General features: G+C 48.0%; 54 protein-coding genes, 1 tRNA gene and 3 pseudogenes (1 of these 58 running past the window's edge). 18 read left to right on the forward strand and 40 right to left on the reverse strand.

The window, feature by feature from the left end:
• Nucleotides 1–190 (forward strand): hypothetical protein (locus BFR57_RS12885; protein ID WP_216096951.1); only part of this gene is annotated, 190 nt, incomplete at its 5' end.
• A 57-nt stretch (nt 191–247) separates the two neighbouring features.
• On the opposite strand, the gene pssA is transcribed toward BFR57_RS12885, so the two are convergent.
• From pssA to rluD, 4 genes are all read right to left on the reverse strand, one after another.
• Nucleotides 248–1081: a CDP-diacylglycerol--serine O-phosphatidyltransferase gene (pssA, locus tag BFR57_RS10845; protein ID WP_071464022.1), complete on the reverse strand. Its 834-nt coding sequence runs from the start codon at nt 1079–1081 to the stop codon at nt 248–250.
• A gap of 155 nt (nt 1082–1236) precedes the next feature.
• Nucleotides 1237–3807: an ATP-dependent chaperone ClpB gene (gene clpB, locus BFR57_RS10850; protein WP_071464023.1), complete on the reverse strand. Its 2571-nt coding sequence runs from the start codon at nt 3805–3807 to the stop codon at nt 1237–1239.
• A gap of 71 nt (nt 3808–3878) precedes the next feature.
• Complete coding sequence (gene pgeF, locus BFR57_RS10855; RefSeq protein ID WP_071464024.1) at nt 3879–4580, reverse strand: peptidoglycan editing factor PgeF; 702 nt, start codon at nt 4578–4580, stop codon at nt 3879–3881.
• Nucleotides 4552–5520 carry a 23S rRNA pseudouridine(1911/1915/1917) synthase RluD gene (gene rluD, locus BFR57_RS10860; RefSeq protein WP_071464025.1) on the reverse strand — a complete coding sequence of 323 codons (969 nt, stop codon included), beginning with the start codon at nt 5518–5520 and terminating at the stop codon, nt 4552–4554. Before rluD ends, pgeF begins: the two co-directional genes overlap by 29 nt.
• A gap of 146 nt (nt 5521–5666) precedes the next feature.
• On the opposite strand from rluD, the gene BFR57_RS10865 reads away from it, so the two are divergent.
• A complete protein-coding gene (locus BFR57_RS10865; protein WP_071464026.1) occupies nt 5667–6425 on the forward strand; it encodes an outer membrane protein assembly factor BamD in 759 nt (252 codons plus the stop codon).
• A 15-nt stretch (nt 6426–6440) separates the two neighbouring features.
• Here BFR57_RS10865 and glnB read toward each other — a convergent pair whose 3' ends face one another.
• The 22 genes from glnB to BFR57_RS10975 all read right to left on the reverse strand — a co-directional run bounded on the left by glnB (nt 6441) and on the right by BFR57_RS10975 (nt 26669).
• Nucleotides 6441–6779, reverse strand: a complete 339-nt coding sequence (gene glnB / locus BFR57_RS10870) for a nitrogen regulatory protein P-II (RefSeq protein ID WP_071464027.1) — start codon at nt 6777–6779, stop codon at nt 6441–6443.
• Nucleotides 6780–6791: 12 nt separating this feature from the next.
• A complete protein-coding gene (locus BFR57_RS10875; protein ID WP_071464028.1) occupies nt 6792–8429 on the reverse strand; it encodes an NAD+ synthase in 1638 nt (545 codons plus the stop codon).
• Between the two features lie 83 nt (nt 8430–8512).
• Complete coding sequence (gene flhB, locus BFR57_RS10880) at nt 8513–9640, reverse strand: flagellar biosynthesis protein FlhB (protein ID WP_071464029.1); 1128 nt, start codon at nt 9638–9640, stop codon at nt 8513–8515.
• A gap of 8 nt (nt 9641–9648) precedes the next feature.
• Nucleotides 9649–10431 carry a flagellar biosynthetic protein FliR gene (gene fliR, locus BFR57_RS10885; RefSeq protein ID WP_071464030.1) on the reverse strand — a complete coding sequence of 261 codons (783 nt, stop codon included), beginning with the start codon at nt 10429–10431 and terminating at the stop codon, nt 9649–9651.
• A gap of 1 nt (nt 10432) precedes the next feature.
• Nucleotides 10433–10702, reverse strand: coding sequence for a flagellar biosynthesis protein FliQ (gene fliQ / locus BFR57_RS10890; protein WP_071464031.1), 270 nt, complete (start codon nt 10700–10702; stop codon nt 10433–10435).
• An 8-nt stretch (nt 10703–10710) separates the two neighbouring features.
• Nucleotides 10711–11460, reverse strand: coding sequence for a flagellar type III secretion system pore protein FliP (gene fliP, locus BFR57_RS10895; RefSeq protein WP_071464032.1), 750 nt, complete (start codon nt 11458–11460; stop codon nt 10711–10713).
• The gene (gene fliO / locus BFR57_RS10900; RefSeq protein WP_071464033.1) at nt 11457–11819 is read right to left on the reverse strand and encodes a flagellar biosynthetic protein FliO; all 363 of its coding nucleotides are present in this window, start codon (nt 11817–11819) and stop codon (nt 11457–11459) included. The genes fliP and fliO overlap by 4 nt, the downstream gene beginning before the upstream one ends.
• Entirely contained in the window at nt 11779–12201 is a 423-nt protein-coding gene (gene fliN / locus BFR57_RS10905) for a flagellar motor switch protein FliN (protein ID WP_071464034.1), read from the reverse strand. The genes fliO and fliN overlap by 41 nt, the downstream gene beginning before the upstream one ends.
• Nucleotides 12202–12233: 32 nt before the next feature.
• A complete protein-coding gene (gene fliM / locus BFR57_RS10910) occupies nt 12234–13298 on the reverse strand; it encodes a flagellar motor switch protein FliM (RefSeq protein ID WP_071464035.1) in 1065 nt (354 codons plus the stop codon).
• A 16-nt stretch (nt 13299–13314) separates the two neighbouring features.
• On the reverse strand, nt 13315–13848 hold the full coding sequence (fliL, locus tag BFR57_RS10915; RefSeq protein ID WP_071464036.1) for a flagellar basal body-associated protein FliL: 534 nt from the start codon (nt 13846–13848) through the stop codon (nt 13315–13317).
• 70 nt (nt 13849–13918) lie between these two features.
• Complete coding sequence (locus BFR57_RS10920; RefSeq protein ID WP_071464037.1) at nt 13919–15691, reverse strand: flagellar hook-length control protein FliK; 1773 nt, start codon at nt 15689–15691, stop codon at nt 13919–13921.
• A 79-nt stretch (nt 15692–15770) separates the two neighbouring features.
• Entirely contained in the window at nt 15771–16226 is a 456-nt protein-coding gene (gene fliJ, locus BFR57_RS10925; protein WP_071464038.1) for a flagellar export protein FliJ, read from the reverse strand.
• Nucleotides 16227–16237: 11 nt separating this feature from the next.
• The gene (gene fliI, locus BFR57_RS10930; RefSeq protein ID WP_071464039.1) at nt 16238–17575 is read right to left on the reverse strand and encodes a flagellar protein export ATPase FliI; all 1338 of its coding nucleotides are present in this window, start codon (nt 17573–17575) and stop codon (nt 16238–16240) included.
• Nucleotides 17572–18321: a flagellar assembly protein FliH gene (gene fliH, locus BFR57_RS10935; RefSeq protein WP_071464040.1), complete on the reverse strand. Its 750-nt coding sequence runs from the start codon at nt 18319–18321 to the stop codon at nt 17572–17574. The genes fliI and fliH overlap by 4 nt, the downstream gene beginning before the upstream one ends.
• Before the next feature lie 24 nt (nt 18322–18345).
• Nucleotides 18346–19392 (reverse strand): flagellar motor switch protein FliG, encoded by a 1047-nt coding sequence (gene fliG / locus BFR57_RS10940; RefSeq protein WP_071464041.1) that lies wholly within the window; start codon nt 19390–19392, stop codon nt 18346–18348.
• Nucleotides 19385–21097 carry a flagellar basal-body MS-ring/collar protein FliF gene (fliF, locus tag BFR57_RS10945; RefSeq protein WP_071464042.1) on the reverse strand — a complete coding sequence of 571 codons (1713 nt, stop codon included), beginning with the start codon at nt 21095–21097 and terminating at the stop codon, nt 19385–19387. Before fliF ends, fliG begins: the two co-directional genes overlap by 8 nt.
• A 23-nt stretch (nt 21098–21120) precedes the next feature.
• The gene (fliE, locus tag BFR57_RS10950; RefSeq protein ID WP_071464043.1) at nt 21121–21456 is read right to left on the reverse strand and encodes a flagellar hook-basal body complex protein FliE; all 336 of its coding nucleotides are present in this window, start codon (nt 21454–21456) and stop codon (nt 21121–21123) included.
• Between the two features lie 87 nt (nt 21457–21543).
• Entirely contained in the window at nt 21544–22935 is a 1392-nt protein-coding gene (locus tag BFR57_RS10955) for a sigma-54 dependent transcriptional regulator (protein ID WP_071464044.1), read from the reverse strand.
• Nucleotides 22928–23926, reverse strand: a complete 999-nt coding sequence (locus BFR57_RS10960; RefSeq protein WP_071464045.1) for a PAS domain-containing sensor histidine kinase — start codon at nt 23924–23926, stop codon at nt 22928–22930. Before BFR57_RS10960 ends, BFR57_RS10955 begins: the two co-directional genes overlap by 8 nt.
• 101 nt (nt 23927–24027) lie before the next feature.
• Complete coding sequence (locus BFR57_RS10965) at nt 24028–25497, reverse strand: sigma-54 dependent transcriptional regulator (protein WP_071464046.1); 1470 nt, start codon at nt 25495–25497, stop codon at nt 24028–24030.
• An 11-nt stretch (nt 25498–25508) separates the two neighbouring features.
• Nucleotides 25509–26039 (reverse strand): DUF1285 domain-containing protein, encoded by a 531-nt coding sequence (locus tag BFR57_RS10970; RefSeq protein ID WP_071464047.1) that lies wholly within the window; start codon nt 26037–26039, stop codon nt 25509–25511.
• Nucleotides 26040–26045: 6 nt separating this feature from the next.
• Complete coding sequence (locus BFR57_RS10975; protein ID WP_071464048.1) at nt 26046–26669, reverse strand: response regulator transcription factor; 624 nt, start codon at nt 26667–26669, stop codon at nt 26046–26048.
• Between the two features lie 200 nt (nt 26670–26869).
• On the opposite strand from BFR57_RS10975, the gene BFR57_RS10980 reads away from it, so the two are divergent.
• From BFR57_RS10980 to pdxH, 3 genes are read left to right on the forward strand one after another with little or no spacing between them, the layout of a single operon-like run.
• Nucleotides 26870–28546, forward strand: coding sequence for an amidohydrolase (locus BFR57_RS10980; protein ID WP_071464049.1), 1677 nt, complete (start codon nt 26870–26872; stop codon nt 28544–28546).
• On the forward strand, nt 28539–30086 hold the full coding sequence (locus BFR57_RS10985) for a response regulator (protein WP_071464050.1): 1548 nt from the start codon (nt 28539–28541) through the stop codon (nt 30084–30086). Before BFR57_RS10980 ends, BFR57_RS10985 begins: the two co-directional genes overlap by 8 nt.
• A gap of 13 nt (nt 30087–30099) precedes the next feature.
• Complete coding sequence (gene pdxH / locus BFR57_RS10990; protein ID WP_071464051.1) at nt 30100–30741, forward strand: pyridoxamine 5'-phosphate oxidase; 642 nt, start codon at nt 30100–30102, stop codon at nt 30739–30741.
• On the opposite strand, the gene BFR57_RS10995 is transcribed toward pdxH, so the two are convergent.
• Entirely contained in the window at nt 30738–31805 is a 1068-nt protein-coding gene (locus tag BFR57_RS10995) for an Ldh family oxidoreductase (protein WP_071464052.1), read from the reverse strand. The genes pdxH and BFR57_RS10995 overlap by 4 nt on opposite strands.
• 72 nt (nt 31806–31877) lie before the next feature.
• Here BFR57_RS10995 and BFR57_RS11000 point away from each other — a divergent pair, with 72 nt between their 5' ends.
• From BFR57_RS11000 to BFR57_RS11025, 5 genes and pseudogenes are all read left to right on the forward strand, one after another.
• Nucleotides 31878–32921, forward strand: coding sequence for an ATP-dependent 6-phosphofructokinase (locus tag BFR57_RS11000; protein ID WP_071464053.1), 1044 nt, complete (start codon nt 31878–31880; stop codon nt 32919–32921).
• 17 nt (nt 32922–32938) lie between these two features.
• Complete coding sequence (gene speB / locus BFR57_RS11005) at nt 32939–33853, forward strand: agmatinase (RefSeq protein WP_071464054.1); 915 nt, start codon at nt 32939–32941, stop codon at nt 33851–33853.
• Nucleotides 33854–33857: 4 nt separating this feature from the next.
• Entirely contained in the window at nt 33858–35768 is a 1911-nt protein-coding gene (speA, locus tag BFR57_RS11010; protein ID WP_071464055.1) for a biosynthetic arginine decarboxylase, read from the forward strand.
• Between the two features lie 90 nt (nt 35769–35858).
• Nucleotides 35859–35934, forward strand: a tRNA-Phe gene (locus BFR57_RS11015).
• Between the two features lie 111 nt (nt 35935–36045).
• Nucleotides 36046–37091, forward strand: a pseudogene (locus tag BFR57_RS11025) (IS3 family transposase).
• Nucleotides 37092–37132: 41 nt separating this feature from the next.
• Here BFR57_RS11025 and BFR57_RS12755 read toward each other — a convergent pair.
• The 7 genes and pseudogenes from BFR57_RS12755 to BFR57_RS11055 all read right to left on the reverse strand — a co-directional run.
• Nucleotides 37133–37237, reverse strand: a pseudogene (locus tag BFR57_RS12755) (site-specific integrase); the annotation flags it as partial.
• Nucleotides 37238–37529: 292 nt separating this feature from the next.
• A complete protein-coding gene (locus tag BFR57_RS11030) occupies nt 37530–40661 on the reverse strand; it encodes a CusA/CzcA family heavy metal efflux RND transporter (protein ID WP_071464056.1) in 3132 nt (1043 codons plus the stop codon).
• 12 nt (nt 40662–40673) lie between these two features.
• The gene (locus tag BFR57_RS11035) at nt 40674–41576 is read right to left on the reverse strand and encodes an efflux RND transporter periplasmic adaptor subunit (RefSeq protein WP_071464057.1); all 903 of its coding nucleotides are present in this window, start codon (nt 41574–41576) and stop codon (nt 40674–40676) included.
• Complete coding sequence (locus tag BFR57_RS11040; protein WP_071464058.1) at nt 41573–42820, reverse strand: TolC family protein; 1248 nt, start codon at nt 42818–42820, stop codon at nt 41573–41575. The genes BFR57_RS11035 and BFR57_RS11040 overlap by 4 nt, the downstream gene beginning before the upstream one ends.
• 47 nt (nt 42821–42867) lie before the next feature.
• Complete coding sequence (locus tag BFR57_RS11045) at nt 42868–43191, reverse strand: hypothetical protein (protein WP_006955685.1); 324 nt, start codon at nt 43189–43191, stop codon at nt 42868–42870.
• 75 nt (nt 43192–43266) lie between these two features.
• The gene (gene lspA, locus BFR57_RS11050) at nt 43267–43770 is read right to left on the reverse strand and encodes a signal peptidase II (protein WP_034818150.1); all 504 of its coding nucleotides are present in this window, start codon (nt 43768–43770) and stop codon (nt 43267–43269) included.
• On the reverse strand, nt 43771–44574 hold the full coding sequence (locus tag BFR57_RS11055; RefSeq protein WP_083405129.1) for a cation transporter: 804 nt from the start codon (nt 44572–44574) through the stop codon (nt 43771–43773). It abuts the gene before it with no gap.
• Between the two features lie 169 nt (nt 44575–44743).
• On the opposite strand from BFR57_RS11055, the gene cadR (BFR57_RS12760) reads away from it, so the two are divergent.
• On the forward strand, nt 44744–45163 hold the full coding sequence (gene cadR / locus BFR57_RS12760; RefSeq protein ID WP_074668950.1) for a Cd(II)/Pb(II)-responsive transcriptional regulator: 420 nt from the start codon (nt 44744–44746) through the stop codon (nt 45161–45163).
• A gap of 186 nt (nt 45164–45349) precedes the next feature.
• Here the strand turns inward: cadR (BFR57_RS12760) and BFR57_RS11060 are convergent, their stop codons facing one another.
• Entirely contained in the window at nt 45350–45535 is a 186-nt protein-coding gene (locus BFR57_RS11060; RefSeq protein ID WP_034733748.1) for a hypothetical protein, read from the reverse strand.
• Between the two features lie 211 nt (nt 45536–45746).
• On the opposite strand from BFR57_RS11060, the gene BFR57_RS11065 reads away from it, so the two are divergent.
• From BFR57_RS11065 to BFR57_RS11085, 5 genes are all read left to right on the forward strand, one after another.
• Nucleotides 45747–46997, forward strand: coding sequence for a TolC family protein (locus tag BFR57_RS11065; protein WP_071464060.1), 1251 nt, complete (start codon nt 45747–45749; stop codon nt 46995–46997).
• A gap of 3 nt (nt 46998–47000) precedes the next feature.
• Complete coding sequence (locus tag BFR57_RS11070; RefSeq protein ID WP_071464061.1) at nt 47001–48146, forward strand: efflux RND transporter periplasmic adaptor subunit; 1146 nt, start codon at nt 47001–47003, stop codon at nt 48144–48146.
• Between the two features lie 11 nt (nt 48147–48157).
• Nucleotides 48158–51355 (forward strand): CusA/CzcA family heavy metal efflux RND transporter, encoded by a 3198-nt coding sequence (locus BFR57_RS11075; RefSeq protein WP_071464062.1) that lies wholly within the window; start codon nt 48158–48160, stop codon nt 51353–51355.
• A 62-nt stretch (nt 51356–51417) separates the two neighbouring features.
• On the forward strand, nt 51418–52305 hold the full coding sequence (locus tag BFR57_RS11080; RefSeq protein ID WP_071464063.1) for a cation diffusion facilitator family transporter: 888 nt from the start codon (nt 51418–51420) through the stop codon (nt 52303–52305).
• Between the two features lie 2 nt (nt 52306–52307).
• On the forward strand, nt 52308–52643 hold the full coding sequence (locus BFR57_RS11085) for a YnfA family protein (RefSeq protein ID WP_011234879.1): 336 nt from the start codon (nt 52308–52310) through the stop codon (nt 52641–52643).
• Between the two features lie 51 nt (nt 52644–52694).
• Here the strand turns inward: BFR57_RS11085 and BFR57_RS11090 are convergent.
• From BFR57_RS11090 to BFR57_RS11105, 4 genes and pseudogenes are all read right to left on the reverse strand, one after another.
• Nucleotides 52695–53103, reverse strand: a pseudogene (locus tag BFR57_RS11090) (MerR family DNA-binding protein).
• Between the two features lie 73 nt (nt 53104–53176).
• Nucleotides 53177–54466: an ISL3-like element ISPpu12 family transposase gene (locus tag BFR57_RS11095; protein ID WP_071464064.1), complete on the reverse strand. Its 1290-nt coding sequence runs from the start codon at nt 54464–54466 to the stop codon at nt 53177–53179.
• 21 nt (nt 54467–54487) lie between these two features.
• Nucleotides 54488–55000 (reverse strand): signal peptidase II, encoded by a 513-nt coding sequence (lspA, locus tag BFR57_RS11100; RefSeq protein WP_071464065.1) that lies wholly within the window; start codon nt 54998–55000, stop codon nt 54488–54490.
• A 3-nt stretch (nt 55001–55003) separates the two neighbouring features.
• On the reverse strand, nt 55004–55900 hold the full coding sequence (locus BFR57_RS11105; RefSeq protein ID WP_004574643.1) for a cation transporter: 897 nt from the start codon (nt 55898–55900) through the stop codon (nt 55004–55006).
• 95 nt (nt 55901–55995) lie between these two features.
• Between BFR57_RS11105 and cadR (BFR57_RS11110) the strand changes: the two genes are divergently transcribed.
• Both cadR (BFR57_RS11110) and BFR57_RS11115 read left to right on the forward strand, forming a co-directional pair.
• Nucleotides 55996–56403 (forward strand): Cd(II)/Pb(II)-responsive transcriptional regulator, encoded by a 408-nt coding sequence (cadR, locus tag BFR57_RS11110; RefSeq protein WP_071464066.1) that lies wholly within the window; start codon nt 55996–55998, stop codon nt 56401–56403.
• A 228-nt stretch (nt 56404–56631) separates the two neighbouring features.
• Nucleotides 56632–57378 carry a MauE/DoxX family redox-associated membrane protein gene (locus BFR57_RS11115; protein WP_071464067.1) on the forward strand — a complete coding sequence of 249 codons (747 nt, stop codon included), beginning with the start codon at nt 56632–56634 and terminating at the stop codon, nt 57376–57378.
• Nucleotides 57379–57404: 26 nt separating this feature from the next.
• Here BFR57_RS11115 and BFR57_RS11120 read toward each other — a convergent pair whose 3' ends face one another.
• A protein-coding gene (locus BFR57_RS11120; RefSeq protein ID WP_071464068.1) for an APC family permease crosses the window boundary here: on the reverse strand, nt 57405–57671 show its 3' end. The gene runs 1044 nt beyond the window's last position; only the last 267 of its 1311 coding nucleotides appear in the window; the start codon falls outside the window, past its right edge; it ends in the stop codon at nt 57405–57407.

Genomic DNA, 57671 nt, shown 5'->3' on the forward strand with positions numbered 1-57671 from the left:
ACTTTTGCAAGTGCCCACACAGTTTGCTTGGCTTGATAATTTGTTAAAGAGCGTTGCTTCGTTCCCGAAGCAGGGATGCGTATTCTACATCCCTTTGCCAGCGCGTCAAGTACTTTTTTCAACTCGTTTTGCTGACCGTCATCACATCTGCTTTCGCGTCTTTCTCTGTGACAACGGCGGCGAATTATAGAGATCCTATTCGCACTTGCAAGCACTTTTTTTAAATTAATTTCTAACCGGTTAGTTATTAACCATCCTGATTGTTCTTTGAGCTTTTTTCCTGTTTTTCCTCTTTGAACTCAGCGTCGTCGTCGTCATTATCGCCCACCACGTGTTCAAGCTTCAGCTTGTTTACACTACGAATAGTCAATATAGGTCCCGACAAAGCATATAAGAAGAAGATACCGAACAGTACTAACGACGGCTGAGTCGCAACCACGACGAACGCCAATACAATAACTAAAATGACAACGAACGAAACTTTACCTTTCCAATCGACATCCTTGAACGAGTGATAACGGAAGTTAGTTACCATTAGCAAGCCAGCTGCTATCGTGACAATGGCAGCGAACCCACCTAAGTCATCGCCCGAAATACCATACTCCGTACCAACCCAAACTAGCCCTGCGACTACAGAAGCGGCACTCGGAATTGCCAACCCCTGAAAGTAGCGTTTATCAGCCGTACCAATGTTAGTATTAAAACGCGCCAATCGTAACGCGCCACAAGCAACAAATATAAACGCCGCAAGCCAACCTAATTTACCTAAATCGGCTAACGCATAGTTATACATAACTAACGCGGGTGCCATACCAAAAGATACAATATCGGCCATACTATCGTATTCAGCACCGAAGTCGCTTTCAGTTTGAGTCATCCGCGCAACCCGACCATCAAGCCCATCAAAAATCATTGCAATAAAGATAGCCACGGCCGCTTCGATATAACGCTCATTCATCGATGCGATGATCGCATAGAAACCTGAGAACAACCCTGCAGTAGTAAATAGATTCGGTAACAAATAAATACCACGTCGTTTTTGTGAGCTCTGGCTTTCTACCTTACCCGACTCGTTAGCCATGTTTACTATTCCTCTTAGGTACTAAAAAATTAACTCTTATTTGAGTTTAGCACAGCGCAATCAAGGGTTGAAAACGCTTTAAAATACTATTAATCAAAAAAGGAGGGGAACTTGCCCCTCCTTCTTCACTACACTACTGATACCTCAGCGCGCGATTAATCAATAACGATTCGGTTATCCGCCACATCAACGTGGATCGCGTCACCCGCTTTAAAATCCCCAGCCAATATCCGCTGCGCTAACGGGTTTTCCAGCTCGTGTTGGATAGCACGCTTCAAAGGTCGTGCGCCAAATACCGGATCAAAGCCCGCGGCGGCAATAAAGTCGAGCGCCTCTTCCGTCAACTCAATCGTCAAATCGCGTTCATCCAAGCGCGCATATAATCGTTTCAGTTGCGCTTCTGCAATTGAGCGGATTTCCTCTCGTCCCAATGGATGGAACACAACCGTTTCATCAACTCGGTTGATGAACTCAGGACGGAAGTGGCGGCTCAACACATCCATCACCATCGCCTTCATTTCGTCATAGGTATTATCGGCAGCGTGCTCTTGAATAAGATCAGACCCGAGATTCGAGGTCATAATAATCACCGTATTCTTAAAGTCTACGGTACGACCTTGACCATCAGTCAATCGGCCATCATCGAGCACCTGCAATAAAATATTGAAAACATCAGGATGCGCTTTTTCAACCTCATCCAATAAAATAACCGAGTAAGGTTTACGACGGACAGCCTCAGTAAGATAGCCGCCTTCTTCATAACCCACATAACCAGGAGGGGCGCCAACTAACCTCGCTACCGAATGCTTTTCCATAAACTCCGACATGTCGATACGTACCATCGCGTCGTCAGTATCAAACATGAAGTTTGCTAAGGCTTTAGATAGCTCAGTTTTACCCACACCCGTTGGTCCAAGGAACAAGAACGAACCGATAGGACGGTTGGGGTCACCTAAGCCCGCTCGCGACCGGCGAATAGCATTAGCAACAGCATCAACGGCCTCGTTTTGACCAACCACACGCTTGTGCAAGAGCGTCTCCATCTGCACTAACTTTTCACGCTCTCCTTCCAACATCTTACTGACAGGAATGCCGGTCCAGCGCGATAGTACATCTGCAATTTCTTCATCAGTTACGCGATTTTTTAACAAGCTCATATCTTGCATCTCAGCTTGCAGAGCCAAATCTAACTGACGCTCTAGTTCTGGAATGCGACCATATTGCAACTCAGACATGCGGTTTAGGTCACCCGCGCGGCGCGCTATATCCATTTCCGTCCGCGCCTGATCAAGCTGTGCTTTGATATGTTGCGTGCCCTGTACAGCTGCTTTCTCAGAATTCCACACCTCTTCAAGCTCGCCATACTTTTTCTCAAGCTCTGCGAGCTCATCATGCAAATGATCGAGTCGTTTTTTACTCGCATCATCCTTTTCTTTCTGCAACGCTTGGCGCTCCAGCTTTAATTGGATAATGCGACGCTCCAACCGATCCAAGTCTTCTGGCTTGGAATCAATTTGCATGCGAATACTCGACGCTGCCTCATCAATAAGATCGATGGCTTTGTCAGGTAACTTTCGATCACTGATATATCGGTGTGATAAAGATGCAGCCGCCACGATGGCCGGATCGGTAATCTCGACCGAGTGGTGAATTTCATACCGCTCTTTCAACCCACGTAGAATCGCAATGGTGTCTTCAACAGTGGGCTCATCAACGAGTACCTTCTGGAAACGACGCTCAAGCGCTGCATCCTTCTCGATGTATTGACGATACTCATCTAACGTTGTCGCGCCCACGCAGTGAAGTTCACCGCGAGCCAGAGCGGGCTTCAGCATATTGCCGGCATCCATTGCGCCATCTGCTTTACCTGCACCAACCATAGTGTGAAGTTCATCAATGAATAAAATGACCCGACCTTCTTCCTTGGACAGCTCGTTTAGTACCGCTTTGAGTCGTTCTTCAAACTCGCCGCGGAATTTTGCTCCCGCAAGCAATGCACCTAAATCGAGCGATAGTACGCGTTTATTCTTCAGTCCCTCGGGTACTTCGGCATTGATAATGCGCTGTGCTAATCCCTCAACGATAGCTGTTTTACCCACACCGGGTTCACCAATCAAAACGGGGTTATTTTTTGTGCGGCGTTGCAACACTTGAATAGTGCGACGAATTTCTTCATCGCGACCAATGACGGGATCTAATTTCCCTTGTGCTGCACGCTCAGTGAGATCAATCGTGTACTTATCAAGCGCCTGACGCTTTTCCTCAGCATTAGGGTCATCAACGTTCTGACCATCACGAATGTCATTAATTGCCTTTTCCAGCGCATCCTTTTTGATACCTAGCTTTTTAAACAACTCGCCAAGCGGGCCTTTGTCCTCGGTCGCGGCTAACAAAAATAGCTCTGAAGAAATATAAGCATCTTTGCGTTGCTGTGCATATTTGTCACACAGATTAAGTAATTTAGCAGTTGCTTGTGATAATTGAACCTCACCCTCAGCTCCTTGAACTTCAGGTAGCTTGTCAAGCAACTTACCAAGCTCCGAACGGAACTGGCTGATATTGGCGCCGATAATAGTGAATAGAGGACGCACGGACCCACCCTCTTGGTCCATAAGTGCCTGCATTAAATGGGCGGGTTCAATAAATTGATGGTCACGACCTAAAGCTAAAGACTGTGCATCAGCAATGGCCATTTGAAATTTGGTAGTGAATTTATCGTGTCTCATACTTACTTCCTGAGTTAACTTTCTCTTAAAGCAAATATGGGTACTTTTTCGACACTTTCAAGTGATACAGATCAAGTTCGCCAGATTAAAGAGGCCATTCGGGCAGGCTCTTGCGCTCGTCGCCAAGAATACCAAGTAGCGGCGTCATTAAAACTACACCAACCACTTAAAGTGACATCTTGAACGCCAACCTTGTGCAGACGTTGCTTGGCGATTCCAGGTAAGTCCGCAAGCCATTTACCTTGTCCATCGTCGACAAAATATTCTGCGAGACTGGACTCTCCGTTTAGCAATGCCGTGCGCACCTCATTGCCCACTTGAAACGCAGATTGACTGATAGCAGGCCCCACCCATACGCTAACACTTGCAGGGTTCACGGCCATTGCGCTCAAGGTGTTCTCTACAACCCCCTGAGCTAACCCGCGCCAACCGGCATGCACTGCAGCAATTTTTTTGCCGTCACTTGTGCACATTAATAAGGGAAGGCAGTCTGCGGTTAGTACTGCGCAAACACTTGCTTCCGCCGACCACACCGCATCACAGGGTTGCATGAGTTCATTAAGCTGAGACACATTTGTCGTGTGCTGTTGTTGAAGCCAGCGCACGTAGTAGGGCAAGTTGAGTTGTCGACGAAGTTGCTCACGACGCCGCATTACGGCAGCGGGATCATCCCCCACATGCGCGGCGAGGTTACCCATAGCCCGCGTGGTAACCGCCGCTGAAACACCTGAGGGTAAATCCCAATCAGGGGTGAGAATGCGCTTCAAGGTCATCTTTCATACTTTGAATGAGAGCGACGAAGTCATCGGGACGCGGTGCTTCAAAACTCATCCAATCACCTGTTATTGGGTGATGCAGTGATAGCTTTGCGGCATGCAAAGCCTGTCGATTGAATCCACGTAGCGAGGCTAAAAATTCGTCACTCGCTTGCTTGGGTGGGCGCGGGCGTCCACCATAAGTCAAATCCCCCACCAAAGGGTGACGAATATGCGACATATGGACGCGGATCTGATGTGTTCTACCACTTTCTAATCGTAAACGCAGTAATGTATGAGCACGAAAGCGTTCCATAACCCGATAATGAGTAACGGCGGGCTTACCCGAACTAACAACAGCCATGTGAGTTCGTTTTGTCGGATGGCGACCGATGGGTTCGTCAACCATACCGCCCGCTGTCATCACACCATTACACACGGCTTCGTATTCACGAGTAATCTCACGTTTCTGCATCATATCGACCAGCTGGGTTTGTGCTGGAATGTTACGAGCAACCACCATCAAACCTGTGGTGTCCTTATCCAACCTATGAATAATGCCTGCTCGAGGAACATGGTCAATATCAGGGTCGTAGTGCAACAAACCATTGAGCAGAGTGCCATCAGGTGCGCCCGCCCCTGGATGAACCACCAAACCTGCCGGCTTGTTGATAATTAAAATGTCATCATCTTCATAAACGATATCGAGCTCTATAGGCTGCGCTTGATAACGCTCCTCGCGCTCAAGTTCAGCGTCGATAGCAACCAACGCCCCAAGCTCGAGTTTTTCACGCGGCTTTTCAATGACCTGTGCATCGACAGAGACTTTGCCCTCTGTAATCCACTTTTTCATGCGTGAACGTGAATAATCTGGGAACAACTCAGCCAATATCTGGTCTAAACGCTTCCCCGCGAGGGATTCAGGCACGATGGCCTCTAGTTGAATAGTTTCATTCATAAATTTTTTTCGACTGTCAAAGAGTATTGTGCTGGGTTAGAATGCGGATTATGTATTAATTATGATAGTGTAACTTGTTACACTGAACTTTGCACAGGCAAAACACCGCTTATCTAAGTGACTGACTCTAAAAAACCTGAGGTGTTATGAAACGTCGTATCCTAATTTTAACTGCCGCAGTCGGATTAAGTCTGGCAGGATGCTCGTCAACTGATGAGGAGCAAAGCGAGCTCAAGTACACGCAAGTCGAGCTGATGTACCAGTCAGCGCAAGAGCAAATGTCCTTAGGGAACTTTACCCAAGCGCAAGAAGAGCTCTCGCAAATTAATTCACGTTATCCGTTTGGTCCTTTTGCCCATCAGGTTCAACTCGACCTGATTTATCTTAATTACAAACTCGATAATACTGACAAGGCACTAGCAGCCATTGACCGCTTCATCAGTTTGAACCCAAATCATAAAGATGTGGATTATGCGCTGTATATGCGTGGGTTAACGAATCAACGTGCTGAATACAATGCGATTCACGAGTTTGCCGGTGTTGATCGCTCAGACCGCGATTCAACGATGGCGAAAGAAGCATTCAAAGACTTTGCCGAACTGTTGCGTAAGTATCCAGATAGTAAATACGCGGCTGATGCGAAAAAACGCATGGTATCTATCAAGAGTCGTTTAGCGAAAAAAGAGCTCGCAGTGGCTGAATACTACATGAAGCGCCAAGCATACCTTGCTGCCGCAAACCGCGGACGTTACGTCGTAGAAAACTTTGAAAATACACCTGAAGTAGAAAATGCATTAGCGATTATGGTCGAGTGCTATGATCAGCTTGAATTAGAAGAGCTTAAGCAAGATGCACTTATGGTCCTCAGAAGTAACTTTCCTAACAATGAGCTTGTCAGTAATTAAAAAATTACGAGCAGGTTAAACAGCCTGCTCGTTTTCTTCTCCAGTACGAATACGGATGACCCGCTCGATATCCGAGATAAAGATCTTCCCATCACCGATCTTACCTGTTTGTGCCGTTTCCATAATGGCCTCGATACACCGCTCAACTTCGGTATCAGCAACGACAACTTCCAGTTTTACTTTAGGTAGGAAGTCCACCATGTACTCAGCACCACGATAAAGCTCCGTATGCCCCTTCTGACGTCCGAAACCCTTTACTTCGGATACCGTCATACCTGCAATTCCAACTTCAGATAATGCTTCTCGCACGTCATCAAGTTTAAATGGTTTTATAATTGCTTCGACCTTTTTCATGGTCACTCCAATTTAGTTTTGGCGTTCTAATTCGTAGCGATAATGACTGGTTATTGGATACCGTCTATCACGCCCAAAATTACGCGCTGTGATTTTTGGCCCTACAGCCGCTTGGCGACGCTTATATTCATTGATATCAACGAGCTTGAGGGCTCTACGCACATCACTTTCCTCGAATCCCGCGGCAATAATATCAGTGGGCGACCAGTCCTGTTCTACGTACAGCGAAAGGATGCGGTCAAGATCACTATAATCGGGCAATGAGTCGCTGTCGACCTGATCTGGAGCTAGCTCCGCAGAGGGTGGGCGCTCAATAACACGCTCAGGAATGCAGGCAGAACGCGTATTTCGGTGCGCAGCAAGTTGATAAACTAAGGTTTTTGGTACATCTTTGATCGGTGCAAAACCACCACACATGTCGCCATACAGTGTTGCATAACCTACAGCTACCTCGCTCTTATTACCTGTCGTCAACACTAACGCACCGGTTTTGTTCGATAACGCCATCAACAGTACACCGCGGCATCGCGACTGCAGGTTTTCTTCGGTGGTATCTGTCGCCATACCATCAAAAAATGGATTCAATTGTCCCATAAATGCATCAAACATAGGCTCAATAGGTACCACATCGTATTTAACACCCAGTGTTTTAGCCTGTTGCTCGGCATCTTCTAAACTCATATTAGAAGTGTATTTAAATGGCATCATTACAGCCTGCACACGGTCAGCACCTAAAGCATCTGCCGCAATCGCAAGCGTTAACGCTGAATCGATTCCACCCGATAAGCCCAACAACACCTTTTTAAAGCCATTTTTATTAACGTAGTCGCGCACCGACAACACTAATGCGTCATATACGTGTGCCAAACGGAGTTCACTATCCTCACCTGCGTGAGGAGGGAAGGCGTCACAACTGAGCGTATCTTTATTCAATTTTAGCGTCGCCAACGTGGTCTCACAGTGAGGCAGCTCAGCTACTAGCTCGCCTTCCTTATCCATCACCATGGAGTGGCCGTCAAAGATCAGCTCGTCTTGACCACCACAGTTATTTAAATACGCAATCGGAAAGCCGTGTTCGGCGACACGTTGCCTTAACACCGATAGCCGCTGGTCATGTTTATCTATTTCATAGGGGGACGCGTTTACCGATAGGACCAAGTCCAGTTGGTCGCCTGCCAAACGACTTAACGGTTGGGGGTGCCATAAATCTTCACAGATCATCAGTCCAATGCGATAGCCTTGCCATTCAAAGACTTGGCCTTCATCTCCCGGAACAAAGTAACGCTGTTCATCGAAAACTCCGGTATTCGGTAGCCGCTGCTTTTTGTAGCGCAACAAGCATTCGCCACGGTGCAACACCGAGACGACATTAAACAGCTGCTCGCCGACCTTACTTGGATGACCAACAATCACAACACAATCTGATGCCGCAGCGCTAATCTGCTCAACCGCGTTATCAACAGCCTCCTGATGATCCGCTCGAAGCAGCAAGTCTTCCGGTGGATAGCCTGTAATAGCCAGCTCAGGAAACACGATGACATCGTGCTTATGGCTTTGCTCAGCAACGGTTTTAAGTATCAGACTGGTGTTGCTATGAAGCGCACCGACAGTAAAATCTAATTGTGCCATGCACAATGACAGCTCAGACATAGTGTTTGATCCAGCTTACAGTACCAAAAATACAGGGGGCGAATAGTATAGCAGCGGCGGTTTTTTGGCAAATACCCGCCCGATCAGTGACGTAAATCCTCGGGAATCGGCCCATCGGTATTCGGCTTCTTCGGCCGCTTCGCTTGACCTTGTTTGAACATCTTAAGCTGATAAACGTATGCCAATACTTGCGCAACAGCAACAAACAAACCGCGTGGAATTTCTGCTTCAAGTTCAGTGGTATGATAAATCGAGCGCGCGAGCGCAGGTGAAGCGACGAGGGGCACATCATATTCCAACGCAATTTCGCGTATTTTAGCCGCCGTTTCATCGGTACCCTTAGCGAGAAGAATAGGTGCTTGGCTGCCATTTTCTTCGTACTTAATCGCTACGGCAAAATGCGTTGGGTTGGTAACAACAACATCGGCTTTAGGTACTTCCTGCATCATCCTGCGATTTGCCATTTCCATTTGTAGGCGACGAATTCGACCCTTAACCTCCGGACTTCCTTCCGAATCCTTATGCTCGTCTTTTACTTCTTGTTTGGTCATGCGTAGATCTTTGTTGTGTTTCCACAACTGAAATGGAGCATCAATCACTACGATCAGAAACATTGAGCAGCAAATTAATAAAAACATCCACATCAAGATATCAAGGGCGTTCTCTATCATGTTGGGCATTTGTCCCATGGATATTTGTAGGATATTTTCAAATTGCCAACTCAGTAGCAAAAAGGCACTCACCGCGACAACCGCAAATTTCGCAATGCCCTTTACCAGTTCAATGAGTGCTTGGGTACCGAACATCCGCTTAAAGCCGTTCAATGGATTCATCCGCGAGAACTTGGGCGCCATCGCTTTCCAGGAGAAGTTGATACCACCTAACCAACTATTACCTAGAAAGGTGAAAACCGTAATAAATGCGAAGATAATGATTACAGGCCAGATTATATGCTCAAAACCTATTGCGAGGGCTTTATAGATTTGTGTAGTGTCAAATGCTTGTCGTCTTTCTAGCGTAAACATATCTCTGAACAGACTGCGCGCGCCCGAATACAACGACTCGCCAAACCAAAAGAACGCAACCGCCGCGCTTACCAGTACAAATGCGGTCCCCATCTCTTTTGACCGGGCAACCTGCCCCTTCTCGCGGGCCTCTCGTTTTCGTTTTTCGGTGGGTTCTTCTGTGCGTTCTTGATCTGTCTCAGCCATACATTACCTCAGCACTGACTACCAATCACGTTGCACATAACACCAATGGCTTCCTGCCACTGATTCTCGAAATGAAAAATGAAGCCGCCCATCGTCAACCACAATACAATCAAACCACTCACCATCGTGATAGGAAAGCCGATAGCGAAAATATTCAGTTGGGGCGCAGCCCGCGTCATGATACCAAACGATAAGTTAATAAGAAGCAGTGCAATGATGCCGGATAACATCGCTGTCAATGCCGCAGAGAACATAGCACTGCCCCAGTCAGCAATCATTCTGAAAGCATCGGCATCCAAGCCTGTCATCGCCACAGGCACAGAGTCAAAGCTAGCGACAACCATTTGGATCATCAACAAATGCCCATCTAAGGCTAGAAAGATCAAACTCGCTAACATTAAAAAAAACTGTGCGATCACGGGGACCTGCTGGCCGTTGGTCGGATCCACCATGGAAGCGAAACCCAAGCCAATCTGCATCGCAATAATTTGCCCACCCAGCACGAATGTTTGCAAAAATAATAATGATAACAACCCCAGTGCTACGCCAATCACGATTTGTTGTGCGGTGACCACCATACCACCCACCGAAAACATCTCGACGCCGGGGTTTACTTCAGGTAACGCAGGGGAAATGGCGAATACAATAGCGATCGACAGTAATACCTTAATGCGGGCATTCACCAATGTACCCGAGAATAAAGCCATGCTCATGATCATTGATGAAACCCGCGTGAGCGGCCACAAGTGTTGTTGCAACCACTCCATCAACACCTGAGTCACGAGGTCCATCTTAGCCAACCACTTGCGGTATACGGTTATACATTTCGATGGTGAAATCCATCAGCAAACCTACGATAAAATGCCCCCCTAGGCCAATAACCGCTAACGTCACCAAGAGTCGCGGCAAAAAGCTTAAGGTTTGTTCATTGATAGATGTCGCCGCTTGAAACACCGCAACGAGTAAACCCACCAGCAAACTCGGCACGATAATAAAAGCCACGATAATAACAATGACCTTCAGTGCCTCTTGAAACACATCGAGAAATACTTCAGGGGACATTTTGCCTCCTAGACACCAAAACTGCCCGCAAGCGTGCTCATAGTTAAGTTCCAACCGTCGACTAAAACAAACAACATTAATTTGAACGGCAGTGATACAATCATAGGTGACAACATCATCATACCCATCGCCATCAATACACTCGCGACCACCAAGTCAATAATCAAAAACGGAATGAAGAGCATGAAGCCAATTTGGAACGCGGTTTTGAGTTCCGACGTAATAAACGAAGGAATCAATATCGACATAGGCGTATCTTGTGGACTTTGAATATCTGTTTCACCGGCGATATCAGCAAAAGTTTGAATATCGGTGACCCGTGTTTGTGCCAACATAAACGCTTTCAGCGGTGCTGTCGCACGGTCTACCGCTTCCATCGATGTCACTTCTTCATTTAGATAAGGTTGCAGAGCTTTATCGTTGATCTCATTAAGCACTGGGCTCATGATAAAAAAAGTGAGGAATAGCGTGATACCAATGAGCACCTGGTTTGACGGTGATTGTTGCAGGCCAATCGCTTGTCGTAATATCGCGAGTACCACAATAATGCGAGTGAACGATGTCATCATGATAACCATCGCCGGAATAAACGTCAGCGCCGTCATGATGGCTAGAATTTGCAGCGTAACCGAATATTCTTCGCTGCCATCGGGGTTGGTTTTTACGGTAACCGCCGAGATATCTTGCATCGCGTGAGCGACATCGGGAATCGCCAGCGCAAGCAAGGCTAAACACCCCAAGAGAAGCTTTATTTTCATTGTTTTTCTTCTCCCAATACAAAGTCATCGGGGAGTTCTTTTAAACACTCTACCCGCTCAGGTGTGATACCCAATAGAAACTTTTTATCGCCAATTTGCACCACACTAATGCGCTCTTTAGGGCCTAAAGAAAGAGTCCCCATGAGCTTCATTCCTTTAGTGCCCTGAAACTTTACGTTAAAGCGCTTTAATACAGCCGCGAGTCCAATTATGACAACGATGACTGCAATCAACGCAACCAACATGGAGGCAATATCTTTACCTCCTATCGGTGAGGTTGCTTGCTCTACTTGGGCAACAGCAGGGCTGCCCCAAAGACTAGCGAAGCTTACGAATGCGCTCGATTTGACTGATAACATCGGTGAGTCGAATCCCAAATTTATCGTTAACCACAACAACCTCGCCATGAGCGATCAAGGTTCCATTGACCAATACATCCAGCGGCTCACCTGCCACACGTTCAAGCTCTACCACCGAACCTTGGTTCAACTGCAGTAAATTACGGATACTAATTTGGCTTCGTCCTACTTCCATCGAAATAGTGACAGGTATATCCAAAATCGCATCTAACTTGCGCTTATCATCGTCGTCTAAATTTTCAGCGCTCAACTCTTCAAGTTCAGCAGTGCGAACAGCTTCTTCATCGGCGTTCGTATTCTCCTCACCTTCACCGTCTTCAGAGGCTGCTTGTTCAGCCATTGCCGCTTCCCAATCATCCATTTCGTTGTCTTTATTACTCATTGCTATTCCTCAACTCAGTCAAATACTGAATGCTATAAATCGATATCTTCTTCAAGCTGACGCAACTCGGCGTCACCGCCTATTCGGCGTCCACCGCGAGTCAACATATGGATGTCAGACTTAACAGTCTCTGGGCGCCTAATTTTGTCTGATATTTTCAGCGCAATATTGTCGCGCGACCGACCCATTTTAGCGTGGAAGGTTGGCAAGTCCTCGATAAATACCGTTAAGTTATCAGGTACTTCAAGCGGGATAATGTCGCCCTCGGCGAAGTCCATCACTTCTCGCAGTGTTACATCAACATCCGCCAGTTTAGCCACCATTTCTACCGGAACATCCATGATCTCATCACGCAGCGCCTTGCTCCAGCGCATGTCGGTATCTTCTTTATCCGACTGAACGCCGGCATCCAGTAACTCACGAATAGGCTCGAGCATGGAATACGGTAAAGCAATGTGGAAATCACCGCCGCCGCCATCCAGCTCAATGTGGAATGAACTAATAACAATCACTTCGGTAGGAGAAACGATGTTGGCCATTGCTGGGTTGACTTCCGAGTCTAAGTACTCGAAACCGACGTCCATAACGGGCGCCCACGCTTCTTTATAATCTTCAAAAATGAGTTTCAACAACATTTGAATAATGCGTCGTTCAGTCGGGGTAAACTCGCGACCCTCAATTTTTGCGTGATACCGACCATCGCCGCCAAAAAAGTTATCTACCAAAATGAAAACTAAACGCGCTTCCATGGTGATCAACGCGGTACCTTTAAGGGGGCGAAAACGCACCATGTTCAAGCTGGTAGGCACAAACAAGGTATGCACGTATTCACCAAACTTAAGCATTTGCACGCCATTTATCGAGACTTCAGCGGTGCGCCGCATCATATTAAATAGACTCACACGCATGTGTCTGGCAAATCGTTCGTTGACGATTTCCAGTGTTGGCATGCGACCACGAACAATTCGATCTTGCGATGAAAAGTCATAATCTAATGCTTCTGATGCGGCGTTCGAGGATTCAGCATCTTCCTCTTCGACATCATCAACTCCATGCAGGAGCGCATCAATCTCGTCTTGTGATAGTAAATCGCTCAAAACACTGCTCGCTCTTTTATTGCATAACCAGACCGGTGAATAACACTTTCTCGACCAAGCCTTGTCCTGTGACACTTTCAAGCGCTGAACGCACTTGTTGTAAGGCAAGCTCGCGAATACGCTGCTTACCCTCAGCTGTTCTCAACTCATCGGCGGTAGAAGAACTGAAAACTTCGTGCAAGGTTCCTTCAATAAGCGGAATGTGCCGCTTAGTCAGCTCCTCACTTTGTTCGCCGCGAACCATTAACTGCACACTAATCTGTACCGTGCGTTCGCGCGCATCGCCGGGCACGATAAAGACAAAGGGACGTGGCATACCGACATAAAGCGCGTTGCCGACTTGTGCTGTCTCTTCAGCGCTTTGCGATGCCGGCGCTTCGGCCGAACTCGCTTGTGGCGTAGTTGCAGGCTCTTCACCGCCCATCATCAACCAAACGACGATAACGACGATAATCACAAGCACCGCGCCAGCGCCACCCATAATGAGCCATTTTTTTTTGCCAGAAGCGGTTTGCTCCTGATCTTCTACTTGATTATCTTCTTCCGCCATGAGGCCACCTTGAATGAGCCATTAATCAATAACGAGCACTATATATCGAAATAGGGCAAGGTTTCATCCCTTACACATAGAAATCGAGTCGACCTTGCGCAAGAAAATCGTCGACGGAGGCCTCCATTTGCGTTACTGATTCATCACCTGTACCGCTTCCTCCCTGACCTGTTCGACTACCAGCGCCTTCACCACGTTCGCCTTGTTGCTCGCTGACACTACTCTCAGCCAGGTTCAAACCTTGTTGCTCAAGCATTTCACGGAGCCGAGGCATGGTTTGATCGATCGCATCACGTGCTTGGGTAGACTGTACTTGAAACTGCACTGTGGTCTGATCGCCTTGGGTATGAATTCTCACATGCATCGACCCCAGCTCGGGCGGGTCAAGGCGAATATCGGCGCGCTGAATATTCTTCGACACCATCATTTGAATTCGCTCTTGCATCTTTTGAGCCGCGTCTTGCTGCTGCAGATCGAGCGGTTTATCGACTGCACTTTGTGCTTGCGCTACTGACATCCCATCAACTTTGGTGAGTGTCTGCTGAGTTTGTGTTACCGCACTCACATGGTTTGAAGGTTGCTGTGTTTGCTGCGTAGAAGCAATGTTATCCGTGGCATTAGACGATTGGCCTAACGTTGCGGTGACATTACTCTCGTTAGCTCGCGTACCGCTAGTTCCGTTGTCCGTAGTGGCTTTTAGCTCTTCCTTTACCATCCTAGCAATCGTACTTTGGTCAGCAGACGGTTTGGTATCTTCATTCTTACCCTGCTGCGGCTTACTCGTATCGACACCGCTCACACTTGAGCTTGGCGCTCCGGCAGTTGACGACTTCGCGTCACCACTACTACCTTCGCTTACCGCTTTTTGAGCTTGAAATGTAGGCGCAGCGAGCGCTACAAGGCTGACTTTATTGTCAGTGTGTCGTAGATTCGATTGATACTTTTCAACCCAGGCAACCATCGCCTGACGTTGAGTTGCGTCAAACTGTTTATTATCCGTTAATAATGCTTTTACCTGAGCCATTCCCTCATCGAGCGAGGCTTCAGGGTGAGCCTGGCGAAACTGGTTAAGTTGTTCACGCAGCCACTCACGCTGCTGGGCATCTAACTCAGGCAAATCGAGTTCGCTGACTGAGCCAGGATCTTTTTGCTGGTTCACCAATACCTGCTCTACCTCAGTCCACTGCTCAGCAATTTGCGGTTTAACGACTTCATTTTCAAAGCTGTTGAGCTTTGCCAATAAGTCTTCACTCGCTTGATCAAGCTGTGAAATAGGAACACTACCCCGTTGCTCAGCATCGGCAATCAATTGCCGCATTGAACCGACTTGCTCAACCAAGCTATCCAATGCCTGTTGTTGCTCGAGCGTTAACTCGCTGTCAGCCGATTGATTTTGCGCTAATTCAGCATCGAGCTCTTCCAACCATTGCGCCATTTCATCGAGCATCGCTTTATGTTCTTCATCAAGCTCGACACTGCCTTCGGCTTTGGCGCCAACCGCCTCATCACTCATCAGCAATTCGCGCATGCCCTCAATCGAGTCTATCCACTGACGGGTCTCAGATGCTTTTTTAGGCTTGTCGGCAAGTTGCTCACTGAGTTTTGATTGAGGTAACTCATTACTTTGCTCGGGACGGTCAAATCGTTTCTGCGCGCCATCTACCGAGATCGATTGACGGGCAAACAGTTGCCGCTGGGACTGATCCTGTTGCGGCGTATGCATTAACTCTGCAAACTCACGACCATTCGTTTCGACCATTTCAACGTCGCTAAAACTACCTGCGGTGTCATTCTTTACTGGCGAGCCTTGTGCATTTGCGGCTACTTGCATGATGTTGGGCATAGTGTGTCACCTATTCGGCAGAGCATAGTTATTTGACGCTTCTGCTGCTTTGATTCGATTAAACTAATCAAAGCAATATTTATACCAACCTTGAACGTTTTCCTCGTATAAAGCGCTGAGTCGAAAAGTCATCCAAATTCTTTTGCTCTTTTCGAGCACGAGTGCGCTCGGCTGCACGCCTTTTATTTTCGATCAATATTTCGATCGACTCAGCTTTACGGCGTTGTGCCAGCCATTGCTGTTTGCGTTGCTCTACTACTTGGTTTAGCTGCTGAATCACTTGATGCAGCTGTTCAACCCCTTCATCGAGCTTGCCGACAAAGGCATGATACTGACCAAACTGAATCGACTGAATTCCACCCGAGCCTCGGGCATGCAATTGGTTGAGGTAATCTAAACGATATTGCACTAAGCCATCGAGCCGTTGTTGTTCACTAAGTAACTGTTGCTTAGCTTGACCAAAATGCTGCGCTAACTTATCGGTGCGCTGTTGCTCTAGTTCCAATAGCATCTCTAATTGAGTAAGCTCGGCCATTGCGTGAACTCCTAGCGGTTAATAAACGCGCGTTGGGTGAGTTGTTGCAACTTCACTAAGCTTTCATCGTAGCTAATGACCTCATTCATTCTTTGTATCAAAAAGTTCTCTACCTGCGGCTGCATCGCAATAGCTTCATCTATTTTGGCGTCAGAGCCTTTGTTATAGGCACCTATCGATATCAAGTCACGATTTTTACGATAGGATGAATACCATTGTCGGACCTTCGTTGCTCGCTGTAGATGTTCCTCCGAGACCACTTGTGGCATAACACGGCTAATCGAAGCTTCAATATCAATAGCGGGATAATGCCCAGAGTCCGCTAATTCGCGATTGAGAACAATATGACCATCAAGGATTGCACGTGCCGAGTCAGCGATGGGATCCTGCAAGTCGTCGCCTTCCGTCAATACAGTATAAAATGCAGTAATAGAACCTTGCGTACCACCGCCATTGCCGGCACGCTCAACAAGTGCAGGTAAACGAGCAAATACCGAGGGGGGATAACCTTTTGTGGCGGGCGGCTCGCCCACTGCCAGCGCGATTTCGCGTTGTGCCATTGCATAGCGAGTCAGAGAATCCATCAACAACAATACGTTAAGACCTTGATCGCGAAAGTACTCAGCAACTTTAGCTGCCGTCTCACAACCGCGTAAGCGTAATAAGGGCGACTGATCAGCAGGAGATGCAACTACCACCGCCTTCTCTAAGCCTTCTTCACCCAGAATCTCATCAATAAATTCTTTAACCTCACGACCCCGTTCACCGATGAGTCCGACCACAATGACATCGGCGTTGGTTCCTTTGGTCATCATACCTAATAACACACTTTTACCGACGCCACTACCAGCAAATAATCCCATACGTTGGCCCTGACCCACCGTAATACAGGCGTTAATTGCATTAACACCCACATCCAGAGGTGACTTAACTGGGCGGCGATTCAATGGGTTTATTGGTAAGCTACGATAGGCTTTTTGATTATCGGTCAATACAGGTCCTTTCCCATCAAGCGGATGGCCGCGCGCATCAATAACCCGTCCGAGTAGCTCCAGTCCAAGGGGTAATTGTTCTGTACGCGTCAAGGGTTTGACTTTCGCCCCGGGTACAACGCCATGAGCGTCATCCATCGGTATCAGGTAACTTGTTTGTCCTTCAAAGCCAACCACCTCTGCCTCTATCTCGCCATGCGCTGACTCAACGGCACAGGTCGCACCAATCGGGGCACGCACGCCGACCGCTTCAAACATCAAGCCGACCACGCGCGTTAAATAGCCAGATACCAATACAGGGGCAGGTCTGACACGTTTATTCAAGGTGGTGAAGTAGTCCGTCAGCACATCGCTCATGACGATCCCTGCAACTTCTCAAAAATCAGATCAATACGGCTCGATAACGAGTAGTCAACGCTCGAACTCTCGGTCGTTACACGACACCCGCCGCGTTCGAGCAGTTCATCTTTACTCAACAGCCAACCTTTTTCTTTTAAATGCTCTTCACCCAGACTGACTTGAATAAGCTCAAGATCTTCAGGGTTTAAGTGGATAATGACGCGCTGATCAGTGACAGGTAGCACCTCTAACGCTTGTTGAAATGCCTTCTTAATAATGTTTTCGTTATGCAAGGGCTCATCTAAACACACCGTTCGCGTCAAATTTAACACGAGCTCAAGCAATTGCTGACGCAACGTTTCCGTCAATTGTTGGGTCGGTTGCGCTAAGCCATTAATCACGTGCACTAAACGCTGCTCAGCTTCAGCCATTTTTGCTTTGCCATCGGCCAAACCTTGTTCAAAACCAGACTGAAAGCCTTTCTCACGACCTTGTTCTAAACCCGCGTGTTCGCCTTGCTCGACACCTTCTTGATAGCCCTGTTCAAAACCGGCTTTGAAACCTTCTTCTCGCGCAGCTTCACGTATCTCCTCTAACTGCTGTGCTGTCAGTGGCTCAGGCGCTTGCTCTTCAGCCTCTTCTTCAGGTGGCTCATAATGCCACTTTCTTGGCTTATTTAGCGCATTACGTTGCTCACCTGTTTTCGCTTCATCCGTAGTGATATCAGGTAAATCCCAAGTTTTCATAGAATGCCGCTCGCTCATGACTGCAGGTTCCTATCCATCTCGTTATAAGAACTCGTCGCCACCACCGCCGCCGAGCATAATCTCACCAGCGTCCGCTAAGCGACGTGCTACGGCAAGGATATCTTTCTGTGCTGCTTCTACATCGCTAATACGAACAGGTCCCATCGCTTCGAGATCATCACGCAGCATATCGCCCGCACGTTTCGACATATTCTTAAATACTTTCTCTTTAACCGTATCGTCAGCGCCTTTAAGTGCTTTCTGCAAGGTGTCACCTTCAACTTCACGCAACAAGGTCTGGATACCACGATCGTCGACATCGACCAAGTTTTCGAACACAAACATCAGGTCCTGAATCTGCTGACTCATCTCTTCGTCTTGTTCTCGGATGGCGTCCATCAACTGTCCTTCGATATTGGTATCGAGGTAGTTCATGATATCGGCTGCGGCCTTTAGGCCACCCATCTTCGCAGCCTGTGCACCCGCCTGACCGGCAAACTGTTTCTCCATGATTTCGTTCAATTCTTGCAATGCTGCTGGTTGCACTTCTTCCAGGTTGGCAATCCGCATCATTAAATCTAATCGCACTTTCTCTGGGAACTGCGCCATAATCTCGGCACTCTGCTCAGCATCCAAGTATGACAAAACAATGGTCTGTATCTGCGGGTGCTCGTTACGAATGATGGTCGCAACCTGTTTCGAGTCCATCCACTTAAGTGAATCCAATCCTTTCGCGCCACCCCCCATGACGATCTGCTCAATCAGATTGCCCGCTTTATCTTCACCTAAAGCTGATGTCAGAGCTTTGCGAACAAACTCTTCGCTCTTGAAGCCAATATTGGTGAATTTCTGGATCTCTTCTAAGAACAGATTGTGAACTGCATTTACTTTGTCTTGGTTAAAATCTTCAAGACTCGCCATCGCCGTACCGACTTTCTGTACTTGCTTGGGCTCTAAGTGTTTGAGTATCTGAGCGGCGTCTTCTTCAGAGAGGCTCAGCAGTAAAATAGCAGCCTTTTCAACGCCCTCGAGTTGCGTTACGTCAAAATCTTGTTCACTGCGCTTGGTGCGAATATCTGTATTAGGCATCTTCGTTTAACCACGCTTTAACCACTTGAGAAGATAGCTCAGGCTCATTAGCAACCAATGCACGAACAGCCTTCAGCAAATCTTCATCTTTATGTAAGTCCGGAAGTTGCAAACTTCCATCGGGTCCGAATCCGACCGAACTCTCATCAAACTGAGATGATAGTAAGTCAATGGTCTCGTCACCCATCATCTCGTCATCTTCAAGCATTGAGTGCGCATCATCTTCCAGTTCTTGAGTCGGATTAATCAGTTTCTTCAGCATTGGCCGTACCACAGCCAGTATCAGCACCAAAATAACCAATCCACCCATCACTAAGCGTGCGGCACGCCAGAACCAAGGCTGATCCCAAATCGCGGTCTCTCCCGCACCTAAATCAGGTAGTTGAGCAAATGGTACAGAAACTACCTCAATCGTATCACCTCGGCTAAGGTCAAAGCCAATACCACCTTGTAAAAGGCGACGAATATTTGCTAATTGTTCAGGTGATGCAGGCGTCGAGACTTGCTCACCCTCTGCATTAGTGGTGGTCGGCTGATTCACGGCGACGGAAACGCTCAGCCGTTCAATTGTGCCTGTTTGGCTACGAGTATAACTGACCGTATTGTCGAGCTCGTAATTACGCGTTGCCTCACGGTGCATCGAGCCACTCGCATCGCGTTGATTGGCACCGCCGCCGGCTTCTTCAGGAATATCCGACTCTAGTGGCGGTTGATTACTGAGTGCCCCAGGGATGCCACCTATCGCTGAGCCTGCACTGCGATTCTCAACGGTCATTTCGCTACGAATCGCAGGCATGTCGGGGTTGTACAAGCGCTGTGTCTTTTCTGACTGGGTAAAGTCCATGGTGACATCAACTTGTGCTGTGTAATTATCGTAGCCTAAGACAGGTATCAAAATACTATCGATTTTATTGAGGTATTCTTCCTCACGTTTGCGCTCAAGCTGATACTCACGACTATTTGTCGCCGCCAACGCGCTTTGCGATCCTGAGTTCAACAAACGTCCATTTTGATCGGTGACCGTAACCTGAGAGGTTTCTAAGCTGGTCACTGATGAAGCGACCATATCAACGATTGAGGCGATTTCTTCCTCACTCAGCGACTGGTTGCCCTTAACATTAAGCATGACCGATGCTTTGGGTTGCTTTTCTCGGCGTGCGAATACGTTTTCTTTTGGTACAGCAAGTAATACACGAGCAGCCGAAACCGCACGCATTTCTTCTATTGCACGAGCCAACTGTATTTCACGAGAGTGAATCAAACGTTCACGTTCTAAGCGTTGACTGACACCAAAGCCTGGTTCACTCATCAATATATCGGAACCGTTGTTCTCCGACTGGCCATAATCAACCCCGGCCCGGGTTAGCTGTAATTTGATCGCGTCGTATCGCTCTTCGGGCACCGACACAACATTGCCATCGACTTTATATTCAATATTGTTGGCATCTAGGTAATCAAGCGTTCCTACGAGCTGTTCGGTTTCCATCTTAGCTAAAGGACGGAAAGTCGATTCTTGGGCCCAGAGCATGATAAAGATTGCGATAGCGACACAAATCGCAAGCGCCAAAATTACGACGACCTGGCGCAGCATGTCGAAATTAGCCAGCTTCTCAACAATCGTTTGCTTATCGCCAGCCTGATCGCTTGTCTCTGCCGAGTTGCCACCCGCGCCTTCAGTTACCATTAAATCTGTTGATTCAGCCACAGCTCATTCTCCAACTAATACGGTTATACCGGCATTGACATGATTTCTTTGTACGCTTCTACCATTTTGTTGCGTACCTGCACCGTCGCCTCAAAAGCAATACTGGCTTTTTGACTTGCGATCATGGTCTGCTCAAGCGTGACGTTAGGGTCACCAAGCTCCATTCGGGTTTTTAAATCACCTGAGGTTTGCTGTAGCTCATTAACATTGTCTACAGCCATTTTAAGTAGATTGGAAAAATCAGCGTTTGCCGAGTTCTCGACCTTTAACGCATTGTTGTTTTGCGCTTGGTCCAGGTTGGCAGATTGCGTTGTGAGTTCGCGCCATTGTTGATAGGCCGCGTTGGCATCTACTTTCATCTTTTTCTCCGTCAAAAAACTTACGGCGTAACGTGTTACTTAGGATGATGCAAGTAGAGTGCCAACTTTGGATTGGCGCAGAATTGATTATAGACTCAGTCCGTTATCTCGTATTTTTGCAAGTTTATAACGCAGCGTACGAGGCGAGATGCCAAGTTCTTCCGCCACAGGTTTACGTTTACCATCATGGCGCTCGAGTGACTGCTTAATAATACGATACTCCTGCATAAACAGCGACTCACCTAAATCCTCGCTCTGCTCCATATTATCGGGTACTACATGCTCTTTTGGCTGAGAAGCAATGAGCTCAGCATTTTGAGACACTTGTTCTGGTAGCACCTGAGAGCCAGGGACCACGTCCAGCATCAGATCGGCCGGATGGATTTCACCGTTTTGATGAAGTACCAGTGCACGTTGAATGACATTTTCTAGTTCACGGATATTTCCTGGCCAACTATGAATGCATAATTGTTGACGTGCCCCGTCCGACAAACTCACCGGTTCTCTAATCCCCAACCGCTGTCGGTGTCGCGCAATCAGTGACTCGGCGATAGGCTCGATATCATCGGGTCGCTCAGCTAGGGGCAGCCACTTCAATGGAAACACATTCAACCGATACATTAAGTCCTCACGAAAGGTCCCTTCCGCTACGGCTACTTGAATATCTCGGTTGGACGTGGCAATAATTCTCACATCCAATCGAACCGCTTTGCGCGCGCCTAGCCGCTCAACTTGGCGCTCCTGAATCACTCGCAACAGCTTAGCTTGCAATGCGATATCCATTTCTGTCACTTCATCAAGCAACAGCGTACCGCCTTGCGCAAGCTCAAACTTACCGGGCGATGATTGAGTCGCCCCAGTAAAAGCCCCTTTCTCATAGCCAAATAACAACGACTCAAGCATAGTCTCTGGAATAGCGGCACAGTTAACTGCTATAAAGGGACGCTGATCGCGACCCGACTGCTGATGAATGTAACGCGCAAGCACTTCTTTACCCGTACCACTTGGTCCAGTAATAAGTACCGTCGCATTGGTACGTGCGACTTTTTTGGCTAACTCAAGTAAGGCTAAACTTGATTTATCTCGTGCGACCACACCATGACTAGCAGCTTCTTCGATAGGTGCATAACGTTGAACCAGTTGCGTCAATTCATCTATCGAAAATGGCTTACTTAAATAGTCGATAGCACCTTCGCGCATCGCCACAACCGCATCATCCACTTTCGCATACGCGGTCATCATCACCACCGGTACATCAATCTGTAGATGTTTAATATTTCTAAGCAGTTGAAGCCCATTCATACCTGGCATCTGCACGTCACTTACAACCAAGTCAACGCTATTTTTTTTAAGCTTTAATAGTGCCGATTCACCATTATCTGCATGCAGACACTGATAATTTGCGAGTTCGAGGGTATCGGTGATGGCCTCTCTCAAAGCCGCGTCATCCTCAACCACTAGAATGGTTGGACTATCCATAACGCACCTCCAAGTTGGATTGCTGAATGGTTGGAAACATAATCATGAATTCGCTACCTTGACCTTTTTCAGAGTGCCACTCGATTTTCCCACCGTGTGCTTTCGCAACCGTATCGACGACTGCGAGCCCTAATCCAGTGCCGTGAGGCTTATTGGTCGCAAAGGGGGTAAAAAGCCTTGCTTTCATTGCGTCATCAATTCCCTCGCCACAGTCGCGTACGCAGCAGCACCACAATCCCGCTTCGGTTTTTGTTTCAACCGTGACAGGCTGGTTCTGACGGCTGGCGTCAATGGCGTTAGTGATAAGGTTTTGAATGGCGCCAGCAACGGCTGTCTTATTGATTTTGAGTGTTTGAGGTGAAGCTTCATATTGCCATTGAATGACGATACCGCGTTGTTTGGCATAGGCCTCAACCGTTTGCTCAATATGCGTCATGAGCTGGTTTGAAGCGACATCGGCAAGGGTGCTCTTCTGCCCACTTTTGGCGAACAACAACATGTCGTTGACGTGATGCTCAAGATCATGCAGCCGAGTCTTTAATTTAGAACTAAATTTTACCCGCTGTTCTGCGTCTAGATGACTGGTGGACAAATGTTCAGCGTACAATAATGCTGTCGACAGCGGCGTACGAATTTGATGCGCCAATGAGGCGACCATACGACCCATCGATGAAAGTCGTTGTAAATGAGCAAGTTGCGCTTGCAAGTCACGTGTTTCAGTCAGATCAGTCAATACAACTAACTGACCCGGTTGGTCGGGAAGGCTCGATATATCAACTCGCACCCTGCGACCGTTGTGAAGCGATACTTCGTGCCAATCGTCCGCGCGTGGCGTGAAGGTGCGCGCGACACAATCGCGCCAAAGCTCGCCACATAGATTGGCGCCCATCAATTGCACACTGTTCGGGTTGCAATATTCAACAACACCATCGCCATTCACCAGAATGACCGCATTAGGCATTGCATCAATAAGTGCATGATTAGATTGCATAGATTAGCGCATCCTAAAAAAAGTCCTACGCTAATAATGCAAAAGGTGTGCCTAAATTTTTCTATTTATTTCAAACAGTTAACTGCGTCAAAAAAACAACATCACACTTTATTGATGTCGTACTTTTTCATTTTTTCGACCAGTGTCGTGCGTCGCATACTGAGTAAATCAGCCGCTTTGGCGACTACACCATCGGCGCGTTCTAGCGCCTGTTTGATCATTTCAACTTCGATTTCAGCGAGCATATCTTTAAGATTGACGCCGGTTTCAGGAATATCCGCGGCACTCGCCTCAAGCACGCCAGCATCACTTTCCGATAATTCTTCTTCGGCTTCGTCATCGTCATCGTCAGAGAAAATAGCGTTTAATGCATCTCGCTCCTCGAGCTCATCAGGGTATTCAGGTGTTATCTCTTCACTATCCACGTGCCGGTATTTATGGGGAAGATCACCTACATCAACCAACTGGTTGGGGTGAGTAATAGAAAGACGCTCGATAAGGTTCGATAACTCTCTTACGTTACCTGGCCACGCATGCGCTTCTAACGACTGCAGCGCTCTATCGGTTAGGCGAACGCTAATGCCACGCTCTGCTTTGAATCGCTGCGCGATTTCGCGCAATAATAAAGGCACATCTTCAGAGCGCTCGCGCAACGCGGGAACTTCAATAGGAAACACATTCAGTCGATAATACAGATCCTCGCGGAAGCGCCCGTCAGCAATCATCCCCTCAAGCTCACGGTGAGTAGCAGCTACGACGCGCACGTCTGCAGTAATACTCTTACTTCCACCGATTCGCTCAAATATTCGTTCCTGCAATACGCGCAGCAGTTTAACCTGCATTGGTAGAGGCATATCGCCAATCTCATCAAGAAACAACGTGCCACCTTGAGCTAATTCAAAGCGTCCTTTTCGGACACCAATAGCTCCGGTAAATGCACCCTTTTCATGCCCAAACAGCTCGCTTTCAAGAAGGTCAGGAGGAATAGCCCCACAGTTAACGGGGACAAAAGGTCCTTTAGAACGAGGCGAAAGTTCATGAATGCCTCTAGCGACCACCTCTTTACCTGTCCCAGACTCACCTAAAACCAACACATTGGCTTCACTCCCAGCAACTTGGCGAATCAATTTGCGGATCTCGCGAATATCATGGCTTTGGCCGACCAAACGCTTTTCTAGTAAGTCCGCCGTTTGCTCTTGATGTTTACGTTGACTCGGAAGATGGCGGTGATACGCCTGACAGTATCGAATAATATGAGAAAGGTTTTCATAGCTCAGTGACTCAGTAATCTCACCAATCACATTAACTCGCCGAGTGGCATTTAAATGCTGCTTACTTGCACAGATGAAAGGCACATTAGGGTACTCAACGGCTACTGCTTCGAGGTCATCAATGCCGTCTCCCGCAATGATGCAGAGAGCGTTATCTAACTGGTCGTCATCTAACCACTGCGTATGACACTCTACGAGCTCGCCCATAAAGTCGAGTACAGTCTGCAATTGCTTCTTACGCTCCGAATCCGACTCGAGCACATAGATCACCCGAGCTTCTGTCGTAGAGGAGTTTACCACGCGTTAACCCTTTAGTTTGCCAACCGACCAATAACAAAGTCATGCCCGGCGCTATGAAGAAATAATTCAGTTGCTTCAGGTAGTGTGCGCTGCTGCGCAATCTCTACCCACTGATAAAATACATTTCGATGAACTTTCGCCGTTAAGCCTGTTGGAAGTTCAAAGTAAGGCACGTCATCCTTAACATAACTTAACAGTTGTTCATTCAAAATATATCGTTCATCAATGTTGGTGACAACTTGAATTACTGTCTCACCCTCATAATCGTAGAATTTCCAATCAATAATGAGAAAAGGCGCGTCTGCAACGCTAATTTTCATTTTTTCAGCAGGCGTGATAAGAAAATACTCGCCAGACTCGAAGGTAAGCACAGAGGCAAAAAGTTTAACTAACGCTTTGCGGGTGATCGGCGAGCCTTGGTACAGCCACTCGCCCTGTTCATTAATAAACATTGGGATCTCACCACAGTAGGGCGGATCCCACTTTTCGGTAGGAGCGTGATGATACGACTCAAGCTGTTTAGCTAAATCGTTCAGCGACATAGGCGATTAATCAACCAGTTTTTTCTGACGGAGTAAGTACCAAAGTGTCGCTTCCGTGCGGTTGGATACCTTAATGGCTTTGAAAATAGCCGAGAGGTGAACACGTATAGTTCCCTCGGTAATACCCAAAATATTTGCAATTTCCTTATTCGATAAACCTTGCGCTAATAACTGCATAATTTCAAGCTGACGCGGTGATAAAAAGCTCTCAGCACCGCTATTTTTATTACGCGGTTCGTTAAGGTTTGGGTCGTCAGGTAAGTAACGATCGCCATTGAGCAAGCCCCGAATAGCCATTTTTGCTTGCTCCGCTGAAGCATCTTTTGGCAAATAGCTACGTACTCCAGCGGCCATTACTTGGCGCACATCACCAATCGCTTTTGCTTTAGTGAATAGGACTAAATGCGCTGAGGGCGCTAAACGCTTCAGGCGCTGTAAGGCCGGACGGATTTCTTCATCAGGCAACTCCATCTCTACGAAGATGATATTGAACTCATCTGCCTTAAGGTAGTTTTCGGCAACCGCAAACGAGTCAGCCTCATAAATTGATGGCTGAGTTGCATAGTTGGTCAGTAATTGTATGAGTCCTGAACGCATGAAGAACGATGGATCAATAATTAAAATCTTCATCTGGTTTCTCTCGTTTAATATCCTTACCTATTTAACTTTTAGCATACCCGAATTACAATTGAGAGCAAGTGTTCAAGCAACTTAATATAGTTTTTCAGACTAATTGTTAATTTTATTAACAGCTGTGTGATGTTTGTCCTTTATGCATTCGTGTAAAAACCTTGTATAGTAAGTTCATTACTCATTTATAGGGAATTCACATGAGATCATTTAGCCGTTCAATTATGACCTCGCTGATTGCACTCAGCGCGTTCTTTACTACCTCAATTAATGCACAGACAGTTTATACAAATGTTAATGGATATACGCTAACAAGCCCCGCCGGACAAGATGCACAACTTGCGCAGTTCAGTTCTTTTGCGGTGCGTAATGGCAAGTTCATTGCGATGGGCGATGCCGAGCTTGCGCAACAATTTCCCGATTTCACACGTGTCGACTTACAAGGTAAAACAGTATTCCCTGGTTTGATTGATGCCCACGGTCACGTATTGGGCTTGGGCCTAAGCTTACTGCAAGTCGACCTACGTACAAGCGAGTCAGCATCCGACGCCGTTAATGCAGTCAACGACTATGCTCAGCAGCACCGCGACCTCCAATGGATAAAAGGACGTGGCTGGAACCAAGAAAACTGGCCCAGTAAACGTTTTCCAACCGCAGAACAGCTTGATGAGTTCGTCGCTGATCGCCCCGTTTATTTGACCCGTGTTGATGGTCATGCGGCATGGCTCAACTCAAAAGCACTCGAAGTCGCCGGTATTACCAGTGAGACAGTCTCACCGGATGGCGGTCAAATCATCAAAGACGCTCAAGGTAACCCAACGGGCGTGCTCATCGATAATGCCGTCAACTTAGTTGAGCCGCTAATCCCAGAGCCTACGGCGAGTGAGAAAAAGCAAGCCTTTCAGCTGGCATTCAACCATTTGCTATCGCTCGGTATAACCTCCGTGCATGATGCCGGCGTACCTGCGGTTGACCTATCAATCTATAAAGGTATGCAACATCAAGGAGAGATGCCAATGCGCGTTTATCCTATGATTGCAGCGACCGAGCCACAATTGCCCCAATTGTTAGCTGAAGGACCTTACCGAACCGATGACGATAAACTCTTTATTCGCAGCGTAAAAATTTATGCTGACGGTGCACTAGGAAGTCGCGGCGCAGCACTGCTTAAGCCTTACAGTGACGACCACGACAACCATGGTCTACTCGTAACGTCGGTTGAAAATATACGGAAGTTATATCAATTAATCATTCCGTTTGGCTTTCAAATAAACACGCATGCCATTGGTGACCGTGCCAACCGCATTGCACTCGACGCTTTCGCTGAGTTCTATCAAACATTGGGCGGGCGCAATTTACGTAACCGCATTGAGCACGCACAAATCGTCAATGTAGACGACCTACAGCGCTTTAAGGATTTGAATATCATCGCCTCCATGCAGCCCACGCACGCAACAAGCGACAAGAACATGGCTGAAGACCGCTTAGGTAAAGCACGTATGAAGGGAGCATATGCCTGGCATACCTTACTCGAGCAAGGTACGATTATTGCTGCTGGCTCCGACTTCCCGGTTGAGCTTGCGAACCCATTTTACGGCTTGCATGCGGCTGTAACGCGCCAAGATCGCCAAGATATGCCTGCTGGCGGCTGGTACGCCGAAGAGTCGATGTCGCTCGAGCAAGCATTGCGTGCCTTTACGATTGATGCGGCGTATGCGGGTTGGCAAGAAAGCACGTTAGGCTCGATTGAGCCTGGCAAGTGGGCTGATTTTATCGTACTCGACCGAGACCCCTTCGCAATTGATGCAAAAAACATTTGGCAAGTAGGCGTTGAGCAAACCTTTGTCGCAGGTGAGCAGGTATATTCAAATGAATGATGATTTTTTATTCTCCGAGGACGAACCTGAAGAAGAGGTGCTCACCACGGCACCTCCTTATGAAATCCTGATCGTCGATGATGACGAGGAAATTCACACTATTACAAAAATGGCGCTGGCCGACTTTAAACTCGACGGGCGTCCATTAAAGTTTCACTCAGTTTATTCTGGCGAGGAAGCCAAACAGTTTTTATCCAATAATACAGCCATCGCAATGACGCTATTGGATGTCGTCATGGAAACAGACCATGCGGGACTTGATGTCGCACGCTGGATCCGCCAAGAGTTACAGAATCGACTGATTCGTATCGTATTGCGCACGGGACAACCGGGCCAAGCGCCCGAAGAAGATGTCATTGCTCGCTACGACATAGACGACTACAAAGAAAAAACCGAGCTGACCTATCGCAAGCTCGTCACTTTAATGTATTCCTGTCTGCGCGCATACCGTGATCTTAATGCAATTGAACGTAATAAGCGCGGTTTAGAAAAGGTCATCAATGCATCAGCTGAAGTGTTCAGCGCCCAATCTATGCACGCCTTGTGTCAGGGTATTTTAGAACAATTGGTCGCACTGATTACTCACTCTGATGATGCCATGTATTGTCGCACCCATGGTCTTACCGCTAAGACCCGTGACAATCAAGAGTTTGAAATTATCGGAGGCACCGGCGACTATGCCCAAGCCGTTGGTCAGGCGGTCACACAAGATATTGACTGGTCGTTAGTGGCCGAGCTGCAAAACCTTCAACGCTCGGTGGTATTTAGAATTCATAATAACGATTACTATGGACTCTATAAAACGACGGGCGGTCGACAATATTTACTCGTCATCAAAGATGTTCGAGATTTGTCTGAGCTTGATCAAAACTTACTCGGCCTGTTTGTGAATAATAGCTCTATCGCAATCGATAACCTTAACTTGAGAGAAACCGAGCGAGAAGCTCAGCGCGAGTTGCTGTACTCCGTAGGTGAGGCTATCGAAAAACGGTCGGTCGACAATATTAGCCATCATGTGAAGCGTTCTGCTGAAATGGCCGGACAATTGTTAATTGCTACGGGGGCTACCAGCGAAGACGCAGAAAAACTGAAGCAAGCGGCATCAGTGTACGATATCGGCAAAGTCTCCGTGCAAATGGAATTGGCTCAAAGTGCCGATGCCCTATCGATTCATGATTACGAAGAAATCATGAGTAACGTAATCAAAGGTCATGACTATCTGAGCCAGACCGATACCGAAATTGCACAAATCGCAGCACGTATTGCGCAAGATATTCATGAGCGTTGGGATGGACTGGGCTTCCCCAGTCGTAAAAAAGCGAAAGCGATTGATATCAATGCGCGAATTCTATCCATCACCAGTCAGTATGACGCACTGCGCACACAACGCTCATATCGCGATGCGCAGGATACGGGCGCCGCGATCGATTATTTGACGCTGCACTCGGGTGAGTTTTTCGATCCTGAATTAGTCGGCATCATGATCGATCATATCGAAGCAATGGAAAAAATCAGACAACGTTATTCGGATATCATCTAAACACGAGGGTATTATGGATCTTCAATCCATTCGTCGAGATTACAACATTGGCCATTTGACTGAGTCTGATGTGCCTAATACGCCGTTCAAGCTGTTTGAGAGCTGGCTAAACAATGCCGTCGAGTGCGGTCTCAACAGCGATCCAACGGCAATGACCGTCGCCACGGTGGATAGCAACAGTCATCCGAGTCAACGTATCGTGTTGCTCAAAGGCTTTGACGAGTCGGGGCTACGCTTCTTTACCAATAAGCAAAGTCATAAAGGTAAGGATATCGCACTCAATCCCCAGGTCTCTTGTCACTTTGCCTGGCTTGCACTCGAGCGCCAAGTGCACTTTCGTGGTAACGCCGAGCCTTTATCTGAACAGGAAAACGACGAATACTTTTATTCACGCCCGTTCGAAAGCCAAGTAGCCGCACTGATTTCTAATCAAAGTCAGCCGATTGGCAGTCGCGATGAGCTTGTACGTTACTACCAAGAGCAGCTTGAGCAATATCAAGGCAAGCAAGTACCGCGTCCACAACATTGGGGCGGTTACCGCATCGTGCCGAGCGAAGTTGAGTTTTGGCAAGGTGGTGAGCATCGCTTACACGACCGGTTTATCTACCGCTTAGCAAGTGCAGATAATTGGAGCGTGCAGCGATTACAACCTTAATTCAGTGCTGTCGGTAACGGCTGCTGACAAAACTCAGCGCACTTACGCAATACTTTGAGTGTAGCGGGCGCATAACGTACACCTTTCTCAAGCTGTTGGCGCTTGCGCGCCAGCGCTTGATGACCGGGGATGCGCACGGGGTTGTCCGCAGCAATCGGTTTTGCCGCCAAGGTGTCACCAATTAACTCATCCACCTGAGTAATAAATGCTTTTTGCTCGCCAAACGCCGAAGGGTCAATAACTTGAACCCAAACACAGTTGGCATCGCCCTCATCTTTGCCTTGATTCCGACCATACTGCGCCAGCGCCATCGTCCACAGTTCACTAAATAGCGTTAAGCCATAACCTTTATAGCCCAATAGCTCACCACCCAATGGACCAATCGCACTACCCGGTTCTGAGAAAAACGTCTCAGGGTCATCGGTCCATTCGCCCTGAGCCGTGACCAATGCGTTATAAGGCAATTTCTGCTGATTGGCTTTTGCCTGACGTACCTTGCCCGCGGCCGTCATGGATAAACTGATGTCCAATAGAATAGGATCGCCAGAGCTAGGCACACCTACAGCGAGCGGATTAGGCGAATACACCGCTTGTTTAGCGCCAAACGGAGCGACGGCGCGCTGGCCTGGGGTCGAGCACATTAAACTGACCATCATGCCCTGCTCTGTTGCTAGGCTTAAATAGGCAGCTAATGAGGCGATATGTTGGCTACGGCGAACGGTGATGGTACCAGTGCCCGCCTGTTTCGCCATCTGAATGGCTTCGTTAATGGCCATTGGCATCACATAAGGACCCGGTAAACGTTGCGCATCCCAATTGGCGACGGCGGCACGCTGTTGCAGTACCTGAGGTTGCCCTTTGGGCTGACTCTCACCACGCTCCAACCACTGACAATTATTCAGCAGCCGAATTAGACCATGGGTACTGTAGCCCAATAAGTCACCTTCAAGTAAATAGTAGGCAACATGGCGAGCTACTTCGCCAGACGCACCAACTGCTTGCAGACATTCGTCGGCCCACGCTAACAATTCGTTGTAATCAAACAGACAATCACGCTCGCTCATCAAATTTCCTCTTGGTCAGCGACACTACTAACGGTAAGCTTACACCAATGACCATAGCAAGGAGTAGAACAGGTGTCATCTAGTCGATTAATTGAACGCATAGCCGTAATTACCAGCGGTGGCGACGCCCCCGGTATGAATGCAGCACTACGTGCAGTGGTATTAGCTGCCGAGCATGATGGAATAGACGTTGTGGGTTTTCGTCATGGATATGAAGGCTTGCTAAACAATGACTATATGAAACTCGGTCGCGATGAAGTTGAACATATATTGCAATATTCCGGCACCATTATTAAAAGCGCGCGCAGCGAACGCTTTAAAACCGATGAGGGCGGAATAGAGGCCGCACGCAACCTGGATGCGCAAAATGTAGATGCATTTATTGTCATTGGTGGTGATGGTTCATTTAGAGGCGCAAATCATCTTGCTAAATTTTGGCAAGGTCCTATTATTGGCATCCCCGGCACCATCGACAACGACCTTTTCGGAACCGACAACACGATTGGCTACGATACCGCGGTAGAAACCGCGATGGACGCGCTCGATAAAATCCGTGATACCGCAGAAGCTATGGACCGCGTGTTCATTGTTGAAGTCATGGGTCGCAACGCGGGCTACATTGCGATTAGCAGTGCCATGGCAAGCGGCGCAGAGCGTATGATTTTACCCGAACTGCAAAAGGATAAACCACTCACTATTGATGCATTGGTTAAACACGTCGAAGGCGTGAACCGCGTGCGTGGTGACTCCAGTTACGTGATGGTGTTGTGCGAAAACCAATGGCCTGGCGGCGCAGTGCGCTTAGCCGAGCAACTTGAGGATCGACTCAACTTTCCATGTCGTCCTTGTTTGCTCGGTCACGTACAACGTGGTGGACGCCCAACGGCCATGGATCGTATCTTAGCGACCCGTTTAGGCGTTTATGCCGTACAACTGGTACAAGAAGGCATTACCGGTGTAATGGCCGGCATTGAGAAGAACGAGCTGGTTACTACACCGCTCGAAGACACTTGGGTCAAGCGCAAAGTGCTGAGCCAAGAATTGATAGATATACAGACCAAGTGTTTTAACCCGATCAAAAAAGATCGTCATAAAGCCACGGTCGACAAAGCGTAAAGTAAGGTATTGTGCCCATGTCAGAAATTTCACTTCCAGTGGCGACCAATGATCCCGTGCGCCCTTTTTTTGGCGCCGAGCGTTCATTTTCGATCCATCCTGGCAGTATTCACATCATTGGCTTCGGCTTTGATGGCACCGCGTGTTTTCGTAAAGGTACCAAAGAGGGTCCGGATGGCCTTCGTTCGGTGTCTGAAGATATTGAATCGTATTCTCCCTACTTGGATGCCGATCTGGAAGATTACGAGTTTTTTGACCTAGGCAACTTACGTTTGGGTTTTGACGACGACGTTGAGGCACAATGGCATCATGCCAATAATGACTTTAACCAGATTTTTGAACCGTTGGATTTAGCCGCGACCAAAACCAAGCTCATTACCTTAGGGGGTGAGCATTCGATTTCGTACGCGCCTATCGTTAAGCATCTCAAACAATACCCCAATATGGTGTTGTTACACCTTGATGCGCACGCAGATTTGCGTGATGGCTTCTTGGGTTATCACTTTTCACACGCGTCGATAATTCGCCGCGTGGTCGATCACTTCGGCCCAGAACACCAGCTTATTCAGTATGGTATTCGTTCAGGCACTCGTGATGAATATACCTGGATGAATCAACAAGGCACGATCCGTAAATCGCGGCAGGACTTTTTGACATCGGTGCAGGAGATCGCCGGCGACCGCCCTATCTACCTTACGCTGGATCTCGACTACTTCGACCCCGCATTTATGCCCGGTACAGGTACACCAGAGCCGGGCGGCGAGGACTTTCATTCATTCGTCAGTTTGATGAAGATCCTGCGTGAGAAAAACTTCATTGGCGCAGATATTGTTGAGTTATCTCCCAAAATCGACCCAACAGGCAACTCAGATGTATTCGCGGCAAAAATCGTCCGCGAAGTATTGTTAACACTAGAGCAAGCAGGAGCATAAGCCGATGGCAGATTGGACTATCGACCAAGCTGAAGAACTTTACGGCGTGAATCGTTGGGGTGCGGGATATTTCTCCATTGGTGAGAACGGTAATATCAAAATCGCGCCTAACCACCGTTTACCCGACATTACCATCGACATGCGCGAAGTCGTGGATGAAATTATTGCCGAAGGTATCGAGCTGCCCGCAGTTATCCGCTTTCATGACATCTTGCGCTCACAAGTTGAGATCATTAACGAGACGTTCAACAAATGTATTGAGGAAGCCGAATACAAAGGTCAGTACTGCGGTGTATTTCCCATTAAAGTGAACCAGATGCGTGAAGTGGTCGAAGAGATCATGGATGCCGGCGAACCCTATAACTACGGTTTAGAAGCGGGTTCAAAGCCAGAACTCATGGCGGTCATGGCATATAATGACAACCCTGAAGCGCTGACGGTATTAAATGGCTATAAAGATAAAGACTACTTGACCTTGGCGCTGCTTGGACGCCAACTCAAACGCAAAATGATCATCGTGGTCGAGAAATTCAGTGAACTCGAAATGCTGATCCCGCTTGCGAAGCAGCTCGGTGTTGAGCCAATGATTGGCTTGCGCTCAAAAATGATGGTGCGTAGCTCAGGTAAATGGGCGGGCTCAAGCGGTGATCGCGCTAAGTTTGGTCTGAGTATTGCCGAAATTCTTAATGCCATTGAACGTTTGCGCGAAGAAGACATGCTGCATTGCGCGAAGTTATTGCACTTTCATATCGGCAGTCAGCTCTCGGATATTCGCAAAATTAAAGAAGCGGTATCTGAGGGAGCGCGTTTGTACGCCAAATTGGTGCAAGAAGGCGTTGAACTTGAGTACTTAGACATCGGTGGCGGCTTAGGTATCGATTACGACGGCACCAGTTCTACCACCGACTCATCGCGTAACTACTCAACCGAGGAATATGTTGCTGACGTGGTATGGGGCATTAAACAGGTCTGTGACCTCGAGAACGTCCCTCACCCTAACATCGTGAGTGAGAGTGGTCGCGCCATGACTGCGCACCACAGCTGTGTTGTCTCGAACATTGTCGGCGAAGTAAATCCTTCAGGCACTGACTTTGATTTAAGTGCTACCGAAGACGAGCATATTCTGGTCAAGAACATGCGTGACCTGTTTATTAACGGTGCACAGTATCACCCTCAAGAGCGCTATAACGACGCGGCAGGTTACAAACAAAGCGCATACGAGGCATTTAAGCTCGGTATCCTCTCGCTGCAGGAGATGGCTAAGCTTGATACCATGTATTGGCGTATTCTCGCCGATATCCACACCGGCCTTGATGAGGAAAGTGCTTTCATTCAAGAGCTGGATGAGCTTGAAGATATGCTGGCGAGTCAGTACCTGTGTAACTTCTCGATTTTCCAGTCAGCTGCGGACACCTGGGCAATTGGTCAAGTACTGCCGATTGTGCCTATCTCGCGCCTTGACGAGAAGCCCGAAGTGCGTTGCTCTATTGCTGATATTACCTGCGACAGTGACGGTAAGCTGAGTAAGTACATTGAAGGCACAGAAATTCGTGAAAACATCCCGATGCATAAGCTGAAGAAGAATGAGAACTACCATGTAGGCTTATTCTTAACCGGCGCTTATCAGGATGTTATGGGTGACATGCATAACTTGTTTGGTCGTTTAACCGAAGTGCACGTTTATTGCCACGACGATGAACCGGGCGATTTCTATATTGAGGAAGTTGTACCGGGTACATCAGCCGAAAAAGTGCTGACAACGATGCAATACAACACCGAATATATGGCTAAAACGGTTAAAAAGCACATTGATCGCCAAGTACGTAAAGGTCATCTGCAGCCACGTGAGGGCGTACGGTGGACTAACTTTTACGAGAAATGTTTGGCGGGCAGCACCTATTTGCGTGTAGATTAACCGCAAAATGGTGATTTACTGACCAAACGGTAAAAAACCTAAGAAAAGCGGTTGACTCGAAGACGAAAAAAACGTTTAATACGCCTCGTCGCCCGGATAGCTCAGTCGGTAGAGCAGAGGATTGAAAATCCTCGTGTCGGTGGTTCGATTCCGCCTCCGGGCACCACTATTCTAAAGGCCTCGCTGGAAACAGCGAGGCTTTTTTGTTTCCCCCATTGTCCCAGATTTGTCCCAATTGTCCCATCCACATTGCTGGCTACACGTTTCAAGTGCTGCCCTGCAAGATGGGCGTGAAGCCGAAGCCGGTATGCCGATGAAAGATATCTGCCGTAAGTACGGTATCGGCAATTCAACGTTTTATAAATGGCGCGAAAAATACGGTGGCATGGAAGCGTCTGATGTGCGCCGCTTAAAAGAGCTTGAAGAAGAAAACCGTCGACTTAAGCAGATGTATGCTGAGTTGAGTCTCAAGTCACAGATGCAAGAAGATATTATAAAAAAGCTCTAGCACCTGTGGCAGAACGGAAAATCTGGGCTCGCGAGTTACAGGTGCAGTATAACGCGAGCGTTGTAAAGTGCTGTGATGTGGTTGGCATTAGCCGTACCGCTTACTATTACGAGCCGAAATTGACCGATGATGACGAAATCATTGATGCCTTGAATGCTTTAATCGACAAGCACCATCAGTGGGGTTTCCCAAAGTGCTTTAAACGCCTGCGAAAGCTAGGCCACCGCTGGAACCACAAACGTGTTTATCGTGTTTATACTGAGCTTAAACTGAACCTGCGACGCAAAGGCAAAAAGCGACTGCCCAACCGTAACCCAGAGCCGTTAGCTGCACCGAATGCATTGGGTAAGTTTTGGTCAATGGACTTTATGAGTGACAGCCTGCACAACAAAGTCAGGTTCCGCACATTTAACGTTATTGACGACTTTAATCGCGAAGTTTTAGGTATTGATATTGCAACCAGCATGCCGTCATTGCGCGTCATACGCTATCTTGAGCAACTTGCTGAGTGGCACGGTTACCCTGAAAAAATTCGGGTTGATAATGGCAGCGAATTCACCTCGGAAGTATTCGTTAACTGGGCAAAAGCGCATGACATCATGATTGATTACATCAAGCCGGGCTGCCCATACCAAAACGCATATATTGAGCGGTTTAACCGAACTTATCGCGACGATGTACTCGACTGCTACATCTTCAACAACCTGAACGAAGTGAAGCAAATAACCGAAGATTGGATTGAGCTATACAACAACGAACGGCCGCACGATTCACTCAATGACATGACGCCATTTGAGTACCGCAATGCGGCATAAATACTCTACGAGATGACTGTGTTATAAATGGGGTATTTACAGCCCACATCCCAAACGTCAGCAATTTGCTGACCATAAGTTCGTTTGAGAAGGTAGCTAATCAGCTTCACGGTATCCAGATCTTTAACCGCTTGTACTTCGGCCATAGTCTAGTTCCTTTTTTGCTGTAAAACGTGATTTTGAGTACTTAAGAGGGTATAAAGGGGAAATAGCCCGTTTTTAGTGGGTTTGCTTGTTCCCGTTATTGCAATTTGGGAACATTAGCAATTGAGGCTCACTCGGCATAATATATATTTAAGAATATTACACATCAGTATTACCTGAACGACACAACTCTAAGCACTGAGTCGCCAAAAACTTCTTACCTTCCTCATCGATATAGCAATAAAAAAGCACGCCCAAGTCGGGGCGTGCTTTGCAATTAGCTAAGGCCTCCACTTAGGCTTTTGCAGTTCCATTGAAGCGCTGCACTAAGTAGTAAAGCGCTGGCAGCACCACCAAAGTCAATAATGTCGACGAGACAATGCCGCCGATTACCACAGTAGCCAGTGGTCGCTGTACCTCAGCGCCGACACCGGTATTAAATGCCATAGGGACAAAGCCCAGGCTAGCTACGAGAGCAGTCATCAGTACAGGTCTTAACCGCTGTTGCGCGCCTTCAAACACCGCATCTTTCAATGGCAGTCCGTCGCGCAGCAGTTGCCGTATGAATGTCAGCATGACCACGCCGTTCAAAACCGCCACGCCCGACAGTGCAATGAAGCCGACTGCAGCGGAAATTGATAGCGGCATATCACGCAGCGCTAATGCGAATATCCCGCCGGTCAGCGCTAAGGGAACGCCTGTGAATATGACGAGTGCACTGCTCAGCGAATTAAACGCACTGTATAGCAGGCCAATAATTAATAGCAGCGCTAATGGCACAACCAAACTCAACCGTTGGGAAGCTGATTGCAGCTGTTCAAAGGTACCGTCGTAGTTAACCCAATAACCTGCTGGCAAATCAACGTCAGTCGTTAGCGCATCCTGAACATCTGCCACAAAAGAGCCCAAATCACGATCTTCAACATTCGCACTCACAATAACATTGCGTTTGCTGCTTTCTCGGTTAATTTGGTTCGGTCCACTTTCCAAACTCAATTCGGCGACCTCTCCCAACGGCACATAGCGCAGCTCAGGGTTGCCGGCAGGCAGATCAATAGGCAGTGATTTAAGCTGTTCAATGCTCTTACGCCATTCTTTGTCGAGACGTACCATTAGCTTGAAGCGTTTATCCCCCTCGTAAATAATCCCTGACTGAACTCCACCAACCGCAGCTTGAACTGCTCGCTGTACATCAGCGACTGTTAGGCCTAATAACGCTAAATGATCACGCTTAGGTATAACTGAGAGTGTCGATAAACCGGTCATTTGTTCAACCCGAACATCAGCAGCGCCATCAACGGTGCGAATGACTGCCGCGGCTGAGTCGCCTAACCGTTTAAGCGTTTGCAAGTCATCGCCATAAATACGAACCCCCAAGTCAGCTCGAACGCCTGCAATAAGTTCGTTAAACCGCATTTCAATCGGTTGAGTGAACTCGTACTTATTACCGGGAAGCTCTTGCACAGCAGTTCGTATTTCAGCAACCAGTTGCTCTTTGGTTTTTTCTGGGTTTAGCCAGTCCTCACGCTCCTTTAAAATAATAATGGTATCAGCGACGCTCGGTGGCATCGGGTCGGTCGCAACATCCGGGGTACCAATTTTTGAGAATACCAGTTTAACTTCGTCAAAGCGTGACACCACAGACTCGACATCTTTTTGCATTGCTATAGACTGCTGCAAGCCAGTCCCCGGAATGCGCAAGGCTTGCATGGCAATATCGCCTTCATCAAGCTGTGGCAAAAACTCAGTTCCCATGCGACTCGCCTGAAACAGTGATACCGCAAATAACCCAAAGCCAAGCAAAATAATGACAACTGGAAGCTTTAATGTTTGCCGCAGAGCCGGCTGATACACTTTGCGGGCCGCTCGCATTATTCGGCTTTCGCTGTGCTTAATATTGCCACGGACAAATATTGCAATAGCAGCGGGTACAAAGGTAACACTGAAAATTAACGCACCTAACAACGCCGCTACGACCGTAAACGCCATGGGATGGAACATCTTGCCTTCCACGCCACTTAACGCAAATATTGGCAGGTAGACCAGCATGATAATCAGTACACCAAAAACCGTTGGGTTGAAGACCTCACGTGTACTATGGGTTACTTCAATTAAGCGCTCTTTAGTGGTAAGTACCCGGCCTAAGCGTTGCTGTGCAATTCCAAGCCGTCGCAAAGCGTTTTCAACCACAATGACCGCACCATCGACGATAATACCAAAATCAATTGCGCCCAGGCTCATTAAATTACCAGACACCTTGTTGGCGACCATGCCGCTTACCGCAAACAGCATACTTAACGGAATGACACAGGCGGTAATCAGTGCTGCACGGGCATTTCCGAGTAGAATGAAAAGCACGACAATAACCAGCACGGCACCTTCAAACAGATTTTTCTCTACCGTTGCAATGGTTTTATCCACTAAGGATGTGCGGTTATAAACCGTTTCGATGACGACACCGTCTGGTAAGCTTCGTTGCACCTCCTCAATTTTATTGGCCACATTCTGTGCAACAATACGGCTGTTTTCGCCGATAAGCATCATGGCCGTGCCCAATACCACCTCGCTCTCGCCCGAGGTTGAAGCGCCAGTGCGTAATTGTTCTCCCAGTTTGACCTCAGCCACGTCACTCACGCGCACCGGTGCATCATCACGTTTTGTCACGACCACATCACGAATATCGTCAAGTGTCTTAAGCTGTCCAGGCGAACGCACCAACCATTGCTCACCATTTTTCTCGATATAACCGGCACCAGCGTTTCTATTGTTAAGATCCAATGCTGCCAAAAGGTCCTGCATGGTCACTTTATAGGCCAGCATACGACCGGGGATGGGAGCCACCTGGTATTGCTTTTCATAACCCCCCACACTATTAATCTCGGTAACACCGGGCACCTTGACCAGTTGCGGCTTAATGATCCAATCCTGGATGGTACGCAACTGCTCGGGCGTATACGCCTCGCCATCGGCATTGGTAGCCCCCTCTTTCGCGCGTACTACATAATTAACAATTTCACCAAGGCCGGAGGCTATTGGCCCCATCGTCGGCTCGATACCGTCGGGTACTTCTCCCCTTACCTTTTGCAATCGCTCACTGATTTGCTGTCTAGCCCAGTAAATATCGGTGCCCTCTTCAAACACCACGGTAACTTGCGACAACCCATAGCGTGAGATCGAGCGGGTGTAGTCCAGCTTTGGTAAACCTGCCATCGCGGTTTCCACCGGATAAGAAATACGTTGTTCGGTTTCTAATGGCGAATAGCCTGGCGCTTCTGAATTTATCTGTACCTGAACATTGGTAATATCCGGCACAGCATCGATGGGTAGCTTTAATGTGCTATAAACGCCCGCAGCTGCTACTAACAAGGTTGCGGCAAGCACCAGCCATCGACGATCAACCGCAAAGCGAATGAGTGCATCTATCATTGTTTACTCTCCCTAATGGCTGTGGCCTGCGCCTTGTTTTAGAATGTCAGCCTTTATCAAGTAGCTGTTTTCAACGACATAACTTTCGCCATTCTCAATACCCGATAACACCTCGGTGTATTCACCGTCAGTTCGGCCTAACTCAACTTCCCTGGCTTCGAAACGATTACCCTCTTTAATAAAAACAACGGGGTTATCTTCTAAACGTTGAACAGCATCATTGTTTATCGCCAAGCTCGCGTTAAAGCTGTCTGTAACGACATCCGCTTTTACGTGCATTCCCGGTCGCCAATGCCCCGACTGATTGGGCAACTCGATAAGTGCGCGTGCAATATGTCCGCCAGTCATTTGTGGCGAGATATAAGACACAGTTCCTTCGACGGTTTTATGATGATGCAAGTCGTACACATAGGTCGTTTGCTCTTCTTCTAACGACTCAATGTTCTCCGGGAACGCTGAAAGCTCTACCCAGACCGATGATGGATCCAGGACTTCAAATAATGGCTTTTGCTCAACCACTTCACCAACATTGGTAAAACGTGCAGTTACCTCTCCGCTAATTGGGCTGATGACTTCAAATGCCGTGCCTGTCGTAACATTCTCAACAACAGCCAGAGTTTGCCCGGCTTTTATGGCATCGCCGATATTGGCCTTTAGTGACGTAACAATACCTTTGTACTTCGCTCCGATATGCACAATATTGTTATTATTGGGGGCTATTACACCGAAAATTGTTTGCTTTACTCGAATGCTTTGAGCGCTCGCTGTTGCCAACGTTAATTTCGCGTTTTCTATTGCTGCATCACTTAAATTGGTATGGGGTGCTTCATGCTCTTCGTGTTTTTTCTCATAAGCCAATGCGGGCAGTGAAAAACTGGCAATGCAGATAATTGTAATCAATGTGTTGAGTTTCATTGTTGTACTCCTAAAAACGGCTGTCCGGTCATGCGCTCTAATTCGATGATGTCGCTGTAAATCGCATGTTGACGGGAGATTTTTTCATACTCGAGTTTTGCTAACTCTGTTTGCGCGTCTAACACTTGCAACAAAGAATGCGTTCCACGCCCGTAGCCCTGTTGAGTTTGTGCGAGTAACTGTTCAGATAGCGGCATCAGTCGCTGGTTTATCTTTTGCAGATAACTTTGGTGAGTTTGCAAACTATGCACTAGTGATAAAGCCAGTGACTTCAGTTGCTGCCGAACCACTTTTTGCTGCGCTAGGTTAGACTGATGCAGTAGTCGGCTTTGCTTTATGCGACCGACGTTAGGGTCAGCGAACTGCAATGGCATTGATGCCTGGACAATTAGACCGGCATCATCGAACTCGTTATTGTAACGAGCCCCGACACCAACGGTAATATCCGACTTTGAGTCCGCTGCTAACGCTCTGGCTTGCGCTTGTAGAAGTTGCTCAGAGTCCAGTAAACGCAAATACTCCGGCGCCCGATTAACAGCCGATAACACGTTGGCTTTTTCCGGGAGGCTTAGCGGAAAAGTAAAGTCTCCAGAGACGCGCGTAAAATTGAGCTCGCCTGCCCACATTGAAGCCAGTTCAGCTTGTTGCTTTTTCAGTTTACCGTTCAACTCGTCAGAGAAAGCGTATTGGCGCTCTAACTGTAATTTAATGCGAATAACCTCGGATTTAGGCACCGCGCCAGCTTCTACACGCTCCTGTGCCACTTTTATCAGTCGCTCAGTTCGCTGAATTTGACGCTCGCTGGTATGCGCGACTTGCTGAAGTTTTAAAATGTCATAGAAACGCTGTGTGGTTTCTGCCAAAACCTCAATTTGACGATACTCAAACTCTGCTCGCTGAGCTTTCTCTTTTTCGGTTGCAGCTTTAACTCGTAACTGCCGTTTGTCCCCTAACTCTATGAGCTGAGAAAAGGATACGGTCAATTGTGAGTTACTGATACCTTCTAGCCGTCCTGAGCCGGCAAAGTTTTCTATTTCCGCAGATACCCTTGGGTTCGCTGAAAACTCAGCCTGCTCTATCAGTGCTCCTGCAGCTCGTATTTTATAATCATACTCCAGTAACTCAGGGTTATTCTTGATCGTTTTTTGTAACGCTTCTTTCAGCTTTAAATCTGTCGTCGCAGCCGTCGCCACAGGCACTAGCGCACCTAAGCAAAAGGCTGCCACGAAGTATAAATACTTCATGTTGCTTCTCCATTAACTTATAGGTTTTAAAAAGTCTAAGTTAACGGTTACGCGTTTGGTGGAGGTACAGGGGGTTGGTGAGTCAGGCTTTGGTCAAAACCTACCGAGTTTGAGTTGGGTGCCAAAATAACAGGCACGGCTGAAATTAAGAGGTTATAACCAGTAATGCAACTAATATGAGGTTGTGTTTGTTGTTTACTATCATATATTGATTTATTTAAGTCTTGATTTTCACGCTCAATTTCTAAGACTAAGTCATACGCAACTCCTGCACTCTTTATTGAAGACTGACTGAAAGTACCAGCCACAGGAGCACAGGCAAAAGAGCTATGAATGAGCACAGTCAGTATTAAAAACCAAGATATTTTCATTCAATTACCCTACTCAATATAAATTCCTAATCCATCCAAAATAAGCTCGGCCATATTAATTATTATACTTACTATTTACTTAGAACCCGGTAGATTCGGTATCATTGAGACCTGCAAGTTGCTTAACAGTAATAGGATAACTCCTAGGGTAATTGCAATATCGGCAATATTAAAAACTGGCAATTGCCACGTTTGCCAACCTAGATGAAGGGAGTCGACAACATAGCCACGAAACAGTCGGTCAATGAGGTTCCCAACCGCCCCCCCAAGAATCAGCCCGTAACTAATGCCATCCCGTTTACTTACTTTATTAAAGATCAACCTCGTTAAAGCCACAGACATTAGCAGAGCAACCCCAATAAAAAAATAGCGCTGCCAACCTCCACCATTTGAAAGCAGGCCAAATGCCGCACCAGTGTTCCAAGTGTGTACCCAATTGAAAAAAGGGGTCAATGAAATCGAATCACCGTAAGCTATTGATTGCTGCGTCTGCCACTTGATCACTTGGTCAAGGACTACAGTTAAACCAGAAATTAACAGAGAAATATAGGGCGAAAATCCTTTATCAACGCAGGACATTCAGTTCCCCTTCAGTGCAAAAATGCGTCTTGACCCGTTAAGCACGATTAAACCTGCTATGCTACCTATAATAAGATCTGGGTAATTCGACCCGGTCAACGCAACGAGGATGCCAGCGATGATTACGCCAAGGTTAATCACTACATCATTAGCTGAAAAAATCCAACTTGCTTTCATATGCGCACCACCTCCTCTATGTTTGGAGATAAGTAGAAGACAGATGGTATTGCCAATCAACGCGACAAATGCAATCCCCATCATCGCAAGTGACTCAGGTTCACTCCCGAATACGAAGCGTCTCACAACTTCTGCAAGTACACCCAGAGCCAAAACCAGTTGTAGTACGCCAGCTAGGTGCGCAGCACGTATTTGCATATTAACACTACGCGCTACGGCATAAAGAGAAAGCCCGTAAACTGCCGCATCGGCAAAATTATCTAAAGATTCCCCAATCAAACCAGCAGACTGCCAAAGCAGTCCGGCAGTCATTTCCACCAAGAACAGAAGAGTATTGATGGTGAGCAACCAACACAAGGTGCGGGACTCCTGCTTATCCGAACTTGCCGAAAACTCCTCAGCTTTGATTGCCTCGGAGTCCGCAGCAGTGTCTCTTTCAAGCGAGGCACCCAAACCTAGAGTCTCTAATTTAGAAGTAATAAAGGCTGTCTCACCATCATGTAATACCTTCAGCCGACGGTTTGACAAGTCGAAGGATAATGAATGAATTTCCTCAAACCCATTCAGTGCCAAGCGAATCATTCGTTCTTCTGATGGGCAATCCATTTTTGCTACAGAGTAAACGATGAGCCGTTTACCTGACTCTTCGTAGGCATTTTTTGAGTCGCCATTTGTTCAAACCGTATCAAAGGAACTAGCCATCGTATTACTTACCTTAAATATATAGTTTCACAATTAAAAACTATAAAGTTACTATAAGGTCAAGAAATTACTTAACTAGATAGGAAATTTTCTTATGCGTATTGGTCAACTAGCAGACTTATTAGGAATTCAAACCCAGACAATAAGGTTCTATGAAAAAAAGGGTTTGTTACCTTTACCAGCTCGTAGTTATAACGGATATCGAGTATACACTGAAAAACATTACAAAAGACTTAAGTTTGTATGTAGCTGCAGAGCTATAGGCCTTTCATTATCTGAAACCCGCAGATTACAAGATTATCAAGACAATCCACATCAACCTTGCTCAGCCGTTAATACCCTGATTGATGAACACATAATGCACATACGCTCTCAAATTACTTCTTTGCAAGATCTTGAGAAGCAACTCACTTCAATTAGAACAAGTTGTACTGGCCAAAGCAAAGTTATTGCGTGTACAATTCTTAATAAAATTGATGAAATAGAATCTGTTAGTTGTAACCGAGACGTCTAAATTTCCGGAGGTTACACAACGTACTTACACAATTTTTTAAGGTTGTCCAGCGGAGCTTCGTTAGGCTACTGAGTGTCTAGTGAACTAGTGGCGATTCAGAATGCACTAGTTGAGAACTATTTTTAATTAATGTACCGTTAAGCTGCTTATTTAGAACTGTAGGTAATGATGCTTAGACTCGGATTTTTAATACTGGTGCTTGTTGCTGTTCTGACTCAAATCAGTCAGGCGGTTGCTGATGTGCATCAATCTCACCAGTCCTCTTCTGAGCAACACCTCAATTTTGAGCATGACGAATCCCACATCGATAAGCGCAATCTCCCTAAAAGTGGAGAAATCAGCTTTGACTGCCATCACTGCTGTCACTGCCATGGCTCATTTCATTTATATGCCATGAAGACTGAAAAAACTCTCGCGTTACCACGAATGGGAACAATGCGCCCTGGGTACACCCAGTTCTACACTAATCCACTGTCATCACCACTGTTCCGGCCTCCCATCTCCTCATAACTGTCTAATAAGCTGCTATAGCAGCGCAAAAAAATCATTATTTTACGCAGTAATATGACTGAGGAGTCTATCTATGGGTCCGTTTTCGACACATAGCAAACGCTTGTTTATTGCCGTAAGTCTGGCAATAAGTTCAAGCTACGCCAATGCACAACAGTTGCCCGAGCAATGGCAAAAAACTGTGCAGCAACACCCCAGTGTTGAAGCCGCTCAACAGCAGGCTGAAGCGCTGATCCAACAGGGCAAACAATTAAATCAGCCTTTGTACAACCCTAGCTTATCGTCAAGTTTAGAGCGCGAGGGTGACATCAATAATTACACTGTTGGCCTAAGCCAAACGCTGGACTGGAGCACTCGCAATGAAGCACGAGCCAGTCAGAGTGACGCCATGACGGCTATGGCAGTGAGTATTTATCGCCAGTCGGCGACATCGCATGCTAAAACTCTGTTGAATGCCTATGTGCAATGGCTGGATGCAAAACAGCGTTACGCACTGGCCAAGCAGCAAGAGAAAATCGTTAAACAGGCGATAAGCCTGGTTGCCGAACGACGTAAAGCCGGTGACTTAGGTGCCGTCGACGAACAACTGACGGTACTCGCACTAAGTCGGCAACTGCAACAAGCGGCAGCGGCTTATCAACAACTGCAATCCGCTGAAGCAGAGTTAAACGCTCTGCTAACAACGTCTGATGTCGGTCAACTCTCCATTAATGAGGAGCTATTTAACGTTGAACCTGCGTTAACGACTCGTTGGCAACAACATCCAGCGTTAAAAGCCGCTTACCTGCAATGGCAATTAAAGCGCGCCGATGTCGACTGGAAACGCTCGTTAACCACCGCCAACCCAACCATAGGCGTCGAAGCGGGCGAGAGCGATAACGAAACAGTAGTTGGCTTATCATTCAGCATTCCACTACAGATTCGCAATAACTACAGCGATGCGGTACGCGCAGCCAATAGCGAAGCTGTTGCTGAAGAAAAACGTTTGATTGCACTAAGGCAACAATGGCAAGCAGCACTGAAATCATCTCTTAACAATTATCGTTTTGTGAAAAAACAGTGGCAAAGCTGGCAAAAAGACTTTCAATCTCGGCAGGATGAGTCGATGCAGGTGATTGAGCAGTCCTGGCTCGCCGGTGACCTATCCACCACAGACTACCTCACCGCTGTGCAACAGCAGCTCGATAGCCAATTTGCAGGGATAGCGCTGCAAACACAATATCGGTTTGCCGCCATTGAATGGTTGTACCGTTCGGGCGAACTCAGTAAAGCGCTGACGTTATCGCCGTTAAGCCAGCCAACAAACGCAGAGATTGGAGAGTAAACGATGTCAGTAAAACCTTTATACGCAGCAATAGCACTTGCGCTGAGCTTTTCGGTTATGGCGCAGGATGAACACGGACACGACGAAAAAGAAGATACCCACAAGGAAAAAGGCAAACACGAGCAAGGTGAACATAAGGAAAGTGCAGGCGTGGAGCTATCCAGCAAGCAGCTGTCCATGGCGGATATCACCACGCGAACCTTGCAAACTCAAGTTATTGAATACCCGGTTTATGCTCCGGGCGAGGTGGTTGCTAACGACTTTAATAGCTATATCGTGAGTCCGCGCATCGATTCGACCGTTCTCAAACGTTTTGTCAGTATTGGCGACCACGTCGAAAAAGGTGAACCACTAGCCACCCTCTTCAGCGCCACCATGGCGGAGGCGCAAAGTCAGTATTTGGTCACACTTAACGAATGGCAACGCGTGCAGTCACTCGGTGAGTCAACGGTTGGTGAAAAACGCTTTGTTGAAGCGAAAAACGCCTTTACCTCAGCGCAAGCGCAACTCAAAGCATTTGGTATGTCAGCCAGTGATATTAAGCGTTTAAGTAAAGCTGACTACCCTATCGGCGAATACCAACTGACCTCAGAAATTGGCGGGATTGTGGTTAGCGATAACTTCAAGCAGGGTCAGCCAGTCAATGCCGGTAACCACTTGGTTGAAGTTCTGCAAGAAGAAACCTTGTGGGTGAATGCTCGGCTACCGGGCTCAGCTGACCTTAATGTGCAGTTTGGTGATCCTGTTACAGTGAGTGTCGACAATCAGCGCTTTGCGGCAAAAGTCATTCAGGAAGGCCACACAATAGACCATAAAACCCGCACCCGAACGGTACGACTTGCGGTAAATAACGAAAAGGACCAATTACACCCTGGTTTATTTGCGGATGTTTATTTCTCAGTCAAGTCGGATGGACCGGTGCTTGCAGTTAAGGACTCAGCCTTAATGCGGGCATCTGATGGTGACTGGCAGATATTCATTGAGCACGAACCCGGAAAGTTTGAACCGAAGAAAGTCGAATTGGTTGATGAAAAAGGTCCGTGGAAAGTCATTCGAGGCGTTAAGGAAGGCACAGAGTACGTCGATAACGGCGCGTTTTTCGTTCGCTCTCAAATCGCTAAAGGCGGTTTTGACCCACATAACCACTAACAGGAGGTTGTATGTTTCAGCGCATTATTCAGTTTGCTGTCGCTAATCGCCTGTTATTGGTATTGGCTTTATTCAGCATCAGCATTGCGTCATTTTTTGTTATTCCCAAACTTAATCTGGATGCCTTCCCCGATGTTACCAACGTTCAGGTAACGGTAAATACGGAGGCCCCCGGGTTAGCAGCGACCGAAGTCGAGCAGCTGATTACCTATCCGATAGAGTCGGTCATGTATGCCCTGCCCGACGTCAAAGAAGTTCGGTCAATCTCAAAAACAGGTTTATCGGGCATTACAGTGGTGTTTGACGAGAGTGTCGATATCTACTTTGCCCGGCAACTGGTGTTTGAACGACTGCAGGCGGCAAAGGAGTTGATACCCGAAGGCGTAGGTACACCCGAAATGGGTCCTAACTCCTCCGGCCTAGGCCAGGTTTATCAGTATCTGCTACTTGCCGAACCGGGCTCCGGTGTCAGCAGTATGGAGTTACGCAGTCTAAACGACTATGTGGTTAAACTGCTACTAATGCCCGTTGAGGGAATTACCGAAGTCTTGTCCTTTGGCGGCGAAGTTAAGCAATATCAGGTTAACCTCAATCCCGCTAAGCTGTTGTCTTACGACCTTACCCAGCAAGACGTAATGGGCGCGGTCAACAAGAATAACGGTAACGTTGGTGGTTGGTATATGCCCCGCGGTCAGGAGCAGTTGGTTATTCGCGGCACCGGTTGGTTGGATAGCGGTAAAAAAGGCCTGCAACAAATACGACAAATACCGCTCAAAACCGTTGACGGCGTTTCCGTAACACTGGGCCAGGTTGCCGACGTCGAAATCGGTAGTGAAATTCGCCAGGGGGCGGTCTCAATGTCGCGTAAAGTCGACGGCGAGGTCAACCAGCTGGGCGAAGTGGTATCGGGTATTGTGCTCAAACGCATGGGCTCGAATACCAAAGCCACTATCGACGGTATTAAAAAGCGCATTCCGCTTATTCAGCAAGCATTACCCGAGGGTGTCACCTTTGAGCCGTATTATGATCAGGCCGATTTAATACAAAAAGCCGTATCTACAGTCGCGTATTCACTGCTCATTGCCTTTGTCTTTATTATCGCAGTATTAGCACTGTTTTTGCTCAACATACGCGCTACTTTTTTAGTGTTACTGTCCATTCCCGTTTCTATCGCCATTGCCCTGATGGTAATGTCCGCGATGGGCATGTCAGCTAACCTGATGTCGCTGGGCGGGATTGCTGTTGCCATTGGTATGCTGGTCGACGGCTCCGTGGTGATGGTTGAAAACATCTTTAAGCACTTAAGTCGTCCGGATAGTGAACACCAAGACGACGCCGAGCAACGCACAGAGCACCGCGACCCAGATCCTCAGGCAGCCAAACTCGATAGCCATGGTATCAAGCTGCGAGTTAAGGAAGCGGCGAACGAAGTGGCACGACCGGTATTCTTTGCCGCCATGATTATCTTGGTGGTCTTTATGCCACTGTTTAGTTTTCAGGGTGTTGAAGCTAAATTATTTGAGCCCATGGCTATCAGTATTATGTTGGCCATTATCTCCGCGGTTTTTGTGGCCATCATGGTTGTACCGGCATTAGCCAGTTACTTTTTCAGTCGGGGTATTAAGCCTCGTGAAAATAAACTGCTTAAACCACTAGATAATGGTTATAAAAGACTATTATCGGTGGCGTTACGCAGTAAAAAGGCTGTTATTACCCTGGCCGGTGTGCTGTTTGTCGGCGCTTTGGTGTTAGTGCCTCGTCTCGGCACAGAATTTGCGCCCGAATTGGAAGAAGGCACGATTAATATTCGCGTGACATTAGCCCCCTCCTCTAACCTTGAAACGGCCTTAGAGGTGGCTCCGAAGCTTGAAAAAATCCTGATGTCGTTCCCGGAAACCACCTACGCACTCAGCCGCATTGGACGAGCTGAAGTGGGCGGCGATCCAGAGCCTATCAGCAACATCGAGATATATGTGGGCCTTAAGCCGCAATCCGAATGGACAACGGCATCCGATCGCTACGCCTTACAAGAAAAAATGGAGGCAAAACTCGATGCTCACCCAGGCTTGTTGTTTAATTTTTCACAACCTATTGCAACACGGGTTGATGAACTGCTCTCAGGTGTAAAATCGCAGCTAGCCATCAAACTATTTGGACCCGAGCTTGACGTGCTGGCCCGTAAAGGCCAGGAAATAGAAAGTGCCGTCAAGCAAGTTGACGGGGCGGTTGCTGTAGCGATGGAGCAAATAAAAGGTGAAGCACAACTGGTGGTTTCTCCGAAACGTCAACAACTCTCACGCTACGGCTTAAATGTCTCCGATGTACTTAGCGTTGTCGACAATGGCTTGGGTGGCGCTTCGGCAGGCCAGATCATTCGCGGTAATGAGCGCTATGATATTTACGTGCGGTTGGCCAAGCAATTCCGCGATACGCCGGAGTCTATTCGCTCGTTACGCCTGTTAACTCCCTCGGGGGCCTGGGTAACCTTAGGCGAAGTCGCCAACGTTGCGATTGAATCAGGACCACCACAAATCCGTCGTGATGATGTACAGCGTCGCGTTGTGATTCAATCGAACGTTCAGGGTCGTGACATGGGCAGCGTGGTGGCCGATATTCGGAAGACGATTGACGAGAAGGTGGATTTACCAACCGGTTACTCAGTCGACATTGGTGGCCAGTTCGAAAGTCAACAACGCGCACAGGAGCGCTTATCCATTGTTGTGCCCATATCACTGGCACTCATCGCCCTGCTGCTTTATTTTGCTTTCGGCACCATGGGTCAAGCCATGTTGATCTTGGTGAATGTACCGTTGGCCGTCATCGGTGGTATTGTGGCGCTCTATGTGTCAGGACAGTACTTATCGGTGCCCAGCGCCGTGGGTTTCATCACACTGTTTGGTGTGGCGGTACTCAACGGTGTGGTTCTGGTCGAAAGTATAAACCAGCGAATAACCGATGGGCATTCAGTTAATGATGCCGTGTTTGATGGCGCATGGTCGCGACTACGCCCGGTATTAATGACAGCAATAACCTCAGCGTTAGGACTCATTCCCATGCTGTTTGCAACCGGTGCAGGGGCTGAAATTCAACGCCCACTGGCTACCGTCATTGTTGGTGGTTTGGTATCAGCTACTCTGCTGACATTGGTTATCTTACCCGTGCTCTATCCTTGGTTTTCGAAACAAAAAATTAAGGATCTGAGCCGTTAGGGTTCAATAGCATTTAAGGGGGCGGTTATTGTCGCCCCCTTTTATTAAAAGAGGAACGTATTATGGGACATCACCATAACCATGATCACTCAAAGGACATGCCGTCCAACCGATTAGGTTGGGCATTCCTGCTTAACTTTGTTTTTACCATTATTGAGTTCATTGGTGGTTTTCTTACCAACAGTACCGCCATTTTAGCTGATGCCGTTCATGATCTTGGCGATAGCCTGTCGTTAGGTCTCGCGTGGATACTAAATAAACTTGGCAAAAAACAGGCTAACCAACACTTTACCTACGGTTATAAAAGACTGAATCTTGCCGGTGCATTTATTAATGCCGTTGTGTTAATCGCAGGCTCTGCCTGGGTACTTGTGGAAGCAATTCCCAGACTCTGGAACCCTCAGATGCCCGTCGCTGATGGCATGATTGCTTTAGCCGTCGTTGGCATTACAGTTAATGGATTTGCTGCTTACAAATTGTCAGAGGGCAAAACGTTAAACGAACGCGTTATTAACTGGCACTTGCTGGAGGATGTTTTCGGCTGGGTTGCTGTACTTATCGTTGGTATTGTTTTGCTGTTCGTAGACTGGCCGATTCTCGACCCTATATTGTCGATTGGCTTTACTCTATTTATTTTAGTGAATGTACTACGCAACCTGTGGGCAACACTGAAACTCTTCATACAGGCCACGCCAGACAAAAAAACCTACAAACAAGTCGCGGACGCTTTACTGGAGCTACCTCATGTCGCTGACCTACACCATCTGCATTTTTGGTCACTAGATGGCGAGGAGCATGTATTAACCGTTCATTTGGTGTTATCTAAAAACCTTGATATCGAGGCCCGTAGCGATTTAAAACAGCGCATCGATGACGTCCTTGCGCCCTATGCTTTAAGCCATACAACGGTAGAACTAGAAGATCCTGATGAAGCCTGTAGGGACAACTGATAATGAGTGCATTATTTTTAATGAAAACACTCGGGTTATTTATCGCAACCGCAATTGCTGAAATTGTCGGATGCTATTTACCCTACCTATGGCTCAAAGAGGGCCATTCGGTTTGGTTGCTCATTCCGGCAGCAGTGAGCTTAGCCTTATTTGCTTACTTGTTAACACTTCATCCGGCGGAAAGCGGACGCGTTTACGCAGCCTACGGCGGTATTTACGTGTTAACCGCCATAGTGTGGCTGCGAATTGTCGATAAATCGCCACTATCCAATTTCGACCTGATTGGCACGGCGTTTGTGCTAACCGGTATGGGGATTCTTGTGTATGGCTGGCGTTAGCTATAAAGCAATTCAGTTAAAGAACTCCGCTCAAAAGTTTTACTACACAGACTAACGCACCTTATGTTTGTCCGTGGTAGCGTCCTCAACCCCGTCATTAAGCGAGGCCATCAGTGGACAATAGACATCTCCTTGTCCGGCGCTGCATTTTTGCACCAGCTCATTCAACGCTCGTTCAATTTGCTGTAAGTGCGATATCTTTCGACGAACACTGGTGAGCTTTTGCTCTCCAAGCTCCCGTGCTTCATCGCAATGAGCGCCATCTTGCAGAGTTAATAGCTCACCAATTTCATCCAGACTAAATCCGAGCCATTGAGACGCGCGAATAAAATGAAGCCGAGCAAGCGCTTGTTCGTCGTAATGTCGGATCCCCCCATACGGCTTCTCCGGCTCGCTCATTAGCCCTCGGCACCGTTTCCACGCCCACGCCGGCTGTTTTGGCCAGCGTGCCAATTGTCATTACGTTGCGTTTTTTGGGTATACGGATTTAATGGTTGATGGGGCACCTTCACCCCATCAATCTGATACCACCCTCAGATGGTTGATAGATCGACTCCGTAGTTGAGTTCCTCTGCGAAGTCCGGCAGTCCGTAACCGATGGTTTTCTTGTAGAAAGGAGAGACCTTCGCAGTCGGTGCCTTCTTCTTGTGCTTCGTGGTGTAGAGCATTCGTGCCCGCATCACCTCGAAGGAGTAACCGCGCCCTTCACGGTTCTTGTCCTTGGCCAGTCGGTTGATGGACTCCGTGTAAGCGTTGGTGACGGGCATGTCCGTCTCGAAGTAGGTCATGGTCTCTTCGCGCCAGTTTCCCACTGCCCTGACCAGATCGCTCCAGACTTCCTTTTGGCCCTTCGGGATGGTGGCTATCCACTCGTCCAGGGCGGCTTCTGCCTGGAGCCGTGTGGTGGCGTCCCAGATGCCGTAGAAGCGCTCCTTGTGCTCGTAGGCGGCCAGCAGTTGCGGGAACGCGCCTGTCCAGGTCTCCATGATGAGGCGCTCCCGGTCTGAGACTTCGTGAGCGCGTTTCAGCAGGATTTTCCGGTCTCCCTTGAGAGTCCGGCTCTGGGACGGTTTCAGCTCCTTTCTGAGGCCCTTGCGCACTCTCTCTAGGGCATCGTTGGCCATGCGCACCACATGGAACTTATCGACCACGATACGGGCCTGGGGCAGCACAGCCTTGACCGCTGCCCGGTAGGGGTTCCACGTGTCCATGCTGACGATCTCGACCTTCTGCCGGTCTTTCAGCTTCATCAGGTAGTTGGTCACCACGTCCTGGCGGCGGGTGGCCAGCAGGTCGAGCAGGGGTCGCTCCTCAATGTTGGTCAGAATGCAGCGGTAGCGCTTGTTCAGGTATAGCTCGTCAATGCCCAGGATGCGGGGCGTCTCGAAGCGGTGCCAGCGCCCCAGGAACTCGGCGCGGGCGTTGAAGATGTCGCGCACCGTCTTCTCGTCCAGGCCGGTCTGTGCCGCCACAAAGGTGTAGGGGTGGTTGAAGGATTCCTTCTCCACGTACTCATGCAGCCGCAGTGTCATACGGAATCCGTCCACCATCTCCGGTAGCTGGGGCCTGAATGTTGTCTTGCAGGCCCGGCAGGTGTATCGGCGGCGGACCACCCAGAGAGTGACCCGCTTGCCGTGGATGGGCAGATCACGATAGGGAACGTCACGCTTGCCGAACCGTACGAACTCACCCTGCACGCCGCATTCCTCGCAGGCGATGGGATCGGGCACGTCCACCTGGAAGTGCATTTCGTCGTCGGTTGATTTGCAGCCCAGTACTTGGTATTGCGGCAGGTGAAGGATGTTGTCGGGAAGTTCGGTCATGGTGTTGTATAGGCGTAGGTGTCAGTCAGATCCATCCGGCTCGGCATTGGTGTTTGCTTTTTTACCCAACAAGCTGCTGGAAACGAAAAGTAAGGCACCGAGGACAATTGCAATATCAGCCAGGTTGAAGGCCGGCCAATGCCAGTCTCGCCAATAGAAATCAAAGGAATCCACAACATAGCCGCGAAAGACCCGGTCAATCAGGTTGCCCATGGCGCCACCGAGGATAAGACTGTAAGCGATGGCTTCTCCTTTATGACGATTTTCAAGGATCAGCTTGATCAGAAAAATCGAGACCATTACCGCGATTCCGATAAAAAAGTAGCGCTGCCAGCCTCCACGATTCGCAAAAAGACTGAATGCGGCACCGGTGTTCCATAGGTGCACCCAGTTAAAGAACGGGGTCACCGAAACATACTCGCCATAGGCCATTGATTGCTGCACCAGCCACTTTACAGCCTGATCAGACGCTGCCAGCAGGCCCGATATGGACAATAGGGCATACGGCGAGAGCTTTTTGCCAATAATGAGCATTATTTAACCCTTCAACGCCAAAATGCGTCTGGCACCGTTAAGTACAATGCCCCCCGCGATGGTGCCGATAATCAGATCCGGATAATTGGAACCGGTCCACGCGACCAGGGCGCCGGCGGTGATGACCCCCAGGTTGATCACCACGTCGTTGGCCGAGAATATCCAGCTTGCCTTCATGTGCGCCCCGCCTTCCCGATGTTTGGATATGAGCAGCAGACAACTGGTATTGGCAATCAGTGCGACGAATGCAATAGCCATCATCACCAGCGATTCAGGCTCACTACCGAATACAAAGCGTCTCACCACCTCTACGAGCACGCCCACAGCCAAGATCAGTTGCAGTACACCAGCAAGATGCGCGGCACGTACCTGCATTTTCACGCTATGTCCAACCGCATAAAGGGCAAGCCCGTACACCGCCGCATCGGCAAAATTGTCCAGGGATTCTCCAATCAGGCCGGTGGACTGGGCGATCAGACCGGCAGTCATTTCCACCACGAACAGAAGTGCATTGATGCCGAGCAACCAGCGCAGGGTCCCGGATTCTTGCTTAGCAGAAGCTGCCGAAAACTCGGCGGCCTTGATGGTCTCCGGATTTGCAGCGACGGTTTCCTGAAGCGAGGCGCCTAGCCCCAAGGTCTTCAGTTTCGAGGTGACGGGCTCGACCTCGCCGTCATGCACGACCTTCAGCCGGCGGTTCGACAAGTCGAAGGACAGCGCCCGAATCTCCTCAAAGCCGTTCAGGGCTAGGCGAATCATTCGTTCTTCTGATGGACAGTCCATCTTCGGCACGGCATAAACACTGACCCATCTCCCTGGCGCCTCGGAGGAGGCCTGTATATCGGTATCCGCTGCGGACGTTGCATCACCGCCACAGGCGCCACCACAGGATTTGCTCATGATACGACTCCACTTGAACAATGTTGTGGTACCATTTTAAACTATAAAGCTACTATAAGGTCAATAGAGTAAAGAATCCGTTGGGGAGGAGGCTGATGCGCATTGGTCAGTTGGCGCAGTTGGTAGGGGTCGAAACACAGACGATCCGCTTCTATGAACAGCAGGGCTTGTTGCCGCCGCCTGATCGGCAGGACAACGGTTACCGTGTCTATACCGAGAAGCATGGTGAGGGGCTGGCCTTCATCCGTCGCTGCAGAATCCTGGGCCTGTCACTGGCTGAGATTCACGAACTACAGAGCTATCAGGACGACCCTCATCAGCCTTGTACCGCCGTCAACGCCTTGCTCGATGATCACATCTCTCATGTGCGGTCGCAGATAACCGCTCTGCAAGCGCTTGAGAAACAACTCGTTTCACTGAGAGCGAGTTGCAACGATGACCGGGAAGTTGAGGCGTGTGGGGTTCTTGCTGGAATTAGCGAAGGAAAAATGCACCAGCAGTAGGTGAAGCATCAACCAGATAATCCGATGAGATGCCGGTCTGTCTCACTCTCATGCAAAGGTAAGATCAACCATTTAATCCGCTTACCCAAAAAAAGTTGTCCAGTTTTTCAAAATTTAAAATATATTTTCAATTTTTATGAATTTTTAATCTCACAATTAGAGATGCTAATCCTCCAGCGACTATAATGCGTATATAGATGTACCATTTTTAAGTAAGGAGACGTCACTATGAGTCAATCAACTCAAAAAGCCACGCTTTACAGAATGTCGACACCTGACCACCAATGCCCTTTTGGTTTAAAAACCAGGCACTTACTTAAAGCCAACGGTTACGATGTGGACGACAACCTGTTGGAAAGCCGAGAAGAAACCGACAAATTCAAGGAAAAGCACGACGTCGATACCACTCCACAAGTGTTTATTGGTGATAAACGTATCGGTGGGTACGAGGAGGTTCGAGCCTTTCTTGGAAAGCCTCTTCCTGACCCTGACGCAACCAGTTACCGACCCGTTATTGCATTATTTATTATGACGGCACTCCTCTCTGTAGCCACGTCGTGGTTGTCTTTTGGTCGCGTATTTACCGTACAAACCATCGAGTGGTTCATCAGTTTCTCTATGGTGGTTCTGGCCTTGCTCAAACTCCAGGACGTAGAGAAGTTCTCTACCATGTTTCTCAATTACGATCTTCTCGCCAAAAAATGGGTGCCTTATGGCCGTATTTACCCCTATGCCGAAGGCTTGGCGGGTCTGTTAATGGCAGCGGAATTCGCCCATGTCATATCCATACCCGTCGCATTATTCATCGGCATCGTAGGCTCTATATCGGTGTTTAAAGCCGTTTATGTCGACAAACGCGAGCTAAAATGTGCCTGTGTCGGTGGCTCCAGTAATGTGCCGTTAGGCTTCATTTCGCTCACTGAAAACCTCATGATGGTCGCTATGGCTGTCTGGATGTTTTTTACAATGAACTAGAAAAAGAGCGCTATGCGCTCTTTTTCTTAACGCTTTTTACGTAAAAACAAAATCTCACCAGCGGCAATCAATGCCATACCGATAAGAGACGCCCAAATCACCAGCGGATCGCTCGTCCATTTCACCCATATAAAAGCGACTAAAACGATGACGTCTAGCGTGATTGCGCTGACAAGTATGTAAATATTGGCATTCACCTTTTGCCTTAGATGCCGTAATACGCCCCAGTGGATCGCAATGTCCATCACGATATAAAAAATAGCGCCCAGTGACGCAATTCGACTCAAATCGAA

Origin of the sequence: Idiomarina sp. MD25a, from assembly GCF_001870515.1 — a bacterium.
GTDB lineage: Bacteria > Pseudomonadota > Gammaproteobacteria > Enterobacterales > Alteromonadaceae > Idiomarina.

What these genes read in the sequence shown, in the direction of transcription:
- fliO (WP_071464033.1), bottom strand. Translation starts at nt 11,819, where the DNA reads ATGTTATCAGTCAAATCGAGCGCATTCGTAAGCTTCGCTAGTCTTTGG.
- fliE (WP_071464043.1), bottom strand. Translation starts at nt 21,456, where the DNA reads ATGAAAGTAGATGCCAACGCGGCCTATCAACAATGGCGCGAACTCACA.
- BFR57_RS11045 (WP_006955685.1), bottom strand. Translation starts at nt 43,191, where the DNA reads ATGAAAATATCTTGGTTTTTAATACTGACTGTGCTCATTCATAGCTCT.
- fliJ (WP_071464038.1), bottom strand. Translation starts at nt 16,226, where the DNA reads ATGGCCGAGCTTACTCAATTAGAGATGCTATTGGAACTAGAGCAACAG.
- clpB (WP_071464023.1), bottom strand. Translation starts at nt 3,807, where the DNA reads ATGAGACACGATAAATTCACTACCAAATTTCAAATGGCCATTGCTGAT.
- speA (WP_071464055.1), top strand. Translation starts at nt 33,858, where the DNA reads ATGGCAGATTGGACTATCGACCAAGCTGAAGAACTTTACGGCGTGAAT.
- BFR57_RS11030 (WP_071464056.1), bottom strand. Translation starts at nt 40,661, where the DNA reads ATGATAGATGCACTCATTCGCTTTGCGGTTGATCGTCGATGGCTGGTG.
- BFR57_RS11065 (WP_071464060.1), top strand. Translation starts at nt 45,747, where the DNA reads ATGGGTCCGTTTTCGACACATAGCAAACGCTTGTTTATTGCCGTAAGT.
- lspA (WP_034818150.1), bottom strand. Translation starts at nt 43,770, where the DNA reads ATGTCCTGCGTTGATAAAGGATTTTCGCCCTATATTTCTCTGTTAATT.
- fliQ (WP_071464031.1), bottom strand. Translation starts at nt 10,702, where the DNA reads ATGTCCCCTGAAGTATTTCTCGATGTGTTTCAAGAGGCACTGAAGGTC.
- fliI (WP_071464039.1), bottom strand. Translation starts at nt 17,575, where the DNA reads ATGAGCGATGTGCTGACGGACTACTTCACCACCTTGAATAAACGTGTC.
- BFR57_RS11060 (WP_034733748.1), bottom strand. Translation starts at nt 45,535, where the DNA reads ATGGCAGTGACAGCAGTGATGGCAGTCAAAGCTGATTTCTCCACTTTT.
- pdxH (WP_071464051.1), top strand. Translation starts at nt 30,100, where the DNA reads ATGGATCTTCAATCCATTCGTCGAGATTACAACATTGGCCATTTGACT.
- rluD (WP_071464025.1), bottom strand. Translation starts at nt 5,520, where the DNA reads ATGAATGAAACTATTCAACTAGAGGCCATCGTGCCTGAATCCCTCGCG.
- fliH (WP_071464040.1), bottom strand. Translation starts at nt 18,321, where the DNA reads ATGAGCGAGCGGCATTCTATGAAAACTTGGGATTTACCTGATATCACT.
- BFR57_RS10975 (WP_071464048.1), bottom strand. Translation starts at nt 26,669, where the DNA reads ATGAAGATTTTAATTATTGATCCATCGTTCTTCATGCGTTCAGGACTC.
- BFR57_RS10865 (WP_071464026.1), top strand. Translation starts at nt 5,667, where the DNA reads ATGAAACGTCGTATCCTAATTTTAACTGCCGCAGTCGGATTAAGTCTG.
- BFR57_RS11070 (WP_071464061.1), top strand. Translation starts at nt 47,001, where the DNA reads ATGTCAGTAAAACCTTTATACGCAGCAATAGCACTTGCGCTGAGCTTT.
- glnB (WP_071464027.1), bottom strand. Translation starts at nt 6,779, where the DNA reads ATGAAAAAGGTCGAAGCAATTATAAAACCATTTAAACTTGATGACGTG.
- fliP (WP_071464032.1), bottom strand. Translation starts at nt 11,460, where the DNA reads ATGAAAATAAAGCTTCTCTTGGGGTGTTTAGCCTTGCTTGCGCTGGCG.
- BFR57_RS11105 (WP_004574643.1), bottom strand. Translation starts at nt 55,900, where the DNA reads ATGAGCAAATCCTGTGGTGGCGCCTGTGGCGGTGATGCAACGTCCGCA.
- BFR57_RS11115 (WP_071464067.1), top strand. Translation starts at nt 56,632, where the DNA reads ATGAGTCAATCAACTCAAAAAGCCACGCTTTACAGAATGTCGACACCT.
- fliR (WP_071464030.1), bottom strand. Translation starts at nt 10,431, where the DNA reads ATGGACCTCGTGACTCAGGTGTTGATGGAGTGGTTGCAACAACACTTG.
- speB (WP_071464054.1), top strand. Translation starts at nt 32,939, where the DNA reads ATGTCAGAAATTTCACTTCCAGTGGCGACCAATGATCCCGTGCGCCCT.
- BFR57_RS11085 (WP_011234879.1), top strand. Translation starts at nt 52,308, where the DNA reads ATGAGTGCATTATTTTTAATGAAAACACTCGGGTTATTTATCGCAACC.
- fliG (WP_071464041.1), bottom strand. Translation starts at nt 19,392, where the DNA reads ATGCCTAATACAGATATTCGCACCAAGCGCAGTGAACAAGATTTTGAC.
- BFR57_RS10875 (WP_071464028.1), bottom strand. Translation starts at nt 8,429, where the DNA reads ATGTCTGAGCTGTCATTGTGCATGGCACAATTAGATTTTACTGTCGGT.
- lspA (WP_071464065.1), bottom strand. Translation starts at nt 55,000, where the DNA reads ATGCTCATTATTGGCAAAAAGCTCTCGCCGTATGCCCTATTGTCCATA.
- BFR57_RS11035 (WP_071464057.1), bottom strand. Translation starts at nt 41,576, where the DNA reads ATGAAACTCAACACATTGATTACAATTATCTGCATTGCCAGTTTTTCA.
- BFR57_RS10960 (WP_071464045.1), bottom strand. Translation starts at nt 23,926, where the DNA reads ATGCAATCTAATCATGCACTTATTGATGCAATGCCTAATGCGGTCATT.
- BFR57_RS10995 (WP_071464052.1), bottom strand. Translation starts at nt 31,805, where the DNA reads ATGAGCGAGCGTGATTGTCTGTTTGATTACAACGAATTGTTAGCGTGG.
- BFR57_RS10920 (WP_071464037.1), bottom strand. Translation starts at nt 15,691, where the DNA reads ATGCCCAACATCATGCAAGTAGCCGCAAATGCACAAGGCTCGCCAGTA.
- BFR57_RS10980 (WP_071464049.1), top strand. Translation starts at nt 26,870, where the DNA reads ATGAGATCATTTAGCCGTTCAATTATGACCTCGCTGATTGCACTCAGC.
- cadR (WP_074668950.1), top strand. Translation starts at nt 44,744, where the DNA reads ATGCGTATTGGTCAACTAGCAGACTTATTAGGAATTCAAACCCAGACA.
- pgeF (WP_071464024.1), bottom strand. Translation starts at nt 4,580, where the DNA reads ATGACCTTGAAGCGCATTCTCACCCCTGATTGGGATTTACCCTCAGGT.
- pssA (WP_071464022.1), bottom strand. Translation starts at nt 1,081, where the DNA reads ATGGCTAACGAGTCGGGTAAGGTAGAAAGCCAGAGCTCACAAAAACGA.
- BFR57_RS10970 (WP_071464047.1), bottom strand. Translation starts at nt 26,039, where the DNA reads ATGTCGCTGAACGATTTAGCTAAACAGCTTGAGTCGTATCATCACGCT.
- BFR57_RS11080 (WP_071464063.1), top strand. Translation starts at nt 51,418, where the DNA reads ATGGGACATCACCATAACCATGATCACTCAAAGGACATGCCGTCCAAC.
- fliL (WP_071464036.1), bottom strand. Translation starts at nt 13,848, where the DNA reads ATGGCGGAAGAAGATAATCAAGTAGAAGATCAGGAGCAAACCGCTTCT.
- BFR57_RS11075 (WP_071464062.1), top strand. Translation starts at nt 48,158, where the DNA reads ATGTTTCAGCGCATTATTCAGTTTGCTGTCGCTAATCGCCTGTTATTG.
- BFR57_RS11095 (WP_071464064.1), bottom strand. Translation starts at nt 54,466, where the DNA reads ATGACCGAACTTCCCGACAACATCCTTCACCTGCCGCAATACCAAGTA.
- BFR57_RS11040 (WP_071464058.1), bottom strand. Translation starts at nt 42,820, where the DNA reads ATGAAGTATTTATACTTCGTGGCAGCCTTTTGCTTAGGTGCGCTAGTG.
- flhB (WP_071464029.1), bottom strand. Translation starts at nt 9,640, where the DNA reads ATGGCTGAGACAGATCAAGAACGCACAGAAGAACCCACCGAAAAACGA.
- cadR (WP_071464066.1), top strand. Translation starts at nt 55,996, where the DNA reads ATGCGCATTGGTCAGTTGGCGCAGTTGGTAGGGGTCGAAACACAGACG.
- fliN (WP_071464034.1), bottom strand. Translation starts at nt 12,201, where the DNA reads ATGAGTAATAAAGACAACGAAATGGATGATTGGGAAGCGGCAATGGCT.
- BFR57_RS10955 (WP_071464044.1), bottom strand. Translation starts at nt 22,935, where the DNA reads ATGGATAGTCCAACCATTCTAGTGGTTGAGGATGACGCGGCTTTGAGA.
- BFR57_RS10985 (WP_071464050.1), top strand. Translation starts at nt 28,539, where the DNA reads ATGAATGATGATTTTTTATTCTCCGAGGACGAACCTGAAGAAGAGGTG.